The organism is Pseudomonadota bacterium, from assembly GCA_027624955.1.
Lineage (GTDB): Bacteria > Pseudomonadota > Alphaproteobacteria > UBA828 > UBA828 > PTKB01.
The window spans coordinates 1-57671 of the sequence record JAQBTG010000014.1 but is presented as its reverse complement, the minus strand read 5'-3'; the positions used below and the strand labels follow the sequence as shown (position 1 = coordinate 57671).

Genomic DNA, 57671 nt, shown 5'->3' with positions numbered 1-57671 from the left:
ATCGGGTCTGCGGCTTCGATGCCGAGGCGGCTAAGAAGCTGGGTGCGCCCGCCGCCCGCGCCAAGAAACTCAGCGTAGAATTCAAACGGCGGGCGAAAATCGGCGGTCGCCAGGAGCCCGCTCAAGATGCCATGGGCGCGGGTGAATTGCGGATTCTCGGCGCGCCGGGCGGTCAACCGGCGCCACAGGCTGTCCACGCCGCGCTGCCAGGCAAGATCAAACAATTGTTCCTCGTCGAAGCCGATAAACGGCCCCTTCAACAGCGCTGCAAGGGTGAGGTCATCGGACGGCAGAAGCAGGAAATCGCCGAGCGCCATCAGATCCATCACCGCCAATTGCTCGGTCAATTTCATGCGGTCCACACCGGCGACATCGACATTGCGCGCCTTCAGGGCGCGTACCAGGGCAGCAACGAAACTGCCGCGCTGGCGCACCAGCACCATGATATCACCGGCCCGGATGGGGCGGTTTTTCGATTCCAACCAGCCGTCGCCGCCCGGGACTTGCCCGGCTTGCAGCCAGCCGGAAATCTTATCGGCAATCACCGCCGCCAGCCGCCCAGCCGGATCGTCGCCGGCGCGGCGTGTGACCGGCGGCGCCCAAGGCGCCTCTTCGGGCCCGGCCAGCGGCACCGCCACCGGCCATATTTCGACCAATCCTGCCTGGCCGATACGTTCGGCGTCATGATGCAGGCGCTCGCCCGACGGCACCACGCCGGCTGCGGCGTCCGCGCCCGCAAACACGGCGTCCACCGCCCCCAGCACGGCGACGGTCGAGCGGAACGAACGCTCAAGCGGCACTTCGCGCCATTCACGCCGTGCATCTTCCACCCGGCGGCGGAATTCCGCCCGCATGTCGGCCAGAGCTTCCGGGTCAGCGCCTTGAAAACTAAAGATCGATTGCTTTTCATCGCCGACGGCAAAAATCGTGCGGGCGCCCTGTTGGCTGTCTCCGTAGGCATCCTCATGCGCGCTGTCGCCGGCGAAAAATTCTTCTGCCAGGGCGGCGATGACCGACCATTGCGCCGGGCTGGTGTCCTGCGATTCATCGACCAGGATATGGTCGAGGCCGCCATCGAGCTTGTAGAGCACCCAGGGCGCGATGTCCTCGGCGGCGAGGAGTTTGCGCGTTTCCATGATTTGATCGCCATAGTCGAGAACCGCGCGGGCGCTCTTTTCCTGGCGGTAATAATGCAGCATGCGGGCGCCGAAGCGGATCAGTGCAGCGCTACTGTGCAGCACCGCAACGGCCTTGCGATGCTCCTCTAATGCCAACAGGCGCGCCTGTTCGTTGGCCAGCGCCTCCGCGGCCTCGGGCGCGGCTTCGCGAACCGGCTTTGTCGCCAGAGATTTACGCGGGTTGCCTTCGCGGGTGATGAAAATTTGGCAATAGCTTTCAAACCCGTTCCGACGGGCGGTTTCGTCACCGGCCAGCCACGCGGCGATCAAGCCGCCGCGCACCGCATCGGCGTCGGAGCCCTTCGCCAGCGCCGCGGCGGCCTCGACCAGCGCCGTGCGCTCGAATTCGCTCTCGACGCAGGCCGAGCGAACAAGATCCGTTTCGTTTTCATCTTGCTTGGCGCCCAACATGCGGGCAATCGCCGTCACCATCTTGTCGCTATCCGCGGCGCCGCCGGGGCCACGCTCCAACCTGTCGCGCGCCGAGGTCAATTCGCCCATCAAACTGGCGAAGCTGTCCTCGCCGATTTGCGTTGTGATAGCGGCGAGCGCGGCGGCGAGCTCTTCGTCTTCACCCTGGCGGGCATGGCGCAACAGGCGGTTCTGCGCTTCGTTCAGCAATTCGCGCGCGGTGCGGTCATCGGCCACGGCAAAATGCGGCGCGATGCCGGCTTCAAGCGGAAAACGGCGCAGCAGAGATTGGCAAAAAGCGTGAATGGTGAGGATCTTCATGCCGCCCGGCGTGTCCAACACATGGGCGAACAGCATACGGGCGCGGCGGAACTCCAAATCCTTGGGCGCGCGGTCGAGCATTTCGCGGAGCGCCATATCCAATATTTCGTCGCCCGCGGCGGTCCATTCGCCGAGCGTGCCGGTGATGCGGATGGCCATCTCCGCCGCCGCCGCGCGGGTAAAGGTGAGGCACAGAATACGCCCCGGCTCGGTGCCGCCCAGCAGCAAGCGCAACACCCGGTCGGTCAGCACTTTCGTCTTGCCGGTGCCGGCCGAGGCCGATACCCAGACCGAAGCAGCGGGATCGGCGGCGCTTTGTTGCGCCTCGGTCATGCCTCATCCTCGGTCTCGCCGCTCGACCATTCCTGGACGCGCTCGAGATGGGCATAATCGTTCCAGCTCGGCTTTGCGTCAGGGCGCGGCAAGGCATGGTAGGGGGTATTCGGATTGTCGAATTCGGCGATCAATGCCAACAGGCCGGCCTTGGCCGCCGCCGCCAACACCGCCGGATCATTTTTCTTGAGCGGCAGCATCTCGCCCGCCGGCTCGGCGCCATTGAGTTTCCAATAGGCGAGCTCGGCGACGGCGTCGCGCGCAACGCCTTCGAAACCACCGGCCTCAGCGATCAGCGCTTCGAGGGACAGCTGCGGGCGGCGCCCGGCGGCAACTTGCTTCTCGCTCGGGATGTTGCCGGTCTTGTAGTCGATGATAGTGAGCCCGCCAGCCGCGAGACGATCAATGCGGTCGGCTTTGGCGGTTAACGTAAAATCGCCTTCGGGTCCGGTGAGAACCAATTTTCCGCTCACTTCGGAGGCCAGCGGCGCGGCGCTGTGGCGTCGAGCAACTTCGTTTGCGACGAACCACACGGCGATGCGCTCGAAACGTGGCCACCAAAAGGCCATCACGCCTGGGACGGAGGAAAAGCGCGCGAATTCTTCGCGGCCGAGCGCGAGCAGCCGGGGCAGCGCCTCGGACGGGACGGGAGTGGGACCTGTGGGAAATTCAGCGATGAAGCGATCGAGGATGCCGTGAATGATCGTGCCTTTGTCAGCGGCGCTCGGGTCGGCGTCGATCTCGTCGAGTGCCCTCAGGGCGAGAATGTGACGGGCATAGATGGCGTAGGGATCACTCAGCCAGATTTCGATCTGGGTCACGGAAAGGCGGCGCGGGCGGGCGACGAGCGGCGGGCGCGGCGCCGGCGGGAGGCCGGGTTGGGCCGGCGAGTCCGGCTCGTCGAGTAATTCCTGCCAGCGCAGCCAAACATGTGATTCCTGTTCGATGCGCGATTCCTGTTTGATAAAGGTGTCGAGGCGGCCCGGCGAGAGCACGGCCTTCAGGCGCGACAGCCAGCGCGATGGCACCGTCGGCTCCCCCTCCACCCGCCGGGCGCGGGTCAGCATGACTTCTGGCGCGGCGCAGCATTGCGCGAAATCATGCGCCGACAGGCCGATCCGCCGTTCGTGCGACGGCAGGCCGAACTCGGCCCGCATCGCCTGGCTCATCCACGGATCGGCGTCGGGCGCGGGCGGCCAGCTGCCCTCATTGAGACCGCCCAGAATCATCACATCGGCACGTTGCAGACGGGCTTCGAGCGGGCCCCAAATAAACAGCCTCGGATGGCCGCCATAGCGTGGTCGCACGACGCGGCCTTCCAACAGGGCATCGAACAAGGCGGGATATTCCCAACCGTTCAACGCCGGCGCATGATCGGCGCTTTCAGCCAGTTCCGCCATGAACGCTGCCGCCGCCTCGCCGGCCTCGCCGGACCACAGGCGTTCGGCGGCCGTTTCGGCAGCGCTCGCGGCCAGCCATTCGGCGAAGCCGACATGCGCCTGCACGATCTGCTTGAGCGCGACCCGTTCCGCCATCAATTGGGTGAACGGCAGGGCGGCGGCGGCGATGGCGCCGAGCCAATCGGCTGCCTGTTCCTGTTCCTCGCCCGCCGCCTGGAGAGCGTGGCGCAAGCCGTCGAGGCCGGTCTCGGGACGGGCACCGCGCAGCACCGCGCGCTCGACGGCGCGCAACATTCGGCGAAAATCTTCCGGCGCCTCGCCGCCTGCCGCCAGCGGATGTTTGAGCGCTGCCAGAAAGGCGACCGGCGCGGCGCGCTCGGCAATCAATCTTGCGGCGAGACGGAGAAACACGCCCGGCGCGCTTTTGCCAAGCGGTGCACCAGCGGAATCGTCGATTTCGATACGCCATCTTTTCAATTCCGTGGCGACGCGGCGCGCCAGTCCCCGATCAGCCGTGACCAGCGCCGCCGTGGCGTCCTTCCGCATCAAACTGGCGCGCAAGCGCAGGGCGATCACACCGGCCTCGGCGCTCGCGGTGGCGCATTCGCACAGGGTAAAATTTTCGAGCGCGTCAGGATCGACCAGCGGCATGCTGCGCCACGCGCCCACCGTTTCAGCCGGGTGCAGGGCTTGGGCAATCAACGCCGCGCGCGAGGTCGAGCCGGCAGATGTGTACGGCGCCGGCCACGGCCGGGCATCGTCACGGGAAGCGCCGATGCGGGCGAGAAGCTGCTTCAAGCCGAACTGCGGATGGCTCGGCCCCAGGGCGCGCCAACTGTCTTCATCCAATTGTTGATCTAGCCCGGGCAGCACGAGACAGCCCGCCGGCAAGCGCGCGACGACCGCCATCAAATCTGCTGTCGCCGGCAGGCTGCCGGTCGAGCCGGCGGCGATCACCGGCTCCAGCGGCGGTTTCTCGCGCCATGCCGCGGCCAATCCGTCGAGTACCGCGTTGCGCCGGGCGGCGATATCGACGGCATCGTTTTCGGCCAGAATCTTTGGCCAATGCACGACCAGAAGTTTGAGAAAATCGAGCACCTTCTGCCAATGGGCGGCGTGGCGCTCGGGCGCCAGATCGTTCAGACCGGCAAGATCGAGGCGCTCGCTCTGCGCCTGATCGAGAAAACCGCCCAACTCCTGCGCCAAGCGAACTGCCTGATCGATATGGCCATCGGAATCGCGCGCGAGAATAAGCTGCGCCAGCACGAATTGGCGGCGGAGCGGCGCCAGTGCCGGCGGAAAATCGCCGCCCTCGGCCAACCCTTGAGCGCCGGATTCATCTTCGTCAAGATCGCCGAGCGGGCGGATGCGCGGCAGGAGAAGCGCGCCGCTTTCCGATTGGCGCAGGAATGCCTCGGCCAGAGCACGGCAGGCACGCCGCGTTGGCAGCAGAATCGTGACCCGGCTGAGCGCCAACGGATCGGCGTCGCTGCGCGCGATGATTCCGCCATGCAGCAAGCCATCGACCAGCGCATCGGCGAACGGCAACTCAGGCGCGATGGTGTAAATGCGCGGCGCTGGATTCAATACGCTCATTCGCGCGCTCCTTCGCGCCGCGCCTGCAACAACCGCCGCCCGGCTTCAGCCAACGCCTCGGGCGTGCCAACATGATACCACCAGCCGTCATGTTCGAGGGCGAACAGACGCCCCGCCGCAGCGGCCTCGTCATAATGCAAATTAAGCGAATAGGGGCCGCTCGGCGCATTGTGAAACAGGCGCGGGTGAAGCAATTGAACGCCGCAAAAGATATGCGCGTCGGCGGCACCGATGGCGCGCACCGGGCGGCCGTCCTCGCCGAGGTGGAAATCGCCGCCGCCGGAATGGCCGACCGCGCGCGCCGGGGGGCAGAGCAGCAGCAGCGCATCCATGCGCGCGTCGTCCCAGGCCGCCGCGAGCCGCCCCAGCGCCGTCGCGCTATCCAAAATGGCGTCGCTGTTGAGCACAAAAAACGGCGCCGGGCCCAAATGCGGCAACGCCTGTGCCACACCGCCGCCAGTATCCAGCAACTGCTTTTCAGGCGACAGACGAATCGCTGGTGTAGCATGGCGGGCGGCGTACGCTTCAACATGCGCGGCCAGCACATCACCAAGATAATGGCTATTAACCACGACCGATTGACTGCCGGCGGCAGCCAGTAGATCGAGCACATGGTCGATCAGCGGCCTGCCGGCGCACGACATCAGCGGTTTCGGCAAGCTATCGCTGGCGGCGCGCATGCGCGTGCCGAGCCCTGCGGCAAGCACCATTGCATGGCTTGGAAAATCCGTGCTCATCACCCGCCCCCGCGCTGCGACGCCGGCACATGTTGGGCGAGCCATTGCGCGACCGGCGCCAAGGCCGGGTGGCGGAGATCGGCGGCGATGTAGCGCCACACCCGTGGCAGATAGTCGAGATAACCGCGCTTGCCATCACGCCGGGCAAGACGTGAAAAAATGCCGGCGATACGGAGATTGCGATGGGCGCCCAAGATCGCGTAGGCGGTGCGGAACGCCGCGACGTCGAGCTCAGGAAAGGCGGCGAGGAAGCGCGCGATCATCGCCGCCTGTAAATCCTCCGGCACGTCGCGGCGGACATCTTGCAACAGCGACATCAGATCATAGGCGAGCGGCGCCGCGACGGCGTCTTGAAAATCGAGCAGGCCGACCCTGCCGAGCCCTTCGCGGCCCGGCAACCACATCAGATTGGCAGCGTGAAAATCGCGCAAGGCGAGGCCCTGGGGCGGCATCAGAGCGAGCTCATGTGCGTCCCGCCATGCCGCAACCCAAGCATCGACTTGCGCCGCCCGTGCCGGCGCAGCACTGCCGTCGGGCGGCCACCATTCAGCGAACAGGCGGATTTCAGCCGCCAGATAATCCGCGTCCATGGCCGGAATACCTGCGCCAACCGGCGCTCTGCCCAGTTCGACAAGAAGATCGACGGCGGCGCTATAGAGCATCACCGCAGCGGGGCCGCTCGGGTCTTCGAGGCAGCGCGAAAAACTGAGATCGCCCAAATCCTCGAGCAGCAACAAGCGCCCGGCGCTATCTTCGGCCAGAATACCGGGCGCACTGTAGCCGAGGCCGCGCAAGTGCCGCGCGACATGGCAGAACGGCCCGATATCTGTGGCGCCGGAATCCATCAGCACGGCGCTTTCACTCCCGCGCCGCAAGCGCAGATAGCGTCGCGCCGAGGCATCGCCGGCCAACGGCGCGCACACCGCGCCGGACCATCCGGCGGCGGAGAGAAAGTGATCTATTTCACGGCCGCGCTCAGGTGCCCCGCGCGCCAAGTTCGTCATGCCCTGAGGCGGCGCAGCAAGTGCGCGGCGCGCGCACCGTGCGCCATGAATGCCGCGCGCCGGGAGGTTTCGCTGTCGCCCGCAGTCAGGCGCATCTCCAACCAGTCCAGCGGTTCGTTGCCGGCCATTTTTTCCGGCCACTCGATCAGGCAGATCGCGCTACCGAAGGCCTCTTCGATGCCGAGCTCATAAATCTCTTCGGAATCCTCCAACCGGTAGAGATCAAAATGCCAAACCGGCGCGCCGCCATCATTCTCATAAATCTGAACCAGCGTGAATGTCGGGCTCGGCACGTCGACGGGGCCCATCCGGGCACAAATAAAGGCGCGCGCGAAGGTCGTTTTGCCGGCACCAAGATCACCGGCAAGGCCGATAATATCGCCGGCCTCGGCCAGGTGTGCCAAGCGGCCGGCGAGCGCGTCGGTGGCGCTCAGGCCATCGAGCCGCACAAGGAAGGGATGCAAATCGTCAGGATGCGACATCGCCTAAATCATAGCATACCTGCGGCGGCGTGACGGCAACGGTTCAAATCTCGGCCGCACGCGAACTTGCTTGGCGGCTTGGGAACACACAGGTCACCGTCGTGCCTTTTTCGAGAGCCGAGTCCAAGGTCACGGAGCCGCCATGCAATTCGACGAAATTCTTGACCAACGACAAGCCAAGCCCGGTACCGCCCTGGCGCGCCAGCGGATTGTCGGCCTGCCAAAACCGCTCGAATGCTTGGCCATGTTCCCCACCGGCAATTCCCACGCCGGAATCAGACACCCAGACATGGATGTCATGGCCCTCGCGCCGTGCGCCCAGCGTCATCGATCCGCTTGCCGGTGTATATTTTGTCGCGTTGTTCAGGAGGTTGAAGATTATCTGTTTAATCCGCCGCTCGTCGGCTTCCATCTGGCCGATGTCAGGATCGCAGTCGAACGCGACCTGAAGCTGTTTGGAGCGCACGCGTTCCTGGAGCAGATTAAGCATGCTCAATAAGGTTGCATGCACATCGATCGATTCGATCTCCAACACCATCAGGCCGGCCTCTATGGTGGCTAAATCGAGGATGTTGTTGATCAGCGACAGCAATTGCTGAGAGGATTGCAGAATGCCCGAGACATATTCCTGTTGGCGCTCATTGAGCTGGCCGAAATATTGATTGGCCAAAATTTCGGTAAAGCCGATAACCGTATTGAGCGGCGTGCGCAGCTCGTAAGAAACATTGGCGATAAATTCGGATTTGAGGCGATCAGCGGCTTCCAACGCCTGCGCGCGGTCGCGCAGCGCACGCTCAACTTGAAAGCTGTCAGTGATATCGAGATAGGTGATCAGCGTCGCGCCGTCAGGCAGCGGCACATAAGTGCACTCCAGCACTTTCTGATCGCACCGCTCGAGCCGCATCGTCGATCGCTCACGCTCACTGATCCGCGCAATATGAACGGTTTTATAATTTTCCCAATCGTCGCCGCCATCGATAAATTTGCGCGACATTTCGGTGATTTCGGCTATATGCGGCTCGCCGACCAATTGCTCCTGACTGAGTTCCCACAGGGTCGCGAAGCCGGGATTTGACAGTTTGAGCTTGCCGTCAGCGCCAAACACGGCAACCGCCTCGAACAGATTGTCGAGTGTCGCGCGCTGCACCGCCGTCAAAGTGCTGTAGGAGCGCTCCAGAGTGTATCTATCGGTGACGTCCTGCGACATGAACTGCAGGCCGCCAAACGGATGCGGCAGTACGACATGGCGCAGGGTCGAGCCGTCCGGCAGGTGCAGCAATTCCTCTTCGGGCTCGGTGACGCTGGTAAAGAGATCGTTCGTCCGTTTCTTATAGAGACGCCAATCGGCCTGCTCGGGCAGGCGCCGCCGCTCACGCTGTGCTTCCAGCACTTCGGACAAGGTCGGCTCGCCGCTCAGCCAACCCTCGTCGAGATCAAACAATTTGACGAATTCACTGTTGAAAAATATCAGGCGCGTATCGGCCGCATAGACGGCGATTGAGGTGTTGAGCGACTGCAAGACTTGCGCGTGCGCCTCGATGTGGCGCTTGAGATCGGCCTCGGCTTGTTCCAAGTCGCTGATATCGTGCGCCCAGCCAACGGTTCCGCCGCCATCACTGCCACTGGGGCCAAGAGGCGATTCGACAATGTCCAGATAGCGGCGCTCGCCGCCAACCACAACATGGTGGCGGGCGCGATTTACCATGCGGCCCTGCACGACCGCTTGCGCGAGCGCGCGCGCTTCTACCCGCCCGACGCCGGAGATCAATTCGGGACCATGCTCTCGTTGCACGCGGCGCGGCGACGAATCGACGTGCCGCGCGTAGGATTTGTTGCACCAGCTTAAATCCAAATTGGCGGCGCGTTGCCATATGGGCATTTCAACGGCATCGAGAAGGAGCCGCAAATGGTCGATCTCGGCGCTCAATTCGGCGCTTTGCGCGCGTTCGTGGGAGCAATCGCGCAGGATTAGCGTGATGTCGCCGGCGCCGGCGACAAAGCCGTTGACCGCATATGTCTCGCCGTCGATCCGTCCGGCGCAACGCAGAGACAGCGATTTTCCGTTCTCAACCAGGCCGTCAATTGCGGCGAAAAGCTGGACGCAATCCTCAGCCGACAATAGTTCGCCTAGGGCCTCCTTAAAGCTTTCCCGCGTGGCCGCGCCTTTGCCGCCGGGGTTCTGAACGTTGAGGATGTGAATGCCGGCGGTCTTTAGCTCGGATTCGAGCATGCGCCGCGCGCTAAACGCCGTTTTTTGCAGTTCTGCGCCGGTGATGCGTTGCTGCAAAAGCCCGGCGCGGAAATGGATCGCCGCTGCGAATGCAAGCAAAGCGACACCGCCCACGCCAAGGAGCGCCGCGTCATCGGCTTGCCAGGCTGCGAATGCGCCCTTGGCAGCCAGAGCGACAGCCAGAAACATAAATCCAGCCATCGTCCGGCGCACAGCGCTGAGGGCTCCGTGAGCTGTCATAGACAGACCAATGTTAGGGGTCAACTGAATGCCAAACAAGATACCGCATGCCCAGTTTGATCTACCTCAAAGCGTGCTGCGTGGATTTCGGTTGAAATGGGCAACATTGTCGGCGCGACACTGCTGCGCCGAGCAATTTATGGTGAATATACTTTTAAGGAGAGAAGCAATGACTTGGGATCTCGCCTTGCCGCTACTGATCATGCTTTCGACCGGTATCGTTGGTGTTCTGATCTGGTACAGCGCACGCAAAATTATGTTAGACCCGCGCGCCGACGATCATACGGACTCTCTTCCGGAGGGCGGGGATTAAGGTGCGCGGGCCCGCCCGGCGGGCCCCTATCCTTAACCCAGAACGGTTGCCATACCGTTAATAACGGTAGTGATCGGACTTGAAGGGACCATCCGCGGACACACCGATATATTTGGCCTGTTCATCGCTTAACTTGGTGAGCTTGACGCCGAGCTTGTCCAAATGCAGCGCTGCGACTTTCTCATCGAGATATTTGGGCAGGGTATAGACCTTGTTCTCATACATCCCGTTGTTGGCCCAAAGTTCCATCTGCGCCAACACCTGATTTGAAAAAGAGGTGCTCATAACGAAACTGGGATGGCCGGTAGCACAGCCCAAATTCACCAAGCGGCCCTTAGCCAGCACGATCAAACGCTTGCCATCGGGAAATTCGACCTCGTCGACCTGCGGCTTGACCTCGTGCCAGGGGTAATTCTGCAGCTCGGCGATCTGAATTTCAGAATCGAAATGGCCGATATTGCAGACGATGGCGCGGTCCTTCATCTGGCGCATGTGATCGAGGGTAATCACATCCAAATTGCCGGTCGCGGTGACGAAGATATCGCCCCGGGATGCCGCATCGTCCATGGTGGTGACCTCATAGCCCTCCATCGAAGCCTGCAGGGCGCAGATCGGATCGACCTCGGTCACCAACACTCGAGCGCCTTGGCCGCGCAGCGAAACCGCACAGCCTTTGCCAACGTCGCCATAGCCGTTCACCACCGCTATTTTCCCGGCCAGCATCACGTCGGTCGCCCGTTTGATGCCGTCCACGAGGCTCTCGCGGCAGCCGTAGAGATTGTCGAATTTCGACTTGGTGACGGAATCATTGACGTTGATGGCTGGCACCTTGAGGGTGCCGGCTTTTTCCATGTCATAGAGGCGCAGCACGCCGGTGGTGGTCTCTTCCGAGACTCCCTTGACCGCGGCCATCTGGTCGCCATAGCTGTCATGCAGAATCTTGGTCAGATCGCCGCCATCATCGAGGATCATATTCACCCGCCAGCCGTCCGGTGCTTCGATGGTTTGCTTGATGCACCATTCATATTCTTCTTCGGTCTCGCCCTTCCAGGCGAACACCGGCACGCCGGTGACGGCGATCGCCGCCGCCGCGTGATCTTGGGTCGAGAAGATATTGCAGCTTGACCACCGCACCGTCGCGCCGAGCGCCGTCAATGTCTCGATGAGGACGGCGGTTTGGATGGTCATGTGCAGGCAGCCGAGAATGCGCGCGCCGGAAAGCGGTGCGGCGGCGCCAAATTCCTGGCGCAGCGCCATGAGGCCCGGCATTTCAGTTTCCGCGATGGCGATTTCCTTGCGGCCCCAATCGGCGAGCGAAATGTCTTTGACCTTGAAATCGGTAGCGTCCGACATGGAATATTCTCCGGCGTAGATGGCTGAGGGTTTGACGAGGGTGGCGGGCACCAAAACGGCGCTCCTGCCGCGCGCGGCGTTGTAACACCGCCGCCCGTGGCACACAAGGCGCACACGGCGGAAAATCGGTTATTTGACGGCTATTCGAGGGTGTTAAAATCGTCCAGGAGCGCAGCTATGATGCCCGAATCGGATTGTTCCATGATTTGTTCGGCGCGCCGCTGTGCATCCGACATTTCAAGGCCCAGGACGCGCTGCTTGACGCGCGGCAAATTGGGCGCGGACATTGAAAGGTCGCGCAATCCCAAGCCCAACAGCAGCGCCGTTAAGCGTGGGTCGCCCGCCATTTCACCGCATAGATTAACCGGAATTCCGGCAGCGGCGCCGGCTTGCGCAGTATATCTGATAAGCCGCAGTACGGCCGGGTGCAGCGGGTCATAAAGATGCGCCACCTGCTCGTCTCCGCGGTCGGCGGCCAGGGTATACATGGTGAGGTCGTTGGTACCGATGGAGAAATAATCGCAATTCTTGGCCAGGCTGTCGGCGGTCAATGCGGCGCCCGGCGTCTCGATCATGATGCCGAGTTGGGGCAACGGGTCCGACATGGCCGCGCGCTTGCGCTCCAACCGCCGGACCACCTTATCCATTGCTTCGCGGACACGCTTGATCTCGCTCGAAGTATTGATCATCGGCAGCAGGATGCGGAGTTTGCCATGCGCGCTCGCACGCAACATGGCAGCGAGTTGGGTTTCGAGCAATTTGCGCACTTTGAGAGATAGGCGGATTGCGCGCAGACCCAATGCTGGGTTGGCGCTTGGACTGATATGCTCGCCCAGAGAATAGGCTAGTTTGTCGCTGCCCACATCGAGGGTGCGCACGGTTACGGGGTGGCCTTCCATGCCTTCGAGGATGTCCCTGAAGGCAACATATTGCTCGTCTTCGCTAGGCAATGTATCGCGGTTCATATAAAGGAATTCACTGCGCAGCAGGCCGACGCCTTCGGCGCCGACTTGACGGGCCAAGGCCAATTCAGAGGGCAATTCCAAATTGCACTGCAATGTTATGCGCACTTCATCGCGGGTCATGGCAGGTACGCTGCGCAAACGCTCAAGCTGGCGCTGGCGCCTGGCAAGGGCTTCGCGCCGGCGCTCGAAGCGGGCGATGGTTGCCGCGCTTGGATTGACGATCACCGTGCCGCGCACGCCGTCGACGACAATTATATCGCCCGGCCGCACGTCATGCACAAGGTTGGGGACGCCCAAAACCGCCGGCAGCCCGAGCGAGCGCGCCATGATCGTGGTATGCCCTTCGGCGCCACCGAGGGCGGATGCGAATCCGCCGACGATCGCCGGATCCATCAACGCTGTATCCGCTGGTGTAATTTCCTCGGCAATGATAATTGAGCCCGGCACCAAGCCCGAGAAGGCCTGATAATCCGCTTTGGTTAAATTGCGAACCAGGCGGGCGCTGACTTCACGCACCTCCTGAATCTTGCCGGCGAGATAGGTATCCTCAATCTCCGCGAAGGCATGACCGATTTGCGACAACTCGGCCTGCACGGCCGCTTCGGCGTTAAGCTTGTCCTTGCGAATGCGGTCTTCGACACCGCGGACAAGGCGCGAGCCGGCCAGCATTTGGCGGTGCGCTTCGAGCAGATAGGTCAGTTCCTCCGCCGCCGCCCCGGACAGCGCCGACGCCTTAATGCGCAATTTCTCGACCTGCTTAATCGAAAATTGTACGGCGCCATCAAAACGTTTTAGCTCGGCGTCGATGTCGGTGACGCAATAGTCGGGCACATCGATCAGGCCGCGCTCCATCACATGCGCCGGGCCAATCGCGATGCCGGCGGACACGCCCAATCCTGAATATTTCAGTTCCGCCAACACCGGAGCGGCAGCGCCATCGCCAGCGGCGTCGGCAAGCTCAGGCCGGCCCTTGCCGTGGACTGTCTCGTCAATCTTCATCGAATTTATCGTCTACCAATTTGAGCAATGCCGCGAGAATCTCTGCGGTCTCACGACCTCTAGCTTCCAGCGTAATTTCAGTTCCCGGCGCCGCGGCCAGCATCATCAAGCCAAGAATCGAGGTGCCGGAGACCCGGTTGCCATTGCGAATGACCCAGACTTCGGCATCGAAGGCACCCGCCATACGCACGAACTTTGCCGCGGCGCGGGCGTGCAAGCCCAAGCGGTTGGCAATCAGACAGGTACGCCGTTCGAATTCGCCAGGCGCCTGCGCGCCTTCGCCGTGACTGCTCATGAGCCGGCCGGCGCCAAGGCGTTCACTGCTTTTCCCCCTCCAACAGGCTGCTCGCCACGTTGATATATTTTCGCCCGGCCTCCTGAGCCAGAGCGACGGCTTCGGACAAATTATTCTCGCCGCGGACGCTGGCCAGCTTGATCAGCATCGGCAAGTTCATCCCGGCGATGACCTCCACCTTCGCCTGATCCATCACCGAGATGGCGAGATTAGACGGGGTGCCGCCGAACATATCTGTCAGCAGGATAACGCCATGGCCATCATCGACTTCGCTGATGGCGGCCAGGATATCCTTACGCCGGACTTCCATATCGTCATCGGCGCCAATACAAACGGCGCGCGTGTTCGGCTGGCGGCCGACCACATGTTCCGTCGCGGCGACAAATTCCTCAGCCAAACGGCCGTGGGTTACCAACACCAGCCCGATCATTTCTTCCCCCAGACAATTTCATACCGCGCGCGCTACGTTTCAGATCCGCGCGAACGGTCGCTTCCCTCAATTAGAGCGCCGCGCCGTGCTAAACGCCCGATCCCGTTTCCGTCGGCTGCGGGCCGCCTTCCAGATCGCGGTGGCGGACGCCGACTTGGCGGCCGGATTTCTTGAGCGCTTCGGCGACGCGTTCGGCGACGAATACAGAGCGGTGACGCCCTCCCGTGCAACCCACCGCAATCGTCAGATAGGACTTACCCTCACGCTCATAGGCGGGCAAGAGCGATATCAGCATGTTCTTCAGACTAGCAAAAAACGTGGCGTAGGCCGAGTCCGCCTCGATATGCCTGCCGACGGCCAAATCCAGGCCGCTCAGGGGACGGAGATTGTCCTGATAATGCGGGTTGGACAGGAAGCGCACGTCGAACACCAAATCCGCATCCGCCGGCAGGCCGCGCGGATAGGAAAACGACATCACAAAGACGCTGAGTTCAGGCTGGCGGGCCGGCGCGAAATGGCCCACCAACAGGCGGCGCAAATCGCGGATGCTGAGTTCAGTCGTATTGATCGTCAAATCGGCGCGGCGGCGCAGCCAATCGAGGCGCTCGCGCTCGCGCCGGATGCCGTCGATAACCGGGCGATCTGCGGCCAGCGGATGGGGCCGTCGAGATTCGGTAAAGCGGCGGCGCAAGGCTTCGTCGTCGCCGTCGAGGAACAGCAGCGTGACCTCCACATCGTCGCGGTCCAGCAAAGGCGCGATATCATGCTCAAAATGCTCCAGGTCGAACTGCCTGGTGCGCACATCCACACACAGCGCCAGTGGCCTGTTGAGCGGGGCGGCAGGTGCCTCTCCGGGTGCGTCTTCAGGCGCCGAATCCATTGGGCGGACGAGATTGGAAAGCAGCGACAACGGCAAATTGTCGACCACTTCATAGCCACTGTCTTCAAGCACTTTCAGCGCCGTGCTCTTGCCGGCGCCCGACATTCCAGTGACCAGCAAAAGGCGGCGGCGCGGCGGCGCTGTGGCGGCTGTGGCGCTCATGCCGGCCTCGCCAGGCGCGGCGCCAGGTCTTCGACCAACGCCTCACCGCGGGCCAGCATCGCGCATGTCATGCGGAGTTTAGCCGGCGCCGACGCCTCGAACGGCATCACGGCGATGCGCGGCAATTCAATGCCTTCGATGGTGCAGCGCGCGGGCGGCGGCAAGCGTTCGATCTGATCGGCAGGGACGAGATCGGCGACCAGCACAAGCGCCACGCGTGGCAGATAGTGCAGCTGCATCAGGCCAATTCCGCGAATTTCGATCAGCCCCGCAAGCGCCGGTGGCGGCGCGGCAAACAGGGTACCGTCTTCAGGCTGGCAGAGCACTTGATCGTCAGCGACGAGCGCGCCGCCGCCATCGATCAGGCGCAGCGCCAAATCCGATTTTCCAGCGCCGGAGGGCCCCCGCAGCAGCACGCCCTGGCCCGCCAGCGCAACACAGGTTGCGTGGCTGATTTGCATGTTGCCGACAAAGTGAAACGCCGCCAGCGTGCTGTCAATCCGTGTAACGACGGATCAAGCGGCGGACGCCTCGGCAGTTTGGGTGAGCAGCGCGAAAAGTGCTTCAGCATGCTCCGATCCGCGCAGGCGGGTGCACACATCATCATCGCGCAACAGCCGCGAAATGCGTGCTAGGGCCTTCAGATGATCAGCGCCGGCGCCTTCGGGCGCGAGCAGCAAGAAGATTAAATCGACTGGCTGTTCATCGATCGCCTCGAAATCGACCGCTGCGGGCAATCGCGCGAACACACCGTAAAGCCGATTGATATCGCCGAGTTTGCCGTGCGGAATCGCGATGCCTTTGCCGACGCCGGTCGAGCCCAGACGCTCGCGCTCCAAGAGCACGTCAAAGATTGTGCGCTCGTGAATGCCGGTCTCCTTGGCGGCCACGGCGGCCAATTCCTGCAGCAGCTGTTTTTTGCTGCCCGCCTTGAGATTGGCGAGCACGCCCTGCAACGACAGGATATCCGTTATTTCCATGCTTGCGCCTCCGGCGCGCTATTCGGCTGTCGAAATCTGCGGATCAATCCAGCCGATATTTCCGTCGGGCCGGCGATACACCACATTCATGGCGCCATGGCTACGATTGAAAAATATCAGCACCGGCAATTCCGCCAAATCCATCCGCATGACCGCCTCGCTGACCGTCAATTCGGCGATCTCGGTCGAGGTCTCAGCGACGATAACGGGCGACAAACCTTCGGGCTCAGCGCTTTCATCGTCATGTTCCAGCTCCGATTCGGCCGCAATCACATATTGCTGAGCGAAAACCGCCGCCACATCCACGCTCCGGCTCCGGCCACGGTGATGATCGCGCAGACGGCGCTTGTACCGCCGCAGGCGCTTTTCAACCCGCGCGGCGGCGATATCGAAGCATGCGAATATCTCATCCGCTTCGCCCTGGCCCTGCAGCGTGATGCCCGAACCGACATGAACGGTGATTTGGGTCTCGAAGTTTCTTTTGCCGCTTTCGAACACCACGTGCGCATCGATCGCGGTGGTAAAATACTTGCTGATCGCGGAATCGAGACGCTCGCGCACATGTTCGCGCAGGCGATCACTGACCCGGACATGTCGGCCCTTGACGGTTAACTGCATGGCTAAAATCCCTTCACGCGACCCGGCGCGCATGTGATCGAATTATTCGACTGACCGCTCCGGGTCTGAAGGCGGCAGCAACATAGTTCCGCGCCCGAAGCGAGTCAATAGGCGCGCCAGAGGCTCGCCAGAGCCTGCCGGAGGCCCGATATTTCGGACATTTTGTAGGTATCTCAATGGATTATATCATAATCCACGGGCCGCTTTGGCCAATTCCCTGCGGCGCCGTTGCGACGAAGGGATGTGCATCGCGTCGCGGTACTTAGCCACCGTCCGGCGCGCGATATCGACTCCGGATTGGTTGAGAATTTCGGCGATTCGGTCGTCCGATAAGACGTTGGCGCCGGTCTCGCCGGCAATCAACTCGCGCACGCGATGACGCACCGCCTCGCTGGAATGCGCCGCGCCACCGGCGCTGCTGGCCAGGCTGGCGGAAAAGAAAAATTTGATTTCGTAGGTGCCGCGCGGCGTGCCGATATACTTATTGTTGCTGACGCGGCTGACCGTGCTTTCATGCACGCCGACAATCTCGGCAACCATGCTCAATGTGAGCGGCCGCAACTGCTGCACGCCGTGGGTAAAGAACGCTTCCTGTTGGCGCACCAACTCGGTGGCGACTTTTAAAATCGTCCGAGCGCGCTGATCGAGCGCGCGCACCAGCCAATTCGCATCTTGATAGCAATTTGAAATAAAGCTGCGCGCCGCGCTGTCGGTCGCGCAGTCGCGCAACTCGACATGGTAGCGATTGTCGATCATGACGCGCGGCAAGGTCTCGGTATTGAGTTCCACGCTCCAGCCACCGCCGGGCGTTGGACGGACAAATACGTCGGGCACAATGGTTTGCGCGATGTGATGATCGAAGGCCGCGCCGGGCTTGGGATTGAGGCGCTTGATCTCGGCCACCATGTCGGCCAAATCTTCTTCATCCACGCCGCATAATTTCATTAAACCGGTCGCGTCGCCGGCCGCCAAGCGATCGAGATTCTCGATCAGCGCGGCCATGGCCGGGTCGAAGCGTCCGACGTCGCGTAGCTGAATGGCCAAGCATTCGCCGAGATCGCGGGCTAAGACGCCGGGCGGATCAAAGCCGTGCAATATGCTCAATACGGATTCGATGCGCTCCGGCGCGCAGTCGAAACGTGCGGCCACAGCGCCGAGATCGCCCACGAGATAGCCGGCATCGTCGACCAGATCGATGAGCGCGCTGCCGATCAGCTTGTCGGAAGGTTGGGAAATTTCGATGCCGAGTTGGGCCAGGAGATGTTCGCGCAGGGTGCTGGGCGCTGATTCGGCCTGTTCGATTCCGTCCGTCATTGTCTCGGAGCCGGCACCCCGCGCCGGCAACGAGGCGCCATGCCGCCCCATCTGGTCGGCTTCGCTACCGGGCACGCCACCGGACGCGCCGCCGGATGCGCCACCGCCCGACCAATAATCGTCGGAGCTTAAATCAATGTCGGCAAGTTCCTCGCCCGCGGGCATGTCGGCATTTCGCGCCAATGCTGAATCTGATGCCATCGGGTCGCTATTCGCTGCTTCGCCGTCGCCCGCCACGGGGGATTCGCTTTCCGAAATCGCGCCGTCCTTGCGCTCGAGCAGCGGATTTTTCTCAAGCTCGCCATCAATAAAGGCCGAGAGCTCGATATTGTTCAGCTGAACCAGTTTGATCGACTGCTGCAATTGCGGCGTCATGACCAGTGACTGGCCCTGCCGCATCTCCAGCCGGGGTATCATCGCCATTCGAGCAACAATCCCTACATTTGGAATCGGTCGCCCAGATACACCCGGCGGACTTCTTCGTTGCTCACGATATCAGAGGGTTTGCCCTCCATCAGAACGGCGCCTTCATAGAGAATGTAGGCACGGTCGACGATCCCCAGGGTTTCGCGCACATTATGGTCGGTCAGCAATACGCCGATGCCACGATGCTTGAGATGCGCCACCAATTCACGAATTTCCGCCACGGCGATGGGATCGATGCCAGCCAAGGGTTCGTCCAACAACATGAAGCTCGGCTTCGAGGCCAGTGCGCGGGCGATTTCCACGCGCCGGCGCTCACCGCCTGAAAGCGCCAATGCCGGCGTCCGGCGAAGATGGCTGATGGAGAATTCGGCGAGCAATTCATCCAACAGGGTCTCGCGTTTCTCGCGCACAGGTTCAACGACCTCCAACACGGCACGAATATTGTTTTCGACTGAAAGGCCGCGAAAAATTGAAGCTTCCTGCGGCAAATAGCCGATTCCCAGCCGCGCACGGCGGTACATCGGGAGATCGGTAATGTCATGGCCGTCCAAGTGAACCGAGCCATACTCGGAAGCAATCAACCCGGTCATAATATAGAAGCATGTTGTCTTCCCGGCGCCGTTCGGACCGAGCAGGCCAACAGCCTCGCCGCGCCGCACATAAAGGCTCACATCGCGCAAAACCGGACGCTTTTTGAAGCGCTTGCCGAGATTATGCGCGGCCAGCCCCTTGCTTTCGGCCACCAGTCGCGGCTCTCTGCCCTGTGCGCCGCCATTGTTAGTTTGGATAACCGAATCCTCTTTGTTGGGATTGGCTCTGATCATAGCGCAAACTGGTTAATTATTTTTCTTTTTCGGCACAAACAGCCCACGCACCCGCTCGCGCTCGCCATCAACAGCCGTTGCGCTTAGAACTTTACTTTGGCCAGTCGCCAAATCGAGCTCCAATTGTTCGCCCTGGATGATGTTGTCGCCCTGCGTAAGTACCACTTGCCCGGTCAGCCAAATTTTCTCGTTGTCGACATCGTAAATGCCCCGCGCACCCTGCGCCGTCTCGTCGGGCGATGAGACGAAGACATTACCTTCGGCATCGATCTGCGATATTCCCTGCTGGTCCGGGTTCTCTTTGTTGGCGCGGTAATGGACGATAAGCATGTCAGCCCTGAGCAACATGTCGCCCTGGATCGCATCGACATCGCCACGGAATATCGCCAGGTTTTCGGTCTGGCGAACTTCCAGGGTGTCGGCAGTAATTTCGATCGGCGCCTGGCTGTTATGGCTGCCGTTCAATTGGTCGAGCTGCGCAGCGGCTGGGGTGAAAGCGGCGGCGAAGACGAACCCCGCCAAGATCAGTGATAGGACCAATCGAGCTCTCATACCGTCATCCCCGCCCGCCGGGAAATACAGTCATCCTCACGCCCCCCCCGAAGAACATAGCTTGTGCGTTGTCATCCAGAAAAAAATTTCCGGCTTGCAGCAGGCCGAGCGGCCCTTGGCCATCCAGCGGCGTATCACCATCGGCGGTGCGCGCCGCAAGATCGACATGCGCCCGCGCGGTGTGAAATTCATGGCCCTGATCTGAAAAAATCGAAACATCGCCGGCCAAATCCAAATAGCGCTCGTCGCTCTGATACAGCCCCTCATGCGCTGTCAGCGACAGCCATTGGCCGCTGCTATCGTCGATGAACACATCAGCGGAGATATTCTGCAAACTCACCAGCGGCGAGTTCGGTTGCGGCTGGCTCGCTTCGGCGGCGGTCACCGTATAGGGCTGGTTTTGATCGTCCACGCCGAGGTAACGGGCATTGACCATGCGCAGCGAGCCATCGAGATCAGGCGCATCGCTGAACAATATGCGAAAGCCTTGTTCGCGCCCGGACGCCAGCGGCCATACGATGATCAGACCCAGCAACAACAAAGCGCCAAGCGGCAGCGCATAGCGCATGAAGCCAACAAAATTGCTGTAGCCGACGGTCCGCCCAGCGGCGCCCTTGTGGCTTCGCACCTGCAAGCCGGCGAGGCGGGGGACCGGGTTGGCCGTCGCGCCGGTAAATGGGCCGAGGGGTGGGTCGGTCGGCGGCAAGGCACCTCCGTCTCCCGAACTTGCGGTCATGTAATGCCAGCTCGCAGGCAATCATGAATATGCAGAATGCCGACCGGCGTTTTGCCATCGGCAACGAAAAGGCCAGTGATCTTGCACTCGTTCATCACGCGCACCGCTTCAGCCGCAAGCGCATCGACACGAATTGTTTGCGGATTGGCCGTCATGAGATCGCATGCCCGCCGCTCGAGCAGGTCGTCGGTAAGATTGCGGCGCAAATCTCCGTCGGTCACGATACCCAGAAGATCGCCGGCCGCGTCGATCACGCCGACGCAGCCAAAGCGTTTCGCTGTCATAACGATGAGCGCCTCCGCCATAACCGTGTCCGCACCGACCAGCGGAAGATCATCCGCGCCGTGCATGATATCGCGCACACACACCAAGCTTTGGCCGAGCTTTCCGCCAGGATGAAATACATGGAAATCGGTTTCGGAAAACTGCTTGCGTTCGAACAGCGCCACTGCCAAAGCGTCGCCAAGCGCCAACGTCATCGTCGTCGAAGTTGTTGGCGCGAGGCCGAGCGTGCCAGCTTCGGGCTCGTCCGCCGTAATCAAGGCCACGTCGGCACGGTCGCCCAACGTGCTTCCCGCCCGCCCGACGATGGCGATTAGCGGGATTTCAAAGCGCTTGGAAAAATGCACCAAGTCGCTCAATTCGGTGGTTTCACCGGAATTGGATAACGCCAATAGCGCATCGTCACGGGTAATCATGCCGAGATCGCCATGGCTTGCCTCCGCAGGATGCACGAAGATCGCCGGCGCACCGGTGGAGGCGAGCGTTGCAGCAATCTTACTTCCGATATGGCCGCTTTTGCCCATGCCCGAGACAACGATCCGCCCTTTGGTGCGTGCGAGAATTTCCACCGCGACGGCAAAATTGGCGTCCAATTCCTTTGCCAAACGAGACAAGGCACGGGCCTCCAGTTGGAGGACCCGACGGCCGACGGTCAAGTCGCGATTCTCCTCCAAATCGCCACGCTCCGCCTCGGACACAGCCTTCTTCGTTGGCACGTTCATATCGAACATTCGCGAATTGGTTCGTGCGCCTGGCGCAAAATTATTCGCCGACGACACCTAATTGCTTGGAACATACTCGCTTCCGCGGAAAATTTAACCGAATATTCGTTGCTGGCGATCGAGAAAATGGCGCTTACAATGCATAATCGCACGGCGCGCCGACGGCGCGATAGACCGGATTGGCGATCTGTTGCACCGTCCTCGCAAGTTGAGTAGCGTGCAGCGCCCGTTCAAACACCTATTTGGCGTCGGGAAACAAAATAGCAAGTGGATCAATTTGATGGCTGCGGCGCGTCAAAATAAATCTAAATCCGGATCGAACTCTTCCGGCCCCGATTCTACCAACCCCATTTCTCCAGGCTATGCGGCCTCCGGGGTTAGTAGCGATCAAGCGGAGGCCGGACTTGGGCGGCTGGTCGAACATATCAAATCGACATGGACCTTGAGCGATGCGCCAGTCCAGCTCGACCTCGGCTATTTCGCCAACGTCATCGACGTGGCCGGCATGGGAATCGCTATTTGCACCGATGGTATCGGCTCCAAGGCGTTGATCGCGCAAATGCTCGGAAAATACGACACAGTGGGCATCGATTGCGTGGCGATGAACGTCAATGATCTGATTTGTGTCGGCGCCACGCCGCTCAGCATGGTCGACTATGTGGCCGTGGAAAGCGCCCAACCAGATATGCTGGAAGCGATCGGCGCGGGCCTGGCGGAAGGCGCCCGGCAGTCCAATATTTCCATTTCGGGCGGTGAAATCGCTCAGCTCAAGGACATTATCAAAGGTCATGCGCCGGGGCTCGGGTTCGACCTCGCCGGCACTGCGATTGGCCGCGTTGATCTCGACAAGGTAAACCTCGGTGAGACGGTGCGAGCCGGAGACGTCATTATCGGTATCACGAGCAACGGCATTCACAGCAATGGCCTCAGCTTGGCGCGCCGAGCGCTGTTTGAGGTCGCCGGCTATGACGCCACAACCCATCTCGACGAACTCGGCTGTAGCGTTGGCGAGGAGTTGCTGCGGCCAACCTATATTTATGTTGCCGAAGCGCTCGATATTCTCGACCGCGTCGACGATGTCGGCGCGTTGATCCACATCACCGGCGATGGGTTTTTGAACCTCACCCGCGTCAAGGCCGATGTGAGCTTTGTCATTGACGATCTACCGCCTGTGCCGCCGTTGTTTGGGCTGATCGAGCGCATCACCGGCGCCGCCGCGATGGAGATGTATCACGTGTTCAATATGGGCATCGGCTTTTGCTTGGTGCTTCGCCCGGAAGCCGAGGCGCAGGTGCTGGACATCATCCGCGGCCATGGCAAGGCCTGCCAACGCATCGGCTATGTCAGCGATGGCCGCGCCGGACACGTTAAAATCGAGCCGGCCGGGATTGAGATGATACGCTGAATCATCGCGCCGTTTAGGCGCGGCTTAGACGTCGCGTGGCCTAGTGGTGAAAGATGTCGACCTCGTCCCACCCGGCGAGATCGAGGCGCGCGCGATGGGGCAGAAAATCGAAGCAGGCCTGGGCTATTTCGGTGCGCCCTTCGCGGGCCAACATGCGATCGAGAATATTTTTGATATCATGCAAGTGGAGAACATCGGACGCGGCATAGGTTTGTTGCTCGGGGGTCAGTTCCGCCGCGCCCCAGTCCGAGGACTGCTGCTGCTTAGACAATTCGACACCGAGCAACTCGCGGCACAGATCCTTGAGGCCGTGACGGTCGGTATAGGTGCGCACCAGTTTGGACACAATTTTGGTGCAATAGACGGGCTGGCACGTGACGCCGAGATAGCGTTCGAGGATGGCCACGTCGAAGCGCCCGAAATGAAACAATTTGAGCACCTTGGGATCGCCGAGAATGGCCTTCAGATTGGGCGCTGAATAATCACCGGGCGGCAGAAAATGCACGAGATGGCAATCACCGTCGCCGCGCGACATCTGCACCACGCAGAGGCGGTCGCGATGCGGCTGAAGGCCCATGGCCTCGCTGTCGATCGCGACGCTGTCGCCGAAGGCGAGACCCGGCGGTAAATCATTGATATGCAAATGTATGGCCATCCCGGTCTTGGGTAGCCGGGTGGTTTCAGCCTGTCAACCCGAATCGCCGGCTTGATTTCCGCTGGCAGCCGGGCCTGAAGTATCCTAAGTAGGAGCTTCATCATGAAAGCGGCGACGGTATGAGCAAACGCGTTGTGACGGTTTTTGGCGGTTCTGGATTTCTCGGCCGTCACCTGATCCAAAAATTGGCGCAGGACGGTGCACGCATACGGGTCGCGGTGCGGCGTCCGGAATTCGCCGGATTTCTGCGTCCCATGGGCGACGTCGGACAGATCGCCTTGATCCAGGCCAATGTGCGCGACGATGTATCGGTGGCGCGCGCCATCGAGGGCGCAAGCGAAGTGGTGAATTTATCAGGCATTCTGGTGCAACGCGGGCGCCAGCGCTTCGCCGAAGTCCATGCGCGCGCGCCCGGTCGCATTGCCCGCGCCGCGGCGGCAGCCGGCGTCAATAGACTGGTCCATATTTCCGCTATCGGCGCCGACGCCGGGGCCAATTCAGCCTACGCCCGCAGCAAAGCTGCAGGCGAGCAGGCGTTGCGCGCGGCTTTCCCGCGGGCGACGATCCTCCGGCCCGCAGTCATGTTCGGTCCGGAGGATAATTTTTTTAATAAATTCAGCGCATTGGCGCGAATTTCTCCATTCCTTCCGGTGTTCTTCAAGATTCGCCAGCGGCCCAAATTCCGCATCGAAGGGCTTTATCTAATCCCCGAAATCGAGGCCGGAACAACGCGTATGCAGCCAGTGCATGTGAGCGACGTCGGGCATGCCGTGGAGCGCGTACTGAGCAGTGGTTCAGGCGAATGTGACGGCAAGACCTATGAATTAGGCGGGCCGACGATATACAGCTTCCGCGAATTGATGGAATTGGTGGCGCGCGAAACCCACTATAAGCGCCTGCTCGTGCCGGTTCCCTATATCGCCGCCGATGTCCTTGGCTTCTTGGCGCAGTTCCTGCCCGAACCACCGTTTTCAGTGGATCAAGCAAAGATGCTGCGTGCGGACAATGTGGTGGCAGAGGGCGCGCTGACGCTCGGCGATCTTGGCATCGCGGCGAGCCCGGCAGAAATGATCCTGCCAACCTATCTGCACCGCTTTCGCCGTGCGCGCACGGATTCGAGCGCTGAGGCGCATTCCTGAACAGACATCTAGAGCATGTCAGGTTCGCTTGCCCTCACCCGGCACGCTCTATCTCTTTACAATTGAAGCAAATGCGTCGTCGCAGGTGATTCCACCTGCTCGGGATTTGCTCTAGGCGCCGAACGACCAGTCGAAGCCGTAGTAAAGCACCAGCAACACGACGCCTAGAAACAGGCGATAGATGACGAACGGTGTGAAGCTCACACGCTTCAACATGAACATTAACACCGCGATCGAGAACAGCGCCGTCACGAACGCAATCGCGGCCGCGAGGCCGGCGTCTCCCGTGATGATCGGCTCGCCCGATTGCACCATATCGCGCGCCGCCACCGCGCCTGCCGCGACAATTACCGGAATCGACATCAGCATCGAAAACCGTGCTGCTTCACCGCGCTCGAATCCTAAAAAGCGCGCTGCCGTCATGGTGATACCGGAGCGGCTGGTGCCGGGCACCAGCGCCAGGACCTGCGCCGCGCCGATGATGAAGGCGCTGCCAATGGTCATATGCTCGATCCGCCGCACCGTCATGCCGACGCGGTCGGCGATCCACAACAGCACGCCGAAAATGAGCATGGTCCAGGCAACGATCAGGGAAGAGCGGAATAGATCTGGGGCGAACGTGACCAGCAGGGCGCCGGCCACGAGCACCGGCGGCAGGGAAACCAACAGGTGGATGCCGAGGGCCCGTCCGGCCCTGCGCTCCGGCCGCCGACCGCCGGCGAAGCCCGCCAGAATCGCCCAAATATCGCGACAAAAATAGACCAGCACCGCGCCTAGCGTGCCGACATGGACAGCAATATCGATATTACTGCCCTGGTCCTGCCAGCCGGCCAAATGCGGCAGCAAGACAAGATGCCCCGAGGAGCTGACCGGCAAAAACTCGGAGATACCCTGGACGATCGCCAAAATGACAATGTGCAACAACAGCACGATGCAAATAGCCTGTGTGTAATAAATTTCAGCGGAAATTCTTGTGCTGAACGGTTATATCACATTGTACTCTAAGGATAATTGGTAATTCGCACATAGTTCGCGTGGGGTAAATTATGGTGTGTCCGAATTTGGCCTGCATATGAAACAGTCATAGAAACGGACTAAAATCGCGAAATCTAATTTTTCTGATTTTAATGATTTTAATTACTGGTGGCCGAACGGCCCATCTAAGTCAGCATTTCTGACTTAGATTCTGTTTTTTCTCGCATTTGCTCAATTTCTCCGCTAGATTGCCGGTCCATATGCGGCGCCTGGAGAGAATTGCCGGCTGCTTCACCAAAAAACCAGTCACCGCGACAACAGAGGCTAGCGGGCGCTATATGCTTAAATTCGTCGATATTGCGGCTAAACGGCCGGACAAGCGCGATCCCAAGGAGCGCCGCGAAGACTGGAATGAGGTCTATCGCGACTACGTGCCTGGGAGTGCATTGGAGCAGGCCTCGCGTTGCTCGCAATGCGGCGTACCGTTCTGTCAAATCCATTGTCCAGTTCAGAACAATATCCCCGACTGGCTCATGTTGACCGCCGCTGGGCGCCTGCAAGAGGCCTATGAGATCTCTTCGGCGACCAATAATTTTCCCGAGATTTGTGGCCGCATCTGCCCGCAGGATTTGCTGTGTGAAGGCAATTGCGTGATCGAGAAGGGGTTCGAGTCGGTCACCATCGGTGCTGTCGAGCGCTATATCACCGACACCGCGTTTGCCGAGGGTTGGGTCAAGGCGGTCCGCCCGACGGTTGAGCGGCCTGAATCGGTGGGCATTATCGGCGCCGGGCCGGGCGGCTTGGCGGCTGCGGAAATGCTGCGCCAGCAGGGCTATCAGGTGCATGTCTATGATCGTTACGACCGCATCGGCGGGCTGCTGATCTACGGCATTCCGAATTTCAAACTGGAAAAACATATCGTCGAGCGGCGCGCCAATTTACTGATCGAAAGCGGCGTCGAATTCCATCTGCAATTCGAAGTCGGCCGCGATGCCACGCTGGCCGATCTCCGCGCCCGCCACGATGCCGTACTGATCGCCACCGGCGCCTACGCGGCGCGCGAGATCAAGGTGCCCGGCGTTGGCCTCGATAACATCTTCAAGGCGATGGATTATCTCACCGCGAGCAACCGCAAGGGGCTGGGCGATGCAGTGCCGGAATTCGACGACGGCACCTTGAATGCCGCCGGCAAGAATGTCGTGGTTATCGGCGGCGGCGATACGGCGATGGATTGCGTGCGCACGGCAATCCGCCAAAAGGCTAAATCCGTCACCTGCCTCTACCGCCGTGACCGGGCCAACATGCCGGGCTCGCTGCAAGAGGTCACCCATGCCGAGGAAGAGGGCGTCTCGTTCGCCTGGCTATCGGCGCCCGAAGCCTTTGTCGGCGAAGATGCTGTGGCGGGGGTGCGCGCGGTGCACATCCATCTCGGTGTGGCCGATGCGTCCGGCCGTCAGACGCCGCAGCCGATTGCCGGCTCGAGCCACACCCTGCTCGCTGATCTCGCGATCCAGGCACTTGGTTTCGATCCAGAGGATTTGCCGGTGCTGTTCGACGCGCCGGAGCTCGAGATAACGCGCTGGGGCTCGGTCAAGGTCGACTGGCGTTCGATGATGACCAATCTCGACGGCGTCTTTGCCGCCGGCGATATCGTGCGCGGCGCCTCGCTCGTCGTCTGGGCGATCAAAGATGGGCGCGATGCGGCGGCCGCCATTCACCGCTATATCGGCGCCGGCGCCATGCCGCTGGCGCAAGCGGTTTAAGGGGCGGCGGACGATGGCACAGCAAGCCAAGCACGAAAGCGGCAGCCAATTTATCGCCAACTGGCGCGACAATGCCGAGCGCCTGGAACGCGATGGCCTGTACCGCGCGGCGGACGAGCGTGATTCCTGCGGCGTTGGCTTGATCGCATCGCTCGACGGCAAACCGCGGCGTGATGTGGTCGAAGCCGGCATTGCGGCGCTCAAGGCGGTGTGGCACCGCGGCGCCGTCGACGCCGACGGCAAGACCGGCGACGGCGCCGGCATCCATCTCCAAATCCCTCAGGATTTTTTCAAGGAGCATGTCGAAGATACTGGCCATCGGCCCAAGGAAGGCCGCCTGGCGCTCGGCATGATCTTTCTGCCGAAGACCGATATGGGCGCGCAGGAAACCTCGCGCGGTATCGTCGAGAGCGAGATTCTACGCTTCGGCCACGGCATTTACGGCTGGCGCCAGGTGCCCATCGACTATGCGGTGATCGGTGAAAAAGCCAACGCCACGCGCCCCGAGATCGAGCAAGTGATGATCTCCAACGATCGCGGCGTCGATGAGAATCAATTCGAAATCGACCTCTACATCATCCGCCGGCGCATCGAGAAAATCGTCCTCGAGCACCATATCAAGGAATTCTACATCTGCTCTTTGAGCTGCCGCACGGTGGTCTATAAGGGCATGTTCCTGGCCGAGCAGCTCACCGCCTTCTATCCCGATTTGCTAGACCAGCGTTTTGTCTCGAATTTCGCTATTTTTCATCAGCGCTATTCGACCAACACCTTCCCCACTTGGCGCCTCGCGCAGCCCTTCCGCATGCTTGCCCATAACGGCGAAATAAACACCATCAAGGGCAACTCCAATTGGATGAAGAGCCACGAGACGCGTGCGGCGAGCGAGGTGTTCGAAGAATATAATGACGAGATTTTCCCGCTCATAGAGCCCGATGCCTCCGATTCCATGGCCCTCGATTCGGTCATCGAGGCCTTGGTGCACGCCGGGCGGCCGATGCCCGCGGCGCAGTGCATGGTGGTGCCCGAATCCTGGTCGCACCGCCCGCATATGCCGCAAGCGCATCGCGACCTCTTCGCCTATTGCAATTGCGTGATCGAACCATGGGACGGGCCGGCGGCGCTGGCGGCGTCGGACGGTCGTTGGGTCATCGCCAGCATGGACCGCAACGGTCTTCGTCCGCTGCGCTATACCGTCACCACCGACGGCCTTCTCGTCGTCGGCTCGGAAACCGGCATGGTGCCGATTGACGAAGCCCAGGTGATAGAAAAAGGCCGTCTGGGACCGGGCGAAATGATCGGCGTTCAATTGGAAGAAGGCCGCTTCTATCACGACCGTGAACTCAAGGACATGCTGGCGGCGCGCCACCCTTACGGCGAGTGGGTCAAAAAGATCGTCGAGATCGACAGCCTGATCGGCTCGGAAAAGGAACCGGTGACCTACACCGCTGAGGAACTGCGCCATCGCCAGCGCACATTCGGCTACTCCATGGAGGAGTTGGAGGTGATCCTCCATCCGATGGTGGAGGATGGCAAGGAACCGGTCGGCTCGATGGGCGACGATACGCCGCTCGCCGTGTTGTCACGGCAGTATCGCGGCATGCAACATTTTTTCCGGCAGAATTTCAGCCAAGTCACAAATCCGCCGATTGATTCGTTGCGCGAATATGGCGTCATGAGCCTCAAGACGCGGCTTGGAAATTTGGGCAACATGTTCGGTGAAAGCGCCGCACAAACCGATATCCTGCTGCTCAACTCGCCGGTGCTCACCAATGCGGAATTTGCCGCCATGCACCGCTATATGGGCGACAAGGCGGCCTGGGTCGATTGCACCTTCGAGGCCGGTGAGGGCCACAATGAATTGACCGAGGCCATGATTCGCATTCGGCGCGAGGCCGAAGACGCGGTCCGCGGCGGCGCCGTGCATTTGGTGTTGAGCGATGAAAACACCTCATCCGATCGCGCAGCCGTGCCGATGATCCTCGCCGCCGGCGGCGTGCATAGCCATTTGGTGCGGCAGAAACTGCGCACGTTCACCTCGATCAATGTGCATTCCGGCGAATGCCTGGATGTGCATTATTTCGCCGTACTCATCGGTGTCGGCGCGACCACGGTGAACGCTTATCTGGCTCAGGAGAGCATCGCCGATCGTCAAGCGCGCGGCCTGTTCGGCAATCTCAGCCTAGATGAATGCTGCCAACGCTACCGCGCCGCCGTTGATGCCGGCCTGCTGAAGATTCTTTCGAAGATGGGCATCTCGGTGCTCGGTTCCTACCGCGGCGCCTATAATTTCGAGGCTGTCGGCCTGTCGCGCGCCCTGGTCGCCGAATTCTTCCCCGGCATGAGCTCGCGCATCTCCGGCATTGGTCTCTCTGGCATTAAAGAGCGCGTCCTCAAGCTGCATTATCGGGCACATGAAGGAACGCGCACGACACTCCCGGTGGGCGGCCTTTATAAGGCCAGAAGCTCGGGTGAAGTGCATGCCTTTGACGGCCGCCTCATTCATATGTTGCAGCATGCCGTGGCCAGCGATTCATTCGCGACCTATAAAAAATATTCGGCCGGCGTGACCGACATGCCGCCAGTTCATGTGCGCGACCTGTTGGATTTTAAGCGCCACGGCGAACCGATTGCCGTGGAAGAAATCGAATCGATCACCGAGATCCGTAAGCGTTTTATGTCGGGCAGCATGTCGCACGGCGCCTTGTCGCGCGAAGCGCATGAGACCCTGGCCATTGCCATGAACCGCATCGGCGCCGCTTCCTGCTCAGGCGAAGGTGGCGAGGATCCGTCGCGCTACGAACCGCGCGCCAATGGCGACAATGCAAGTTCAGCCGTCAAGCAGATCGCATCCGGGCGTTTTGGCGTCACGGCGGAATATCTCAACCGCTGCCGTGAAATCGAAATCAAGATGGCCCAGGGCGCCAAACCGGGCGAGGGCGGCCAGCTTCCTGGCTTTAAAGTCACCGAGGAAATCGCTCGCTTGCGTTGCGCCACGCCCGGCGTAACGCTGATTTCCCCGCCGCCGCACCACGATATCTATTCGATCGAGGATCTGGCGCAGCTCATCTACGACCTCAAACAGATCAATCCGCAAGCCAGGGTGTCGGTCAAGCTGGTGGCGGAATCCGGCATCGGCACCGTCGCCGCCGGCGTTGCCAAGGCGAAAGCGGACATCATTTTGATTTCCGGCCATGACGGCGGCACCGGTGCGGCGGCACAGTCTAGTCTTAAATATGCCGGCGTGCCGTGGGAGATGAGCCTGGCCGAAATCAACCAGGTCCTGACTCTGAATCGCCTGCGCCACACGACCACACTTCGGGTGGATGGCGGCATCAAGACCGGGCGCGACGTGGTCATCGCCGCCATGCTCGGCGCCGAGGAATTCGGCATCGGCACCGCCTCGTTGGTCGCCATGGGATGTATCCTGGTGCGCCAGTGCCACTCAAACACCTGCCCGGTGGGTATCTGCACCCAAGACGAGGCGCTCAGAGCCAAGTTTGGGGGCTCGCCGGAGAAGGTCGTCAATCTGTTCAGCTTCATCGCCGAAGAAGTGCGCGAGATTTTGGCGTCTCTCGGTGCGCGCACGCTGAATGAGATCGTCGGGCGCAGCGATTTACTGCGTCAAGTAAGCCGTGGCAGCCGCGATTTGGACGATCTCGACCTCAATCCGATATTGGTACAGGCCGATCCCGGCGGCTTCGCCCGGACGTCTACGCGCGAAGGCCGCAACGAGGTACCGGAAAGCCTCGACGAACAGATGATTCGCGATGCCGGCAATGCGCTCGAAGTGCCGGAAAAAATGCAACTCGCTTATACGGTGCGCAACACCGACCGGGCGATTGGCGCCAAGCTTTCCTCCCACCTGACGCGACGCTTCGGCATGACCGGCCTGTCGCCAAATTACTTCACCGTGCGCATGCGCGGCGCAGCGGGCCAATCGCTCGGCGCCTTCGCGGTGCAGGGCCTAAAGCTCGAAGTCATCGGCGAAGCCAATGATTATGTCGGCAAGGGGCTTTCGGGCGGCACCATCTCGCTCCGGCTGGCAACCTCCAGCCCCCTCATTTCCAACGAAAACGCCATCATCGGCAACACGGTGCTGTACGGCGCCACGGCCGGCAAGCTGTTCGCCGCGGGCCAAGCGGGTGAGCGTTTCTGTGTGCGCAATTCAGGCGCCAGTGCGGTGGTCGAAGGCTGCGGCTCGAACGGCTGCGAATATATGACCGGCGGCGTCGCCGTTATTCTCGGGCCGGTGGGCGATAATTTTGCTGCCGGCATGACCGGCGGCATGGCCTTCGTGTATGACACAGACGGCAGTTTCGAACATCGGGTCAATGCAGATTCAGTGATTTGGCAGCGCATACAAAGCCGCTATTGGGAGGGCGTTTGCCGTGACCTTGTGCGCGAACATTATAGCGAGACACAGACCCGCTTTGCTGAACGCCTGCTGGCGGATTGGACGCTTGAATCGGGCAAATTCTGGCAAATCTGCCCGAAGGAAATGATCTCGCGCATCGAGCATCCGTTGAGCGACGAAGCATCGGCACAATCCGCCTGATTGGCCGATAGGCCAAACTAGCCGATGCGCCCGCCGCCTTGGCGGGTGATCGCAAGGACCGACGGGCGCGGCGGCATAGCCGGGTCGAAATCAGGCCAATGTGTGGCCGCATCCGCGAAGCGCGATTCGCGCTCAAACCCGGCATAGTTTTTGGCGCCGTCCTTGGCCGGATGCTGCACGCTGAGGAAGAGGCTCTCACCGTCGGGCGTGAAGCACGGCCCGGCGACTTCCGCCCCGACCGGCGCGCGAAAAAACATCGCACCCAAGCCACGCCGGGGGTGCTGCGTGTGCAGTGCCCAGAGGCCATCCGCAGAGCCGCTCAATACCGCCCAACCGCCACCTTGGTCGGTCGCCACCCAGAGGCGCCCGGCGCTATCCAGCGTCAAATTATCAGGACAGGAAAACCAGCCGCCCGGCGCGATATCGCCGTGCCAACGCGCCGCCGTTTCTTGCGCCGCCGGATCGCCGCAGGCCACCAGAATATCCCAGGTGAAACGCTCCGCGGCGTGATCACCACCGGGCGCTGTGAGTTCAATGATTTGTCCCCACAGATTGGCCGAACGGCTGTGCACCGCATCGAGCCGGTCGGCGCCGCGGCGTTCGTTCTTGGTTAGGCTGAGATAAAGTTTGCCGCCGTCAGGCGCCGCGCGCGGATCTATGGCAACGCCCTCGGGCCGGTCCAGCGGGGTGGCGCCGAGGAGATCGGCGGCGCGGCGCGTCTCGATGGCAATATCGGCCTGCGAATAGAAATCGTTCTCCGGCACCAGTGGGCCTTGGCCGAAGACCAGCGGCAACCACGCCACGCCGCCGTCCGCATCGATGCGGGCGACAGAGAGGATGCCGTGGTCCAAGAGATCGCCGTTCGCCACACCTCGCGCCGGATCGAACGCGCGCTCCGAAACAAATCGATAAAAATATTCGAAATAATAATCATCGGCGGAATAGACGACCACGCGGCCATCGCCGTTGACGATTGGTGCGGCGCCCTCATGGCTAAAGCGCCCGAGTGCCGTGCGTTTGACCGGTATGCTATGCGGATCGAGAGGATCGATCTCTACGATCCAGCCGAAGCGGTTGGCTTCGTTCGGCTCTTGATCGATGTTCCAGCGTGCTTCGAAACGGCTCCAGGCGTAACCGCGGCCGGGAAGTCCGAGCCGGCGATAATTCCGGCTCTCGGGGTGATCTGCCAGCGCCGGGTCGATCTCCGCCTCGGGGTCGTCGGAGATACCGCTGCCGAAGCAATACAGAAAATTCTCTTCTGCCGTCAGCCACGTGCCCCATGGCGTCATGCCGCCAGAGCAATTGGCGACTGTACCGATCACCCTGGCGCCACTGGGGTCGGCCGTAGTTTTGAGACGGGCATGACCCGCCGCCGGGCCGGACAGCCGCATCACGGTTGCACCCGCTGTGATACGCCGGGCGAAACGGCTGGCCGGCACAATCTTCCATAGCCCGTCAGGGCCGCGCGTCACCTCAAGAACGGCGCCGCCGATTGCCGCCATCTCGATGTTGGCGAGCTCGGGCGTTGCCTGGCTGAAATTCTCGTCATAGGGGCCGAGCTCGGGGAACATCAGTTCTTCGATGCAATATTCATGATTGACGCAGAGCAGGCCATGGCGCGAATTGCCCGAACCGCGGGGCAACGGCAGATAGCCGATAAAATCGCTGTTGTAGCCGAACTGTGCGGCCTGGGCAGCGGCGCTTTGGCGCTCTGGATCGAAGGGCGGCGCCGTGGCCGTCACGCCGTCGCCCCAGCGCATCAGCACCCGCGCATTATGGCCGGGGGCGACATGATGGTGCCCGTCAACACCGTGGCCGATGGGGTCAAAATTGAAGCCCAGCGTCGCGGCGCCGGCCGGCGTTCGCCACAATGCCGCGGATGCGCCGAGCGCGAGGCTGCCGCCGAGAAAGCCGCGACGAGTCATACGTGCGCAGGCCATATCGCCAAACGCCGCCGCGCCGTTCACTTGTCCGAATCTAGCCTTCATCGTAGCGCATGATACAGTTGCGGCGCTTAATACCAAGCCAGCCACAAAGGATTTCTCGATGCCCGCTCTGTTCGACCCCCTTCAACTGCGCGGCCTGACGCTCAGCAACCGGGTGATCATTTCACCGATGTGCCAATACAGCGCCAAGGAAGGCTCAGCCAGCTCATGGCACACGCCGCATCTCGGCCAACTTGCGCAATCCGGCGCCGGCTGTCTGATCATTGAAGCCACAGCCGTCAGCGCCGCCGGGCGCATTTCGCAAGGCTGTCTCGGGCTTTATGACGACGCCAACGAACAGGCTCTGGCAGAGACGCTCAAATCGGTTCGAGCGTGGAGCGCCATGCCGATCGGAATTCAATTGGCGCATGCCGGGCGCAAGGCCTCGGTGCGCCGGCCGTGGGAGGGCGGCGCGCCGCTGGCGGCGGCGGAGGGCGTGTGGCCCAGCATCGCGCCATCGCCCGAGCCCTATAAAGACGACTGGCAGACACCCGAAGCGCTCGACCGGAGCGCCATGAAAAAGGTGATTGGCGAATACACCCAAACGGTGGCGCGGGCGGCGCGCCTGGAGATTGATCTGATCGAAATTCACGCCGCGCATGGCTATCTGTTGAGCCAGTTTCTCACGCCGCTCGCCAACAAACGCGCGGATGAATATGGCGGCAGTCAGGAAAAGCGCATGCGCTTTCCACTGGAAGTAGCCACCGCAATGCGCGCGGCCTGGCCGGCGGCGCGCCCAATGGGCGTCCGCATCAACGGCACAGATTGGCTGGAGGGCGGCATCACCGCCGTGGACGCCATTGCCTTCGCCGGGGCGCTCAAGGATATCGGCATGGATTTTGTCTGCGTGTCCTCAGGCGGCAACAGCGCCAAGTCGAAAATCCCGCTAGCGCCCGGCTATCAGGTCGCGCTCGCCGCCGAGGTTAAGGCCGCGACCGGTATTTCAACCATGGCCGTCGGCCTGATTGTCGACGCTCATCATGCCGACGAGATTATCACCTCAGGCCAGGCCGATATGGTGGCCATCGCGCGCGCTGTTCTCGATGACCCACGCTGGCCCTGGCACGCCGCGGACAGCCTCGGCGTTTCCCTCGACGTCGCGCCACAATATGCCCGCGCCCGGCCCAAAACCTGGCCCGGCGCGGCGTTTCGCAAAGGCGTTTGAGCGGACCCCAGAAAGACCCTCCCCAACGGCACCTCCAACCAAAATGCCTACAGCATTTTGGCAAGCGCGACCGCGCGCCCGAGTTAATACGAGGTAGCCAAGAGAGCGGACGCGACCACCCGGCGCTTGAGGGATCAAATAAAAAGCGCTGCGCGTTAGGTCAGGCTTGTTGGCGCAGGACGAAGCGCTGGATCTTGCCGCTCGGCGTTTTGGGCAAGGCATCCAAGAAGATCACTTGGCGCGGATAGGCATGCGCGGAGAGGCGCGTGCGGGCATATTGCTGCAACTCTTCCACCAGTTCAGGCGAGCCGTTATGGCCGCCGCCCAGTACGACGAAGGCGACGACGATCTCCCCTCGATCGGTGTCGGGCTTGCCAATCACGGCGGATTCGGCGACCGCCGGGTGCTCGATCAGGCAGCTCTCGACATCGAACGGGCCGATGCGGTATCCGGCAGACAATATGATGTCGTCAGCGCGGCCGAGAAAAGTCAGGCTGCCGTTGGCGCCGAGCTCGGCGGTGTCACCGGTGAGGTAGTAAGGCCCCTTAAGCGGCGATTCCTTATGATCGCGGTAGCCCTGGAAGGTGTAGAGCGGTGATTTGGTCGTATCGACGGCCAACATTCCCGACTCGCCCGGCGCGACTTCCTCGAGGTCGACATTGAGGACCACCATGTGGAAGCCAGGCATTGCCAGACCCATGGAGCCGGGGCGCATGGCGTGGCGCAAGCCGTGGTGATTGCACACTGTCATGCCGGTTTCGGTCTGGCCGTATTGATCAAAAACCGGGCAGCCGAGATGTTGGTCGATCCAGCGGATCACTTCGGGATTGAGCGGCTCGCCGGCGCTGCATATCGCGCGCAGGCTGTGGCGGCAGGCATCGGCAGAGTCACCGCCGGCCGCCATCAGCAGCCGGTATGCGGTGGGCGCCGAGGCAACGATTGAGATGCTGTGTTTTTCGAGCATCTTGTATGTGCTTTCAACGCTGAACCCGCCTTCATAAAAGTGAGTTGCGTAGCCCAAGAGCATGGGCCCAGCGACCGCATAGAAGAGACCATAGGCCCAGCCCGGATCAGCCATGTTCCAGAAGCGGTCCTCGGGGCCGACGCCGATGGCATACTTCATGTAAACCAAGAAACCCGGCAACGCTTTCAGCGGCACCGCCACGCCTTTGGCGCTACCGACGGTGCCGGAGGTGAACATCATGATGAACGGGTCTTCGGCGGTGCGCATAACCGGCGCAAATTCGGTGGGTTGCGCCGCGAGCGCTTGGCGGAAATCGATATCGCCAGCGCGCACCGCCTCCTCCGGCTCGCGCGTCACCACCATCACCGGCGGCGCGTCAGCGATGCCGTCGAGCTTGGCCCGGTTAACCGCGTCGGTCACCACCAGGCTGGCTCCGCTCCGCTCTAGACGATATTCGATCGCCTTGGGACCAAAAGCGGTGAACAGCGGGACATAGACCGCGCCGGCGCGCCAGACGCCAAGCGCGACCACGAACAGGTCAGGAATGCGCGGCAGCATGCAAGCAACGTGATCGCCTGGGCGCACGCCCTGCGCGGTGAGCAGGTTAGCGAAGCGCGCCGCGCCCTCCTGCAATTCGGCGAAACTATGGGTCGAACTGCTGCCATCGGCGCCTTCCCAATAGAGCGCGATGCTGTCCGATTCGGCCCAGCGATCGCAGCATTCGACGCAGACATTCAGGCCGGTCTCAAGATCGCCGGAAAGCAGGTCGGTGATGTCCTCCAACTTGAACGCGGCGGCAAAGGAGCTGTAATCCGCAACCTGTTCAACCGCATCGTTGCCATCGTTTGGCATGTAATATTCTCCCCCAGAAAGGCCTATGCTAGCAGTTCACTATGGTGATTGCGCGGCGCGCGTGAGAATGCGGCGCATGTTGTCTGGCGCCATCAATTTATCCGGCGAGAATGTTAGCGATACTGCGCCGAACAGTTGGGATCTGCCTTCGAGGTCTTTGGCCAACGCGTGGTTGAAGGCGGCTTGCTCAGTGTTTGGTTTGGCAAACGCCGCGAGACGCAAGGTAAAATCATAATACGGCAAGAGCCAGGCATCGCGCGCACGTTCATATTCGGCCAATTCCGCGTCGAGCGTTTCGCCCGTGCCGAGTCCGCGATCAACGGCTTTGGCCAGCATATCAGCGCTGGCGAAAGCGCTAGCGATGCCCTGGGCGGTGACCGGGTCTTTCTTCATGCCGGCATCGCCGACCAGGGCCCATCCCGGGCCGTGCGAGCGGCGCACGAAGCTCCGCGTGCAACCCGAAAAGAAGCGATCGACCTGCACGCCTTGCGTCAGCTTTTCGGCGAGATTCGGCGCAATATGCCTCAACATGGCGTGAAACGCCGGCTCCTTGCGCCGCCGTGCGCGCAGAAATTCGCCGTGCAGCAAATTTGCTGCGACCAGTACGGTGCCGTCGCTTGAGGGGAAGGCAAACGCGCCGGCGCCCTCGCGGATCGTGATGTGCAGATGATCGACCGGCACGTCCCGCCAATAGCTCCAGATGTTGCTTTGCAACGGCGGCTCGACATGGTGCTCGGCGGCGCCGACGCATCTGGCAACCATCGAGGCCGGCCCATCGGCACCGATGATCAGCTCGGCGCGGGCGCTGAACTGCCGCCCCTCCGCGTCCTTGGCTTCGACGCCGACGACCCGCCCGTTCTCAAACAACAGCCCGCCAACCCGGCAGCCGCCGCGCAATTCGGCGCCGGCGTTCTGAGCCGCGCGCGCCAATTCGCCGTCGAGAATGTCGCGCCGAGGGGCGGCCGAACGCGCCATGCCCGCGACCGGCGGCGGCGCACCATGCAGAAACGCGCCGTGCAAATCGACGCTCCACTCAATGAAGCTGGTGGCGCGCTGCTCGATCGCATCCAGAAGACCCCAGGTTTCGAGATACGCCAGACCTAAGGGGTGAATGAGATGGGTGGAATGGGCCATGTTGGACGGCACGGTGGTCTGTTCGAGCAGCAGTACGCGATGGCCTTTTGCTGCCAACAGCATTGCCGTCGGCGCCCCGGCGCAGCGCGCGCCGACCACGATCACGTCATACGCGCTTGGAGATTTTGCCGCCATTTCTCAGACGGTCGCTCAAGTCAGTCCGGCGAGCCCTCGCAGGACATAGTGCAGGATGCCGCCATGGCGGAAATATTCCGCCTCTTCCGCTGTGTCGATGCGGCAGTTGAGATCGAGAGACTCGACCGCGCCATTGGCGCGGGTGATGCGGCAAGCGACGGTCATGCCCGGACTGACACCGCCAGCGACGCCCGAGAGATCGATCACTTCGGAGCCGTCGAGGGCGAGCGTGTGGCGCGTCACGCCGTCCGGAAACAGCAGCGGCAGCACGCCCATGCCAACCAGATTGGAGCGATGAATGCGCTCGAAGCTTTCGGCGATCACCGCTTTCACGCCCAAGAGACGCGTTCCCTTGGCGGCCCAATCGCGCGACGAGCCGGTGCCGTATTCCTTGCCGGCGATCACCACCAGCGGCGTGTCTGTGCCGGCATAATCGGCGGCGGCATCGAACATGCTTGCTGCGCGGCCGTCCGGCATATGGCGGGTGACGCCGCCTTCGGTGCCGGGCGCCATTTCATTGCGGATGCGGACATTGGCGAAGGTGCCGCGCATCATCACTTCGTGGTTGCCGCGCCGCGAGCCATAGGAATTGAAATCCGCCTGCGCCACCTGACGCTCGGTGAGATAGGCACCGCCCGGCGAATCATATTTGATGGAACCGGCGGGCGAGATATGGTCGGTGGTCACGCTATCGCCGAGCAGCGCCAAAATCCGCGCACCGGTCACGTCTTCAAGTGCGGCTGGCTCGGCCTGTATGCCTTCGAAATAGGGCGGATTTTTAACGTAGGTGCTGCCGTCCTGCCACTCATAGGTTAGCCCTTGCGGCGCATCGATGGCCTGCCATTCGGCGCTGCCGGTGAAGACGTCGGCATATTGTTCGCTAAACATCTCGGGCGACACCGATTGCGCGATGGCGGCGCGCACCTCGTCATTGCCGGGCCAGATATCCTTGAGATAGACCGGCACGCCGTCGCCATCCTCGCCGAGCGGCTCGGTGGTGATATCCACATTCATGCTGCCGGCGATGGCATAGGCCACCACGAGCGGCGGCGACGCGAGATAATTGGCGCGCACATGGGGGCTGATGCGGCCCTCAAAATTGCGGTTGCCCGACAGGACCGAGGTCACCACCAATTCGCCGGCGTCGATCGCCGTAACAATTTCATCGGCAAGCGGACCGGAATTGCCGATGCAAGTGGTGCAGCCATAGCCCACGACATTGAAGCCGAGCGCGTTGAGATCGTCTTGCAGCCCGGCCTTGGCGAGGTATTCGCTCACCACCTTGGAGCCCGGCGCGAGCGAAGTTTTAACCCAGGGCTTCACTTTCAGGCCGCGCTTGACGGCATTGCGGGCCAACAGCCCGGCGCCGAGCATAACGCTCGGGTTGGAGGTGTTGGTGCAGCTGGTAATCGCCGCGATCACCACATCGCCGTGCCCGAGCGCATGATCCATGCCGGCAACCGCCACTTCGGTGGCGCTGTTCTCGATCGCGACACCGAGTTCACCGCTGAGCGCTTGACCAAAGGCTGACGCCGCATCGGTGAGGAATATTTTATCCTGCGGACGCTTCGGCCCGGCAATGCTCGGCATGACGGAGCCAAGTTCCAGCTCCAGCGAGTCGGTGAACACCGGATCCGGCGTATCGGCGTCGCGCCATAGCCCCTGCGCTTTGGCGTACGCCTCAACGAGGGCGATGCGATCCGGATCGCGCGCGGTCAAGCGAAGATAGTTGATGGCCTCCGCGTCGATCGGAAAGAAGCCGCAGGTCGCGCCATATTCGGGCGCCATATTGGCGATGGTGGCCTGGTCGGCGAGCGATAGCTCGTCGAGGCCGGGGCCATAAAACTCTACAAATTTCCCGACCACGCCTTTTTTGCGCAGCATCTGCACCACTGTCAGCACCAGATCGGTTGCCGTCGCGCCCTCTGCAAGACGGCCGGCGAGGCGAAAGCCGACGACCTCGGGCACCAGCATCGAAATCGGCTGGCCGAGCATTGCCGCTTCGGCCTCGATGCCACCAACGCCCCAGCCAAGCACGGCGAGACCGTTGATCATGGTGGTGTGACTGTCGGTGCCGACCAGCGTATCGGGATAGGCGATAGTGGCGCCGTCCGATTCGGCGGTCCACACCACTTGGGCAAGATGCTCGAGATTGACCTGATGGCAAATACCGGTGCCCGGCGGCACAACGCGGAAATTCGAAAATGCCTGCTGGCCCCAGCGCAGGAACGAATAGCGCTCGCCGTTGCGTTCCATTTCGATGGCGGTGTTGTCACGAAGCGCGGTCGAGGAAGCGAAGCGGTCGACCATGACCGAGTGATCGATCACCAGATCGACCGGCGACAGCGGATTAATCTTTTTCGGATCGCCGCCCAGCGCCGACATCGCAGCGCGCATGGCGGCGAGATCGACCACGGCAGGCACGCCGGTGAAATCCTGCATCAGGACGCGCGCCGGGCGAAAGTTGATTTCCTGGGTCGAACGGCGCTCCTTGAGCCAGGCGGCGAGGCCCTTGATGTCCGCCACGGTGACGCTTTTGCCATCCTCGAAGCGCAGCAGATTTTCGAGTAAAACCTTGAGCGAATAGGGTAAGCGGGAGATATCGCCGAGCCCGGCGCTCTCCGCCGCGGCAAGGCTGAAATAATCATAACTGCGCCCGCCGACAGTCAGCGTGCGGCGGGTCTTGAGCGTATCCTGGCCAAGCGCGATCACGAGGGCATCTCCTATTTTTTCGGGATAATTCTATACTGGGGCGAGGAGTGTAACATTCAAATCTTCTGATCAAACCGCGGAATCTGGGGGCGCTAACGCCGCTTTGATAATTTCGATGAAGCCGAGCGTTTCGTCCATAACGGCCTCACGCGCCTGCACATGTGGCTCGTGCGCGCAGTCGGGAATGAGAACCGTCTTGGCAGCGGCGCCAATGCCCGCCTCTATTCTCTGCAATTGCGCGGCGCTGCCATATTCGTCATCGGCGCCCTGCAGGGCGAGCACCGGCGCTTGGATAGCGCCGAGCGTTTCAGACGGGATGGACCAATCGCGAAATTCGGCCGACAGCCAAATATCCGCCCAGCCGCTGAACATGCGCGCGACATTGTCGCCGTGATAGAGGCGGAGGCGTTTTTCCATATCGCTGGTCTCGAAGCGCTCGACCGCCGCACGCACGCCGGCGAGCGAGACTTCCTCCACGAATACATGCGCCGCTTCGGTAATAACGCCAAGCGTTCGCTCCGGATAGCGCGCCGCGAATAAAAGAGCGATCGAGCCACCGTCGCTATGGCCGAACAAAATGACTTTGTCCAAGCCGAAGGAATCGAGAATTTGCGGTAACACGGAGACCGCCTCGCGTTCCATGAAATCTGCCTGACGCGGACCATCCAACGGGTCCGAATCGCCATGACCCCAACGCTCGTAAACAAGTGCGTTGCAGCCGGCGGCGCGTGCGAGGGTATCGGGAAAATGCTTCCACTGGGCGATACTGCCGAGGCCCTCATGCAGAAAGACGATCGTCGGGCCAAACCGCGGCCCTTTGCCGTAGGAAACGGCCCGAACGAGATGGCCGTCGGCGCGCACCCGCAACGCCGGTGATTCGTCGGCGTTCAGTTCATTGCGCCCGGTGATCAAGCCGGGGCGGAGCGGCGTCGCGGCGACCGATTTGCGGCGGAACAAGCGCCTCATCATGTTCGGGTCTCTACTCCTATGCCTTGCCGACACGTGGCCGCGCCGATAGCTTACGCGATGTTTTTTAGGCGCGCTGGGCGCGCGGCGCAACGGCGGGGAACGAATGAACGGCGGCGCGACAAGCTTCGAAGCACGCGAGCTGGCATGTATCAGAGGAGAACGGCCGGTTTTCCGCGCCGTCTCCTTTGCCCTCGTGCCGGGTGACGGGCTCATTCTGCGCGGCCCAAACGGCTCAGGAAAATCGAGCTTGCTGCGCATCCTTGCCGGGTTTTTAAAGCCCGTCGGCGGCATGATCGCCTGGAACGGCGAAAACATTCGCGAAGCGCCCGAGGCGCACCGTGCCCACTGCCATTATGTCGGCCATTTGGAAGCGGTAAAGCCGACCCTCACCGTGGCCGAGCATCTCGCTTTCTGGGCCGCAGCCAAAGGCTTTGCCAAGCCGGCCGATGATATTCTCGGCGCGCTTGACCTTGAGGATTTGGCTGACGTTCCCGGCCGTTTTCTCTCGGCCGGGCAAAAGCGCCGTCTTACGCTTTCCCGCCTGCTGGCATCACCCGCCGCACTTTGGCTCCTGGACGAGCCGAGCATCACCCTCGACGACAGATCTGCGGTGCGCCTGGAGAAGATGCTGGCGGATCACCGCGCCGACGGTGGCATGGCGATCATCGCAACCCATGCGGAAATAGCGCTGCCAAATGCCCAGACCATAGATATGGCGGGCCATGGCATTGCCGCCGCTGCGCTGTTGGGCGACGCCGGGCAAGCTACGGGCCAGCCGGACTACGGCGAATGGTAACGGCCTTTTTCAGCTTGGTCAGGCGCGATCTCCTGCTCGCGGCGCGCGGCGGCATCGGCAGCTTGGTCGTGGTCATGTTTTTTTTCATCGCCGTCGCGCTGTTTCCGCTCGGCATCGGGCCGGAGAGCGCACTTTTAGAGCGAGTTGCGCCGGGCGTCCTCTGGGTATGCGCCCTGCTCGCCACCATGCTGTCACTCGGCCGCATGTTCGACGAGGACTATGAGGATGGCAGCTTGGAGGTCATCGCCCTTGGCCCGCTGCCGCTTGAATTGGTGGTTCTCGCCAAAGTGCTGGCGCATTGGCTGACAACCGGCCTGCCGCTGATGATCGCCGCCCCGGTGCTGGCGGTGCTGCTCAATATGAGCGCGCAAGGATTCGCCGTGCTGATGATCTCGTTGCTGCTGGGCACACCCATTCTCAGCCTGATTGGTTCGGTCGGCGCCGCCCTCACAGTCGGGCTCAGGCGCGGCGGTGTTTTGATTTCTCTTCTGGTACTGCCGCTCTATGTTCCGGTATTAATATTCGCCGTCGGCGCGGTGGAAGGCGCGATCTTTGGATTTGGCGCGAGCGCACATTTGCTTATTCTTGCCGGCGGATTCTTCGCCTCGCTGGCGCTGACGCCGTGGGCAAGCGCCGCAGCATTGAAGATGGCCTTGGAATAGCACTTAAAGAGTACTGGAACGGTTAAGGACAAAATGGCGACGAAGACGAAAAAACCTGGGCGCGGCATACATTTTTTCGCCAATCCGGCGCGCTTTCTGCGCTTTGCACGAAAAATATACCCTTGGGTGGCGATCGTTGCGGCGGCCTGTATTGTCGCGGCCCTGGTGCTCGGCCTCGCCGTGGTACCACCCGATTACCGCCAGGGCGATGCCTACCGCATCATTTTTGTCCATGTGCCATCGTCTTGGATGGCGTTGATGATTTACGTCATCATCGCCCTATCCTCTGCTGCGGGCTTTATTTGGCGCCATCCGCTGGCCGATCTGGTGGCCAAATCAAGCGCCCCGATCGGCGCCTGTTTCACCTTCATCAGCCTGGTCACGGGATCGCTCTGGGGTGAACCGATGTGGGGCACTTGGTGGGTGTGGGATGCCCGCGTGACGTCAATGCTGGTGCTGTTTTTCCTCTATCTCGGCTATATCGCGCTCAACAGCGCCTATGACGACCCCACCAAGGGAGCGCGCGCTTCGGCCATTCTCGCCGTGGTCGGCGTCGTTAACATCCCGATCATCAAATTTTCGGTCGATTGGTGGAATACGCTGCATCAACCGGCAACGATCTCCAAATTCGACCGACCCTCAATGGACTCGTCGATGATCGCGCCGCTGCTGCTGATGGTGGTGGGTTTCATCGCTTTTTACCTGGTGGTGCTGATTATCCGCCTGCGCTCTGAAATCGCGGCGCGGCGCATTCGCAACCTGCGCTTGGCGCAGGTCGGGAATCAGGGCGCAAGCGGCTGATATTGCACAAATAATTTGGAAATTTCGGGTATCACGCCAATTTCATATGAAATACCGCGTGCAAGCCATTACCCTTAGCGGATTCGTGTTACCAATAGCGGATCACGACAAGGTTTAACTGTCAGGTTTTAACGACAATGTCTTTCTTCGAAATGGGCGGCTATGCCGCCTACGTCTGGCCCGCCTTTGGCGTCGGCGCTGTGGTGTTGATTGGGCTGCTGCTTTTCAGCCTGCGCAGCCTCAAGAGCCGCGAAGCGGTGCTGCGCCAGCTCGAGGCGGCAGGCGGCGGGCGGCGGCGGCGTGGTGGGCCTGAGGAAGAGAACGAACCGGAAGAGGCGGCGCCGTGACGCGTCAACAGCTATGAAACGCAAACAACGGCGTCTCCTTTTTGTTGGTGCCGGCATGGCCGCGCTTGGCATCGCGGCGGCGCTTGTTCTGCTCGCCTTCGACGACAATCTGGTGTTCTTCTTCAGTCCGACCGAGGTGCAGGCGCATGAATTTTCGCCCGATCAACGAGTCAGGATCGGCGGCCTTGTCGAGGAAGGCAGCGTGGTGCGTGAAAGCGACGGCCTGAACTACCGATTCAACATCACCGATCTCTCTAATATTGTGGCAGTGCGCTATAGCGGCGTTCTACCCGACCTGTTTGACGAAGGCCAAGGCGTTGTCGCCGAAGGTCATATGCAGGGCGGCACTTTCCAGGCAGTAGAAATCCTGGCCAAGCATGACGAAAATTATATGCCGCGCGAGGTTGCCGAAGCGCTGAAAGCGTCGGGCCAATGGCAGGGTGACGAGGCCGAAGAATGATCGCCGAGATCGGACATTTCGCGCACATTCTCGCTCTCGTCATAGCTCTGGTGCAGTGCTCGCTGCCGCTCATCGGTGCGTGGCGCAATAACGCCGCGTGGATGGCCCTGTCGCGCCCGGCGGCGACCGGGCAATTCGTCTTCATCTCGATCGCGTTTGCCTGCCTGATGTATGCCTATGTGGTATCGGATTTTTCGGTCGCCAATGTGTTCGAGAATTCGCATTCGGCCAAACCACTCCTCTATAAATTCACCGGCGTCTGGGGCAATCACGAAGGCTCGATGGTGCTTTGGGTGTGGATTCTCGCCTTGTACGGCATGGCCATCTCCGCCTTTGGCGGCAATCTGCCGCCGGCGCTGCGCGCCCGTGTGCTCGCTATTCAAGGGCTGATCGGCGTCGGCTTCCTGGTTTTTCTGCTGGCCACGTCAAATCCGTTCCTGCGCCTCGATCCGGTGCCGCTGAATGGTCGTGATCTCAATCCGCTGCTGCAAGACCCCGGCCTCGCGTTCCATCCGCCACTGTTGTATTTCGGCTATGTCGGCCTTTCGGTGGCCTTTTCTTTTGCCGTCGCAGCACTGATTGAAGGCAAGGTCGATCCCGCCTGGGCGCGCTGGGTCCGGCCGTGGAGCTTGCTTTCCTGGTCGGCGCTTACCGGCGGCATCGTGCTTGGCTCCTGGTGGGCCTATTACGAGCTCGGTTGGGGCGGCTTTTGGTTCTGGGATCCGGTTGAGAATGCTTCGTTCATGCCGTGGCTGATGGCGACGGCGCTGTTGCATTCCGCGATTGTTGCGGAAAAACGTGACGCGCTCAAAAGCTGGACGGTGCTGCTGGCCATCCTCGGCTTTTCGCTCAGTCTGATGGGCACGTTTCTGGTGCGTTCGGGCATGCTCACGTCGGTGCATAGCTTTGCCGCCGATCCGGCGCGTGGCGTCTTTATTCTCGGCTTCCTGGTGGTCGTTATCGGCGGCTCGCTCACCCTTTATGCCTGGCGCGCGCCGTCGTTGCGGACCTCCGGGCGCTTCCGTCCGGTGTCGCGCGAGGGCGCGCTGGTGGTCAATAATCTGCTGCTGGTGACGGGCTGCGCCACGGTGTTTATCGGCACGCTCTATCCGCTGATCCTCGACGCCATATCGGGGGAGAAAGTGTCGGTCGGTCCGCCGTTTTTCGAATCGAGCTTTGTCTGGATCATGGCGCCACTGTTCCTGCTCGCGGCGGCGGGTCCGCTGATGGCGTGGAAGCGCGCCGATCTTCCCGGCGTCACCCAGCGCCTTGCGATCGCCTTTGCGGCGGCGGCGGCGGCGGCGATCCTGCTGGTGGCACTGAAAGGCGGGCCGTGGGGCGCGATCCTTGGATTGACCATCGCTGCTTGGCTGATCGGCGGCGTCGCCGCCGAATTTATCGAGCGGCTGCGTCTGTTCCGAGTGCCACTGATCGACAGTTTCCGCCGCGCCCGCGTCCTGCCGCGCTCAGCTTGGGGCATGAGCATGGCCCATGCCGGCGTTGCCATTTTGATCGCCGGTGGCGTCGGCGCCACCAATTGGCAAACCGCGAGCGTGCAGGTCATGCAGGTCGGTGAGACCAACCATGTGGCCGGCTATGATTTCACCCTGGTCTCGCTCAGCGATTCTGAAGGGCCGAACTACACCCGCCGGGTCGGTGAATTTACCGTAGATCAGGACGGTGAGCGCATTGCCACGCTCCATCCAGAGAAACGCAAATACTGGGTACAGGGCATGGATACAACAGAGGCGGCGATCCGGACCACTTGGATCGCCGATATCTATGTTGCGATTGGCGATCCGGCAGAGGCTGGCGGCATCGCGGTCCGCATTTATTACAATCCCCTGGTGCCCTGGATTTGGTTCGGCGCGATCGTGATGGTGGCGGGCGGTCTGGTCTCGCTGACCGACCGGCGTCACCGGGTCGGTGCGCCGAGCCGGGTGCGGCGAAAATCGACAGCGGCCCCGACGACACCAGCGACGCCAGCGACACCGGCGGCCGAGCCGGCCCAGCCGGTCCAGCCGGCGGAGAGCCGGAGCGAGGCATGACGGAGCGGAATGGCGACACGCCACCGGGCGAGGCACCACCGAGCGACACGCAATCGGGCGGCGCGCCGGAAGAAGATGCGCCACGTCGTCGACGTTTCATCTTCATTCTGGTGCCCGCTGCTTTCGCGGTGCTGGCCGCAGTACTGGCCTGGCAATTGCTAACCGGCACGCCGGACAAGATACCCTCCGCCCTGATCGACAAATCGATCCCGCAATTCGATCTGCCGCCGATACCGGGCTGGGACAAGGGCCTCGCCAGCGCCGATATCGAGCAGGGCGGCGTCTCGCTGGTCAATGTTTTCGCCTCGTGGTGCGGCCCGTGCCGCGTCGAACATCCGCTGCTGATGGACATCGCCGCCCAGGACTTGCTGCCGATTTGGGGCCTCAACTACAAGGACCAGCCGAAAGATGCCGGAAGCTGGCTGCAACAATTGGGCGATCCCTATACGCAGATCGGCTCTGATCTGAGCGGCCGGGTCGGCATCGATTGGGGTGTTTATGGCGTGCCCGAAACCTTCGTCGTCGATCGCGAGGGGCGCATTGTTTACAAACATATCGGCGTGCTCACGCGCCGTGATTGGGACGAAAAACTATTGCCGCTGATCGAAAGCCTGGGCGATTGACGATGCGCCTGACTGCTCTTGCTCTGGCCGCGCTGATACTCTCACTGGTGCTACACGCGCCCGGCGCCGTCTACGCCTTCAGTGCCGATGAGGCGCTCGATGATCCGGCATTAGAAGCACGTGCGCTTACGCTGCATCACGAATTGCGCTGCCCGGTCTGCAATGGCCAGGCGATATCCGATTCGAATGCCGAATTGGCGCGGGATTTGCGCCGCATCGTGCGCGAGCGTATTGCCGCGGGCGATTCGGACGACGCCGTGTTCGACTATCTCACCGCCCGTTACAGCGATTTCATCCTCTTGCGCCCGCCCGTCAAGCCGACAAATTACGTCCTCTGGTTTGGCCCGGCACTGGTCTTCGTTGCCGGCGCGGGCGGCCTTTGGATATTCGTTGTCCGGCGCCGCAGACGCGGTGCGGAGAGTGCCCCGGCGCCGCTCAGTGAAGCCGAGCGCAAACAGGTCGAGAGCCTGAGCCGCGATGATTTTGCCTGAGCTGAAAAAAGAGGGCGCGGCTTGATTCTCTGGCTTGTGATTGCGCTGATGACTGCGGCGGCCTTAGCGCTGGTGCTCGTGCCACTGGTGCTGCGTCACCGCGCCGCGCCGCGCCGTGTCGAATTCGATCTGGCGATTTACCGCGATCAGCTCGAGGAGCTGGAAAGCGACCGCGCGCGCGGATTGGTGGGCAAAGACCAGAGCGAAGCGGCGCGCCTGGAAATTCAGCGCCGCATGCTGGCCGCATCCAAGCGCGATGGCGGCGAACCCGCGGCTGCGGACGGCAGCGAAGAGGGGGCGCCGGAGCCCGGTGGCGCAGGTCGGCACTGGCTGTTGATGGCGGCAATCGGGACGGTAATTCCCGCTCTGGCGGTGGCGGCTTATCTCGCCTTAGGGTCGCCCGGCACACCAGGAAAGCCATTTTCGGGCGTCGCGCAACGCGGCGGTACCACCGGCGAGGAAATGGCCGGGCAAACCGTCGAAGCGGCAATCTCCAATCTCGCGAAGCGTCTCGAAGAAGATCCGGAAAATCTTGAGGGCTGGCTGCTCTTGGGCCGTTCGCTGATCACCCTTGAGCGTTACGGTGACGCGGCGCAGGCGCTCCGCACCGCCGTTACATTGTCCAAGGGCGATCCCGAAGTTATCGGCTCGATGGCCGAAGCCCTGGTGTTCGCCGCCCAAGGCATAGTGACCGCGGATGCCTTGGCGGCTTTCGAAACCGTGCTCGGCGTGCGGCCCAACGATGCGGCGGCGCAATATTATATCGGTATCTCTTTGGCGCAGCAGGGCCGCCCTGGCGACGCGCTTGTGATGTGGCGAAAGCTGGCGGCGGAAACCCCGGCGGACGCACTGTGGCGCGCCGATCTCGTCACCTGGATGCGGCGCGCGGCGGAAGAAATCGGCATCGAACTCGGATCGATCCCCGCGGCCCCTGCCAGCGCTCGCCAAGCTGCCGAAGGCGCGCCGCCGGGACCAAGCCAGGAAGATATGGCGGCGGCGGCGGAAATGAGCCCGGAAGATCGCATGGACATGATCCGCTCCATGGTCGCGCAATTGGCGGCACGCCTCGTCGACGAGCCGGACGATCTTGAGGGCTGGCGGCGTCTGGCCAACGCATACCGGGTGCTCGGCGAGGACGCCCAGGCGGCGGCGGCGGAACAACGCATCGGCGAACTGGAAGCAGGCCCGACACAACCGGCCGAAGCGGCGCCGGGGCCGAGCCAGGAAGATATGGCGGCAGCGGCGGAGATGAGCCCCGAGGACCGCACCGACATGATCCGCTCCATGGTGGCGCGGCTGGCAGCGCGGCTGGAAGAGGAGCCGGACGATCTCGAAGGCTGGCGGCGCCTCGCCAACTCCTACCGTGTGCTTGGCGAGGACGCCAAAGCAGCCGCAGCGCAGCAACGCGTTGGCGAACTGGAAGCAGGCGCGGCACAACCGGCCGAGGCCGCGCCGGGACCGAACGCTGAAGATTTGGCGGCGGCGGACGGCATGACTGCCGAGCAACAGGCGGAGATGATTGGCGCCATGGTGGAGCGGCTGGCCGAACGGCTCGGTGAGAATCCCGATGATTTAGAAGGCTGGCTGCGCTTGGGTCGCTCCTATTCGGTGCTCTCCAAGCATGTTGAATCGCGCGATGCGTACGCCCGGGCGGCGGATCTCGCGCCTGATGATCCCGATGTGCTGCGCGGCTATGCGCGCGCGGTGATGAATGCCGCTGGTGAAGCCACGCAGTTCCCCGAACAAGCGATCGCGCTCTACCGGCGCATCCTCGATCTCGACCCGAACCAGCGCGAAGCTCTATGGTTCATGGGTTTCGTCGAGGCCGCAGACGGGCGCAATGACGCCGCGCGCGGATTTTGGAACCGCTTGCTGGACCTGCTGCCAGCCGGGGGCGCGGACCGCGGCGCGGTCGAACAAGCGCTCACTGAATTGCCGGACTGAGCAGAGGCGCGGCGAAAAACACGAGAGAGGAAGAGAGCATGCGAGCCATGATTTGCCGCGCCTGGGGCGCGCCGAGCCAATTACATCTCGAAGAGGTCGAGCCGCCGCAACCGTCGGCCGACCAGGTGCGTATCAAGATTTCGGCATCCTGCGTCAACTTTGCCGATACCATCATGATCCAAGGCCACTACCAGACGCGCCCGGACTTCCCCTTTGCGCCCGGATTGGAAGCCTGCGGCGAGGTGCTCGAATGCGGCAGCGGCGTCACCCACTTCAAGCCCGGCGACCGGGTCATGGCGCTGCTTGGCTACGGCGGTTTCGCGGAACAGGCCCTCGCCAGCGAAGCCGATTGCTTCCATGTTCCGGACAGCATGTCGGACGACATCGCCGCTTCTTTTTTGATCGGCTATGTCTCCTCCCATGTTGCCATCCGCTGGCAAAGCAAGCTCGAAGCCGGCGAAACTCTGCTGGTGCTAGGCGCATCGGGCGGCGTTGGATTGACGGCGGTCGAGATCGGCAAGGCGCTCGGCGCCACGGTCATCGCCGCCGCGAGCAGCGCCGAAAAATTGGCGATCACACGCCAGCACGGCGCCGATGAATTGATCAATTATAAGCGCGACAGCCTGAAAGCGCGGGTCGCAGAAATTACTGGCGGCGCCGGCGCCGATGTCTGCTATGACCCGGTGGGCGGCGACCTATTCGACGAGGCGCTGTCCTCGCTGGCTTGGGGTGGGCGCATCCTGGTGATCGGATTTGTCGGCGGCATTCCGCAAATTCCGGCCAATCGCCTCCTCGTCAAACACCGCTCGGCAATGGGTTCGTCGCTGCGCTATTTCCGCGAGTTCCGCCCTGACCTGCTGCGCGCCAGCGTCGAGGAATTGATCGGCTGGTGGCAGGAAGGCAAGCTCAAACCGCTGGTCACACAAAAATTCCCGTTGGAAGAAGTTCCGGCCGCGATGGCCGAGCTGCTTGAGCGCCGGGCCGTCGGCCGGGTTGTCATAACCATATCATGACGCGCACCACACCTGTTGTCTTGCCCGAGGCGGCCATTTAGACTCACCCGCTCGCTCGATTTCAGGGATTAGGACGCGTGGCATCTGACGTCATCAAGCGCCGATTGGCTGCGATTCTCTCCGCCGATGTGGTCGGCTATAGCCGGATGATGAGCGCCGACGAGGAAAGCACGTTCGATACACTGCGCCAGTGCCGCCTAACGATCGATAGCGCGGTCGCCGAGAAAGGCGGGCGCATTGTCGCCACCGGCGGCGACAGCGTGTTGGCGGAATTTCCGAGCGCAGTCGAAGCCGTGCGCTGTGCGCTCGACATGCAGACGGGCATCGCCAAGTGCAATATCGACCTGCCGGAGGAGCGCCGTATGCGCTTTCGCATCGGCATTAATCTCGGCGACGTGATGGTCAGCGGCGATGATATTCTCGGCGACGGCGTCAATATAGCGGCGCGCCTCGAACAGATCGCCGAACCGGACAGCATCTTTATTTCCGGCACCGTCTACGATCAGGTGCGCAACAAACTTGACCTCACCTATAGCGATCTCGGCGTCCGATCGGTCAAAAATATCGACGAGCCGGTACGCGCCTATCGCGTTTCGGAATCGATCGAAGGCTCGGCGGCGACGGCGGCGGTTTCGCCCAGCCCGGTCGCAAAAAACAAAAATACCGGCCCGACCAAACCAACCATCGCCGTCCTGCCGTTCGACAATATGAGCAAGGACGAGGAGCAGGAATATTTCGTCGATGGCATGACGGAAGACATCATCACCGAGCTGTCGCGCTATCACGATTTGTTCGTGATCGCGCGCAATTCCACCTTTGCCTATAAAGGCAGGGCCGTCGATGTGACCGAAGTGGGCCGCGAGCTCGGCGTGCGTTACATCGTCGAAGGCAGCGTGCGCAAGGCAGGCAACCGGGTGCGCATCACGGTCCAGCTCGTCGACGCGGCGGACGGCCATCATCTATGGGCCGAGCGCTATGACCGCGAACTAGAAGATGTGTTTGCGGTGCAGGATGAAATTACCCAGGTCATCGTCGCCAATCTGCCGCGCCGGGTGGAAGCGGCGCATTTTGAGCAGAGCAAACAGAAGCCGACCGAGAACATGGCCGCCTATGACTATGTCTTGCGCGCTAAGGACCATCACCACAGGCAAACCCCAGAGGACAACGCCAAAGCCATCGAGATGGCGCAAAAAGCGATCGAGCTGGACCCCGATTTTAGCCTCGCGCATGCCTGGTACTCTTGTAGCCTAGGCCAGGCTTGGGGCAGAGGCTATATCGAGGAGAAAACCATCCTAAGGCGAATTTCCAAGGCCGAAAAAGCGTTAAGCGACAACGCCAAGGACGACGCCGAGAGCCACCGCATCCTAACTGAGCTCAACCTCGTCTTACACCGGGATTTCAATAAAGTGCGCCTTCATCAAGATCGCGCCTATGCGCTCAACCCAAACGATCCGCGCATTGTTTCGCAACGTGGCGAAACCCGCATCTGGCTGGGCCAGGCGACCGAAGCCATCGGCTGGATCGAAAAAGCACTGCTGCTCGACCCCTCTGAAGCCGAGCGCCGGGTCAAGGTTTTAGGGCTGGCACATTATGTGGCGCGGCAATATCAAGAAGCCATCGACGCATTCAAGCGCACGCCCCGCCTCGGCCATATGCAACGCGCCTATATGGCTGCCTGCTATGCTGCGCTTGGCAATGTGGCGGAAGCAGAAGCGGAGATTGCACTTGTGCTCAAGAGCAATCCGGAGTTTTCGGTCGAAGCCGCGCTTGCACGCGCACCCTACGAGCTGGAATCGGACCGCGAACATCAGCGTGAGACCATGCTAAAAGCGGGCCTCCCGGTTTAGTGGTTTAGGTCGTCAGGCGCCGGGCGGGCGCGTCTCTTTGTTTAGCCCTCAAGCGCCGGGCGGCCGCCTCCGCGGCCTTGGCTACCTCGTATTAACTCGGGCGCGCGGTCGCGCTTGCCGGAAAGCCGAAGGCATTCCGGGGGTGGTGCCGTTTGCGAAAGTCTCAGTGGGTTTCCTCAATCACAGGGCGGTCGCGCTTGCCGGAAAGCCGAAGGCATTCCGGGGGTGGTGCCGTTTGCGAAAGTCTCAATGGGTTCCCTCAATCACCGGGCGGTCGCGCTTGCCGGAATGCTGATGGCATTCCGGGGGTGGTGCCGTTTGCGAAAGTCTCAGTGGGTTTCCTCAATCACCGGGCGGTCGCGCTTGCCGGAAAGCCGAAGGCATTCCGGGAGTGGTGCCGTTTGCGAAAATCTTAATTGGTTCTCTCCAGCGACAGCCTAGCGCACAAAATTCCTGACATAATCGGCGCCGAGGCCGACTTCTTCGTAATGCGCGCGCGCCAGGTCGATGCGGGTGAAGACATCGTCAAAGCCGATCGCCTTACCCGCCTCGTCGACATAGTGCAGCGACCCGGTGACCTGAAAAAAAGTAATCATCTCGGCCACGCCTTCATCGACCACTAGGGTATGAGTCTCGCTCGGTGGCTCAAAAATATAAGTGCCTTCTGTCGCCACCCAATCATGTTCGAGATAGCGCCAGGCGCCCTTCAAAACTAAACCATGTACTGGGTCGGGATGGCGGTGGCGGCTGACCACGCCGGCTTTACGCACCCGGATCAGATGGCACCAACCGCCCTGCGTGGTATTGAACATGAGCGGGCGAAACCACACGCCCTCGACCATCGGCACCCACAGACGCTCATCCTCCGGCACCGCGTCGAGCACAAGTTCGCCGACGGCATAGGGGTGGGTGGTCGGCACGGAGGTGCTCGCTTTCACTTCGGCAACACGGTTAGCCATCTTCTAGTCTCCTAACAAATTCGTGCGAATTTCCAATAAATACAGGCCGCTAGCAACCAGAAACAGGGTCTTACGCCGGCCGCGCCCGATTGCCAAGCCCAGAAACCTCGAAAGCCTCGTCCGCACGGCTGTGCGACACAAATGTAGGGTGACGCAGCGCTCTCGATCTGGATATCCCGCCTCAATTGTGCAGTTGTTGCTCCTCAGGAAAAGACGGTGGTGCTGCTGGCTTGGCTGGATTTTCTGGCCGTCTCTGCTCACCTCTCTTGCCAAACAAATCCTCACCGAGCATAACATTGAACGGCCTTCTCGCCGACGAACAAGGTAAAGAAAATGGCCGCTTTTGACCCCTTTGCAGGGCAGACTTATTCCGGCAACGACTGTGTCAGCGAGACCGGCGAAAACACCGTTGATGTGATCAATTCGAAGACACTTGTGACTGTCCTGCCGGATTGGCGGCACCCTTATCCCGACCGTTGGTTTCATCCGGGATCGGGCTAGGCGTGTAGCCGGACTGTGGAAACCCGCGAATTATTCTGGGATATCGGGCCGCTCGGCTATACGATTTTCTATGTCATTGCGTGGAGCGCCATTGCGCTTTTTTTGATCGGTTTCGCGCGCCATTTCATTAAATATTTCCGCGCCCGCAAGAGCCCGGTAGCGCTTCATTTGTGGCGCGGCTTCGGGCGTATGCTGGGCGATATCTTCAGCCACCGCACGGTGGCGCGGCGCGACCGCGCAGCCGGCAACGCGCACCGGCCGATCTTTTACGGCTTTCTCATCCTCTTTATCGCCACCTCGATCATCACCGTCGATTATGACATTACCGAACCGATCTTCGGCGGCTCGTTCTGGAAGGGCGGCTTCTATCTTGCTTTCAGCCTAGTGGTGGATATCGCCGGGGTCGGACTGTTGTTCGGTATCTTTTTCATGATGTGGCGGCGCTACCGCCAGCGCCCGGCAAAGCTCGATTATGTCCGCGCCTATACCGGTGAGGACAGCCCCCGCCCGGAGGTGCGGCGCTGGATGACCGAAGACGCGCTCTTCCTGTGGGTGCTGGTCGTCATCATTCTCAGCGGATTTCTGCAAGAGGCCGTGCGCCTGGTGCACGAGCAACCGGCCTGGGCTGGATGGTCGCCGGTTGGGTGGGTGCTGGCGGAAATTTTCAGCGGCCTCGGCATGGAACCGGACGGCGCCGCTGCCGTCCGACGCGCCAATTGGTGGATTCACGGGGTCTTGGCGCTAGCCTTTATCGCCGCCCTGCCATGGAACAAAGCCAAACATATGATCGCGGTCATGGGCTCACTTTCAACCCGCGATCAGAACGCGCTCCGCCGCCTGCCGCGCGTCGGCCATGGTCATGGCGATGTTGCAAGCGAAGACGTTGGCATCTCGGCGATCAACCAATTTCCGTGGAAGGATTTGTTGAATTTCGACGCCTGCACGAAGTGCGGGCGTTGCCACGAAGCCTGCCCGGCCACGGCGACTGGCGCGCCGCTCAGCCCGCGCGACCTGATCTTGGATTTGCGCCGCTTCGCCGAAACCACGCAGGGCAAAGTGAAAGCGGGTGGACCGCGATTGGTCGGCGATATCATTTCTCCGGAGACGCTCTGGGCCTGCCGGTCGTGCGGTGCGTGCATGGAAATTTGCCCAGTTGGGATCGAGCATCCGACGATGATCGTGCAGATGCGCCGCCATCTGGTGGAACGCGACGAGATGGAACCGCAATTGCGTGCGACATTTGGCAAGATCGCCGATCGTGGCAACAGCTTCGGCGAAAGCCCACGCCTGCGCGCCACCTGGACCCAGCCGTTGGAATTCGCGGTCAAGGATATCCGCGAGGAAGCGGCGGACGATCTCTGGTTCGTCGGCGATTATGCCTCCTACGATCCACGCAACCAGATCGTCACGCAAACTGTCGCGCGGCTGTTTCAGGCAGCGGGGCTCGATTTTGCTATCCTCGGCGACGCTGAGCATAGCGCCGGAAATGACGTGCGGCGCGCCGGTGAGGAGGGCTTGTTCGAGACCCTGGTCGAGCATAATCAGGCAGCGATGGCGGCGGCCCAGCCGTTTCAGCGCATCGTCACCACTGATCCGCACAGCTACAATACCATCCGCAATGAATATCCCGACTTCGCCGAAACAGCGCCGATTGCGCATTACACCTCGATCCTCGCCGCCATGCTGGAAGACGGCCGACTTAAGGTGACCGGGCCGCTAGGGAGACGCGTGACGCTGCACGATCCTTGTCATTTGGGGCGGCTTAATGGCAATTATGACGAGCCGCGCCGGGTGCTAGAATTGATCGGCTGTGAACTGGTCGAGATGCCGCGCAACCGCGATAATTCCTTCTGCTGCGGCGCCGGCGGCGGGCGAATCTGGATGCCTGACCCGCCCGGCAAAGAGAAGCCGTCCGAGAACCGTATGCATGAAGCGGCGGCGCTGGGCGAGATCGACGCGTTTGTGGTGTGTTGCCCCAAGGACATGACAATGTTTGAAGATGCGCGCAAAACCAGCGGCCATGACGGTGAATTCGAGGTCAAGGACCTGGCCGAATTGGTCGCCGAGGCGATCCAGCTGAAAAGCATCGATCTCGGCCAATTGCCATCGCTGGTCGAACGCATTACCGAAGTCGCGGCCAAACAGGTGGCAGAAATCGCAGCCGAGCGCATTGCCGAAACGGTGGCCGAGAAAGTCATGCAACGCCTCGCCGAGAATCCAGAGCTGGCGCGCCAGTTGGCGGCACGGCGGCAAGAGGTAAATCTGGAAAAGATCAGTGCCGCGACGGGGCCCGTCACAGCCGCAGAACTCCCAGCGTATGATATCCCGGCCAAGGAAGGCCCGCGCATTTTGGTTGCGGTCAAGCATGTTGGTGAACTGGGCGACGATTTCAGCATCGCCGAAGATGGCCTCAGCATCGCCGCCGAGCATTTCGAACATGCTCTCAACGAATGGGACGATGCCGCGCTTGAACAGGCGCTGCTGCTCATCGAACAAATTGGTAGTGGCGAAGTGGTGGCCGTTACCGTCGGCCCGGAAGATGCGGAGGATACGCTGCGCAAGGTTCTCGCCAAGGGCGCACGCCGCGCCGTCAGGGTATGGGACGACAGCCTAGCGGCAGCCGATCCGGTGACCGTGGCACGGGCGCTGGCCGGTGTAGCGCGCCAGGAGGGGGCGGACTTGATCCTCACCGGTGTGCAATCGAGTGATCTGGCGCAAGGCGCGACCGGCACCGCCATGGCGCGCATTCTCGACCTGCCGCATGCCGCTGTGGTCTTGGAAGCGGAATGGAACGGCGGCGCCACGCTTACCGCCATACGTGAACTTGAAGGCGGGGTGCGTCATCGCTTTGAGCTGCCGGCGCCGGCGCTGTTGACGATCCAGACCGGCGGCAACCGGCCGCGCTACGCCACGATGCGGATGATCAAGCAGGCTAAACTGAAGACTATCGCCGTGGTCGACGGCGCCGGCGTCGGCCTCGATCAG

46 protein-coding genes (1 of these 46 running past the window's edge) are annotated in these 57671 nt (G+C 61.6%); 19 read left to right on the top strand and 27 right to left on the bottom strand.

Translation table 11 applies throughout. The features are described from left to right. The 6 genes in view from addA to O3A94_07350 are tightly spaced (at most 43 nt apart) and all read right to left on the bottom strand, a layout consistent with a single transcriptional unit that may run on beyond the window. A protein-coding gene (gene addA / locus O3A94_07375) for a double-strand break repair helicase AddA (protein ID MDA1356074.1) crosses the window boundary here: on the bottom strand, positions 1–2243 show its 5' portion. It extends 1231 nt beyond the left edge of the window; 2243 of the gene's 3474 nt are visible here — the first part of the coding sequence; its start codon is at positions 2241–2243; its stop codon lies beyond the left edge, outside the window. Next, on the bottom strand, positions 2240–5239 hold the full coding sequence (gene addB, locus O3A94_07370; protein MDA1356073.1) for a double-strand break repair protein AddB: 3000 nt from the start codon (positions 5237–5239) through the stop codon (positions 2240–2242). The genes addA and addB overlap by 4 nt, the downstream gene beginning before the upstream one ends. Then, positions 5236–5976 carry a nucleotidyltransferase family protein gene (locus O3A94_07365; protein ID MDA1356072.1) on the bottom strand — a complete coding sequence of 247 codons (741 nt, stop codon included), beginning with the start codon at positions 5974–5976 and terminating at the stop codon, positions 5236–5238. The genes addB and O3A94_07365 overlap by 4 nt, the downstream gene beginning before the upstream one ends. After that, a complete protein-coding gene (locus O3A94_07360; protein MDA1356071.1) occupies positions 5976–6971 on the bottom strand; it encodes a phosphotransferase in 996 nt (331 codons plus the stop codon). Before O3A94_07360 ends, O3A94_07365 begins: the two co-directional genes overlap by 1 nt. Before the next feature lie 5 nt (positions 6972–6976). Further along, the gene (gene tsaE, locus O3A94_07355) at positions 6977–7462 is read right to left on the bottom strand and encodes a tRNA (adenosine(37)-N6)-threonylcarbamoyltransferase complex ATPase subunit type 1 TsaE (protein ID MDA1356070.1); all 486 of its coding nucleotides are present in this window, start codon (positions 7460–7462) and stop codon (positions 6977–6979) included. Between the two features lie 43 nt (positions 7463–7505). Next, complete coding sequence (locus O3A94_07350) at positions 7506–9932, bottom strand: PAS-domain containing protein (protein ID MDA1356069.1); 2427 nt, start codon at positions 9930–9932, stop codon at positions 7506–7508. Positions 9933–10101: 169 nt separating this feature from the next. On the opposite strand from O3A94_07350, the gene O3A94_07345 reads away from it, so the two are divergent. Beyond that, positions 10102–10245, top strand: coding sequence for a hypothetical protein (locus O3A94_07345; protein ID MDA1356068.1), 144 nt, complete (start codon positions 10102–10104; stop codon positions 10243–10245). A gap of 57 nt (positions 10246–10302) precedes the next feature. Here O3A94_07345 and ahcY read toward each other — a convergent pair whose 3' ends face one another. From ahcY to O3A94_07280, 13 genes are all read right to left on the bottom strand, one after another. Continuing rightward, positions 10303–11598 carry an adenosylhomocysteinase gene (gene ahcY, locus O3A94_07340; protein MDA1356067.1) on the bottom strand — a complete coding sequence of 432 codons (1296 nt, stop codon included), beginning with the start codon at positions 11596–11598 and terminating at the stop codon, positions 10303–10305. A gap of 140 nt (positions 11599–11738) precedes the next feature. Continuing rightward, positions 11739–13562, bottom strand: a complete 1824-nt coding sequence (gene ptsP, locus O3A94_07335; protein MDA1356066.1) for a phosphoenolpyruvate--protein phosphotransferase — start codon at positions 13560–13562, stop codon at positions 11739–11741. Next, the gene (locus O3A94_07330; GenBank protein MDA1356065.1) at positions 13552–13857 is read right to left on the bottom strand and encodes an HPr family phosphocarrier protein; all 306 of its coding nucleotides are present in this window, start codon (positions 13855–13857) and stop codon (positions 13552–13554) included. Before O3A94_07330 ends, ptsP begins: the two co-directional genes overlap by 11 nt. Positions 13858–13879: 22 nt before the next feature. Further along, complete coding sequence (locus O3A94_07325; GenBank protein ID MDA1356064.1) at positions 13880–14287, bottom strand: PTS sugar transporter subunit IIA; 408 nt, start codon at positions 14285–14287, stop codon at positions 13880–13882. Positions 14288–14375: 88 nt separating this feature from the next. Beyond that, positions 14376–15329 carry an RNase adapter RapZ gene (rapZ, locus tag O3A94_07320; protein ID MDA1356063.1) on the bottom strand — a complete coding sequence of 318 codons (954 nt, stop codon included), beginning with the start codon at positions 15327–15329 and terminating at the stop codon, positions 14376–14378. Then, on the bottom strand, positions 15326–15790 hold the full coding sequence (locus O3A94_07315) for an HPr kinase/phosphatase C-terminal domain-containing protein (protein ID MDA1356062.1): 465 nt from the start codon (positions 15788–15790) through the stop codon (positions 15326–15328). Before O3A94_07315 ends, rapZ begins: the two co-directional genes overlap by 4 nt. A gap of 54 nt (positions 15791–15844) precedes the next feature. Next, positions 15845–16309 (bottom strand): PTS IIA-like nitrogen regulatory protein PtsN, encoded by a 465-nt coding sequence (ptsN, locus tag O3A94_07310; protein MDA1356061.1) that lies wholly within the window; start codon positions 16307–16309, stop codon positions 15845–15847. Between the two features lie 18 nt (positions 16310–16327). Continuing rightward, complete coding sequence (gene raiA, locus O3A94_07305) at positions 16328–16927, bottom strand: ribosome-associated translation inhibitor RaiA (GenBank protein MDA1356060.1); 600 nt, start codon at positions 16925–16927, stop codon at positions 16328–16330. Between the two features lie 186 nt (positions 16928–17113). Next, the gene (gene rpoN, locus O3A94_07300) at positions 17114–18664 is read right to left on the bottom strand and encodes an RNA polymerase factor sigma-54 (protein ID MDA1356059.1); all 1551 of its coding nucleotides are present in this window, start codon (positions 18662–18664) and stop codon (positions 17114–17116) included. A gap of 14 nt (positions 18665–18678) precedes the next feature. Further along, a complete protein-coding gene (gene lptB, locus O3A94_07295; protein MDA1356058.1) occupies positions 18679–19491 on the bottom strand; it encodes an LPS export ABC transporter ATP-binding protein in 813 nt (270 codons plus the stop codon). A 12-nt stretch (positions 19492–19503) separates the two neighbouring features. Continuing rightward, positions 19504–20043 carry a lipopolysaccharide transport periplasmic protein LptA gene (lptA, locus tag O3A94_07290; GenBank protein ID MDA1356057.1) on the bottom strand — a complete coding sequence of 180 codons (540 nt, stop codon included), beginning with the start codon at positions 20041–20043 and terminating at the stop codon, positions 19504–19506. Positions 20044–20047: 4 nt separating this feature from the next. Beyond that, the gene (gene lptC / locus O3A94_07285) at positions 20048–20779 is read right to left on the bottom strand and encodes an LPS export ABC transporter periplasmic protein LptC (protein ID MDA1356056.1); all 732 of its coding nucleotides are present in this window, start codon (positions 20777–20779) and stop codon (positions 20048–20050) included. Continuing rightward, positions 20776–21783, bottom strand: coding sequence for a KpsF/GutQ family sugar-phosphate isomerase (locus tag O3A94_07280; protein MDA1356055.1), 1008 nt, complete (start codon positions 21781–21783; stop codon positions 20776–20778). Before O3A94_07280 ends, lptC begins: the two co-directional genes overlap by 4 nt. A 280-nt stretch (positions 21784–22063) precedes the next feature. Between O3A94_07280 and purM the strand changes: the two genes are divergently transcribed. Next, positions 22064–23188: a phosphoribosylformylglycinamidine cyclo-ligase gene (gene purM, locus O3A94_07275; protein ID MDA1356054.1), complete on the top strand. Its 1125-nt coding sequence runs from the start codon at positions 22064–22066 to the stop codon at positions 23186–23188. 40 nt (positions 23189–23228) lie between these two features. Here purM and O3A94_07270 read toward each other — a convergent pair whose 3' ends face one another. Continuing rightward, positions 23229–23843 (bottom strand): ribonuclease D, encoded by a 615-nt coding sequence (locus O3A94_07270; GenBank protein ID MDA1356053.1) that lies wholly within the window; start codon positions 23841–23843, stop codon positions 23229–23231. Between the two features lie 119 nt (positions 23844–23962). On the opposite strand from O3A94_07270, the gene O3A94_07265 reads away from it, so the two are divergent. Next, positions 23963–24982, top strand: coding sequence for a complex I NDUFA9 subunit family protein (locus O3A94_07265; GenBank protein ID MDA1356052.1), 1020 nt, complete (start codon positions 23963–23965; stop codon positions 24980–24982). A gap of 111 nt (positions 24983–25093) precedes the next feature. On the opposite strand, the gene O3A94_07260 is transcribed toward O3A94_07265, so the two are convergent. Continuing rightward, positions 25094–25912, bottom strand: a complete 819-nt coding sequence (locus O3A94_07260; protein ID MDA1356051.1) for an undecaprenyl-diphosphate phosphatase — start codon at positions 25910–25912, stop codon at positions 25094–25096. A 383-nt stretch (positions 25913–26295) separates the two neighbouring features. Here O3A94_07260 and O3A94_07255 point away from each other — a divergent pair, with 383 nt between their 5' ends. Beyond that, positions 26296–27720, top strand: a complete 1425-nt coding sequence (locus O3A94_07255) for an NAD(P)-dependent oxidoreductase (GenBank protein MDA1356050.1) — start codon at positions 26296–26298, stop codon at positions 27718–27720. Between the two features lie 13 nt (positions 27721–27733). Further along, entirely contained in the window at positions 27734–32278 is a 4545-nt protein-coding gene (gltB, locus tag O3A94_07250) for a glutamate synthase large subunit (GenBank protein MDA1356049.1), read from the top strand. A gap of 17 nt (positions 32279–32295) precedes the next feature. Here the strand turns inward: gltB and O3A94_07245 are convergent, their stop codons facing one another. After that, positions 32296–34266: a PhoX family phosphatase gene (locus O3A94_07245; GenBank protein MDA1356048.1), complete on the bottom strand. Its 1971-nt coding sequence runs from the start codon at positions 34264–34266 to the stop codon at positions 32296–32298. 58 nt (positions 34267–34324) lie between these two features. Here O3A94_07245 and O3A94_07240 point away from each other — a divergent pair, with 58 nt between their 5' ends. Further along, entirely contained in the window at positions 34325–35428 is a 1104-nt protein-coding gene (locus O3A94_07240) for an NADH:flavin oxidoreductase/NADH oxidase (protein ID MDA1356047.1), read from the top strand. A gap of 160 nt (positions 35429–35588) precedes the next feature. Here O3A94_07240 and O3A94_07235 read toward each other — a convergent pair whose 3' ends face one another. From O3A94_07235 to O3A94_07220, 4 genes are all read right to left on the bottom strand, one after another. Beyond that, positions 35589–37244, bottom strand: a complete 1656-nt coding sequence (locus O3A94_07235; GenBank protein ID MDA1356046.1) for an AMP-binding protein — start codon at positions 37242–37244, stop codon at positions 35589–35591. 39 nt (positions 37245–37283) lie between these two features. Then, positions 37284–38513 (bottom strand): NAD(P)/FAD-dependent oxidoreductase, encoded by a 1230-nt coding sequence (locus O3A94_07230; protein ID MDA1356045.1) that lies wholly within the window; start codon positions 38511–38513, stop codon positions 37284–37286. A 15-nt stretch (positions 38514–38528) separates the two neighbouring features. Continuing rightward, positions 38529–41225 carry an aconitate hydratase AcnA gene (acnA, locus tag O3A94_07225; GenBank protein MDA1356044.1) on the bottom strand — a complete coding sequence of 899 codons (2697 nt, stop codon included), beginning with the start codon at positions 41223–41225 and terminating at the stop codon, positions 38529–38531. A gap of 69 nt (positions 41226–41294) precedes the next feature. Further along, positions 41295–42194 (bottom strand): alpha/beta hydrolase, encoded by a 900-nt coding sequence (locus tag O3A94_07220; protein MDA1356043.1) that lies wholly within the window; start codon positions 42192–42194, stop codon positions 41295–41297. Positions 42195–42297: 103 nt separating this feature from the next. Here O3A94_07220 and ccmA point away from each other — a divergent pair, with 103 nt between their 5' ends. The 11 genes from ccmA (at position 42298) to O3A94_07165 (ending at position 53226) form a co-directional block, all read left to right on the top strand. Beyond that, a complete protein-coding gene (gene ccmA / locus O3A94_07215; protein ID MDA1356042.1) occupies positions 42298–42990 on the top strand; it encodes a heme ABC exporter ATP-binding protein CcmA in 693 nt (230 codons plus the stop codon). Further along, a complete protein-coding gene (ccmB, locus tag O3A94_07210; protein ID MDA1356041.1) occupies positions 42984–43652 on the top strand; it encodes a heme exporter protein CcmB in 669 nt (222 codons plus the stop codon). The genes ccmA and ccmB overlap by 7 nt, the downstream gene beginning before the upstream one ends. 33 nt (positions 43653–43685) lie before the next feature. Then, positions 43686–44453, top strand: a complete 768-nt coding sequence (locus O3A94_07205; GenBank protein ID MDA1356040.1) for a heme ABC transporter permease — start codon at positions 43686–43688, stop codon at positions 44451–44453. A 137-nt stretch (positions 44454–44590) separates the two neighbouring features. Further along, complete coding sequence (gene ccmD, locus O3A94_07200) at positions 44591–44800, top strand: heme exporter protein CcmD (GenBank protein ID MDA1356039.1); 210 nt, start codon at positions 44591–44593, stop codon at positions 44798–44800. Between the two features lie 13 nt (positions 44801–44813). Next, positions 44814–45260: a cytochrome c maturation protein CcmE gene (ccmE, locus tag O3A94_07195; protein ID MDA1356038.1), complete on the top strand. Its 447-nt coding sequence runs from the start codon at positions 44814–44816 to the stop codon at positions 45258–45260. Then, a complete protein-coding gene (locus O3A94_07190; protein ID MDA1356037.1) occupies positions 45257–47308 on the top strand; it encodes a heme lyase CcmF/NrfE family subunit in 2052 nt (683 codons plus the stop codon). Before ccmE ends, O3A94_07190 begins: the two co-directional genes overlap by 4 nt. Then, positions 47305–47931, top strand: a complete 627-nt coding sequence (locus O3A94_07185) for a DsbE family thiol:disulfide interchange protein (GenBank protein ID MDA1356036.1) — start codon at positions 47305–47307, stop codon at positions 47929–47931. The genes O3A94_07190 and O3A94_07185 overlap by 4 nt, the downstream gene beginning before the upstream one ends. 2 nt (positions 47932–47933) lie before the next feature. Next, on the top strand, positions 47934–48422 hold the full coding sequence (locus O3A94_07180) for a cytochrome c-type biogenesis protein CcmH (GenBank protein ID MDA1356035.1): 489 nt from the start codon (positions 47934–47936) through the stop codon (positions 48420–48422). Positions 48423–48443: 21 nt separating this feature from the next. Further along, positions 48444–50366 carry a c-type cytochrome biogenesis protein CcmI gene (gene ccmI / locus O3A94_07175; GenBank protein ID MDA1356034.1) on the top strand — a complete coding sequence of 641 codons (1923 nt, stop codon included), beginning with the start codon at positions 48444–48446 and terminating at the stop codon, positions 50364–50366. Between the two features lie 38 nt (positions 50367–50404). Next, on the top strand, positions 50405–51379 hold the full coding sequence (locus O3A94_07170) for an NADPH:quinone oxidoreductase family protein (protein MDA1356033.1): 975 nt from the start codon (positions 50405–50407) through the stop codon (positions 51377–51379). A gap of 77 nt (positions 51380–51456) precedes the next feature. Continuing rightward, entirely contained in the window at positions 51457–53226 is a 1770-nt protein-coding gene (locus O3A94_07165) for an adenylate/guanylate cyclase domain-containing protein (protein MDA1356032.1), read from the top strand. A 437-nt stretch (positions 53227–53663) separates the two neighbouring features. Here O3A94_07165 and O3A94_07160 read toward each other — a convergent pair whose 3' ends face one another. Beyond that, positions 53664–54185: a 2,4'-dihydroxyacetophenone dioxygenase family protein gene (locus O3A94_07160; protein MDA1356031.1), complete on the bottom strand. Its 522-nt coding sequence runs from the start codon at positions 54183–54185 to the stop codon at positions 53664–53666. 333 nt (positions 54186–54518) lie between these two features. On the opposite strand from O3A94_07160, the gene O3A94_07155 reads away from it, so the two are divergent. Both O3A94_07155 and O3A94_07150 read left to right on the top strand, forming a co-directional pair. Next, positions 54519–54686: a hypothetical protein gene (locus tag O3A94_07155; protein ID MDA1356030.1), complete on the top strand. Its 168-nt coding sequence runs from the start codon at positions 54519–54521 to the stop codon at positions 54684–54686. A gap of 15 nt (positions 54687–54701) precedes the next feature. Continuing rightward, positions 54702–57671, top strand: a 2970-nt coding sequence (locus O3A94_07150) for a heterodisulfide reductase-related iron-sulfur binding cluster (protein MDA1356029.1), incomplete at its 3' end; no start/stop codon positions are given.

Bases quoted from the DNA above. Each gene is read 5' to 3' on its own strand.
- addB (MDA1356073.1), bottom strand. From the start codon at position 5,239: ATGAGCGTATTGAATCCAGCGCCGCGCATTTACACCATCGCGCCTGAG.
- O3A94_07365 (MDA1356072.1), bottom strand. From the start codon at position 5,976: ATGAGCACGGATTTTCCAAGCCATGCAATGGTGCTTGCCGCAGGGCTC.
- tsaE (MDA1356070.1), bottom strand. From the start codon at position 7,462: ATGTCGCATCCTGACGATTTGCATCCCTTCCTTGTGCGGCTCGATGGC.
- O3A94_07350 (MDA1356069.1), bottom strand. From the start codon at position 9,932: ATGACAGCTCACGGAGCCCTCAGCGCTGTGCGCCGGACGATGGCTGGA.
- O3A94_07345 (MDA1356068.1), top strand. From the start codon at position 10,102: ATGACTTGGGATCTCGCCTTGCCGCTACTGATCATGCTTTCGACCGGT.
- ahcY (MDA1356067.1), bottom strand. From the start codon at position 11,598: ATGTCGGACGCTACCGATTTCAAGGTCAAAGACATTTCGCTCGCCGAT.
- ptsP (MDA1356066.1), bottom strand. From the start codon at position 13,562: ATGAAGATTGACGAGACAGTCCACGGCAAGGGCCGGCCTGAGCTTGCC.
- O3A94_07330 (MDA1356065.1), bottom strand. From the start codon at position 13,857: ATGAGCAGTCACGGCGAAGGCGCGCAGGCGCCTGGCGAATTCGAACGG.
- O3A94_07325 (MDA1356064.1), bottom strand. From the start codon at position 14,287: ATGATCGGGCTGGTGTTGGTAACCCACGGCCGTTTGGCTGAGGAATTT.
- rapZ (MDA1356063.1), bottom strand. From the start codon at position 15,329: ATGAGCGCCACAGCCGCCACAGCGCCGCCGCGCCGCCGCCTTTTGCTG.
- O3A94_07315 (MDA1356062.1), bottom strand. From the start codon at position 15,790: ATGCAAATCAGCCACGCAACCTGTGTTGCGCTGGCGGGCCAGGGCGTG.
- ptsN (MDA1356061.1), bottom strand. From the start codon at position 16,309: ATGGAAATAACGGATATCCTGTCGTTGCAGGGCGTGCTCGCCAATCTC.
- raiA (MDA1356060.1), bottom strand. From the start codon at position 16,927: ATGCAGTTAACCGTCAAGGGCCGACATGTCCGGGTCAGTGATCGCCTG.
- rpoN (MDA1356059.1), bottom strand. From the start codon at position 18,664: ATGGCGATGATACCCCGGCTGGAGATGCGGCAGGGCCAGTCACTGGTC.
- lptB (MDA1356058.1), bottom strand. From the start codon at position 19,491: ATGATCAGAGCCAATCCCAACAAAGAGGATTCGGTTATCCAAACTAAC.
- lptA (MDA1356057.1), bottom strand. From the start codon at position 20,043: ATGAGAGCTCGATTGGTCCTATCACTGATCTTGGCGGGGTTCGTCTTC.
- lptC (MDA1356056.1), bottom strand. From the start codon at position 20,779: ATGACCGCAAGTTCGGGAGACGGAGGTGCCTTGCCGCCGACCGACCCA.
- O3A94_07280 (MDA1356055.1), bottom strand. From the start codon at position 21,783: ATGAACGTGCCAACGAAGAAGGCTGTGTCCGAGGCGGAGCGTGGCGAT.
- purM (MDA1356054.1), top strand. From the start codon at position 22,064: ATGGCTGCGGCGCGTCAAAATAAATCTAAATCCGGATCGAACTCTTCC.
- O3A94_07270 (MDA1356053.1), bottom strand. From the start codon at position 23,843: ATGGCCATACATTTGCATATCAATGATTTACCGCCGGGTCTCGCCTTC.
- O3A94_07265 (MDA1356052.1), top strand. From the start codon at position 23,963: ATGAGCAAACGCGTTGTGACGGTTTTTGGCGGTTCTGGATTTCTCGGC.
- O3A94_07255 (MDA1356050.1), top strand. From the start codon at position 26,296: ATGCTTAAATTCGTCGATATTGCGGCTAAACGGCCGGACAAGCGCGAT.
- gltB (MDA1356049.1), top strand. From the start codon at position 27,734: ATGGCACAGCAAGCCAAGCACGAAAGCGGCAGCCAATTTATCGCCAAC.
- O3A94_07245 (MDA1356048.1), bottom strand. From the start codon at position 34,266: ATGAAGGCTAGATTCGGACAAGTGAACGGCGCGGCGGCGTTTGGCGAT.
- O3A94_07240 (MDA1356047.1), top strand. From the start codon at position 34,325: ATGCCCGCTCTGTTCGACCCCCTTCAACTGCGCGGCCTGACGCTCAGC.
- O3A94_07235 (MDA1356046.1), bottom strand. From the start codon at position 37,244: ATGCCAAACGATGGCAACGATGCGGTTGAACAGGTTGCGGATTACAGC.
- O3A94_07230 (MDA1356045.1), bottom strand. From the start codon at position 38,513: ATGGCGGCAAAATCTCCAAGCGCGTATGACGTGATCGTGGTCGGCGCG.
- O3A94_07220 (MDA1356043.1), bottom strand. From the start codon at position 42,194: ATGATGAGGCGCTTGTTCCGCCGCAAATCGGTCGCCGCGACGCCGCTC.
- ccmA (MDA1356042.1), top strand. From the start codon at position 42,298: ATGAACGGCGGCGCGACAAGCTTCGAAGCACGCGAGCTGGCATGTATC.
- ccmB (MDA1356041.1), top strand. From the start codon at position 42,984: ATGGTAACGGCCTTTTTCAGCTTGGTCAGGCGCGATCTCCTGCTCGCG.
- O3A94_07205 (MDA1356040.1), top strand. From the start codon at position 43,686: ATGGCGACGAAGACGAAAAAACCTGGGCGCGGCATACATTTTTTCGCC.
- ccmD (MDA1356039.1), top strand. From the start codon at position 44,591: ATGTCTTTCTTCGAAATGGGCGGCTATGCCGCCTACGTCTGGCCCGCC.
- ccmE (MDA1356038.1), top strand. From the start codon at position 44,814: ATGAAACGCAAACAACGGCGTCTCCTTTTTGTTGGTGCCGGCATGGCC.
- O3A94_07190 (MDA1356037.1), top strand. From the start codon at position 45,257: ATGATCGCCGAGATCGGACATTTCGCGCACATTCTCGCTCTCGTCATA.
- O3A94_07185 (MDA1356036.1), top strand. From the start codon at position 47,305: ATGACGGAGCGGAATGGCGACACGCCACCGGGCGAGGCACCACCGAGC.
- O3A94_07180 (MDA1356035.1), top strand. From the start codon at position 47,934: ATGCGCCTGACTGCTCTTGCTCTGGCCGCGCTGATACTCTCACTGGTG.
- O3A94_07170 (MDA1356033.1), top strand. From the start codon at position 50,405: ATGCGAGCCATGATTTGCCGCGCCTGGGGCGCGCCGAGCCAATTACAT.
- O3A94_07160 (MDA1356031.1), bottom strand. From the start codon at position 54,185: ATGGCTAACCGTGTTGCCGAAGTGAAAGCGAGCACCTCCGTGCCGACC.
- O3A94_07155 (MDA1356030.1), top strand. From the start codon at position 54,519: ATGGCCGCTTTTGACCCCTTTGCAGGGCAGACTTATTCCGGCAACGAC.